Below are 46,422 nucleotides of genomic sequence, written 5' to 3' on the forward strand. Positions count from 1 at the left end.
GGCACTGGAGACTCCGCGCGATGGCTCTCGCTCGATCCGCAATTTGGGCGGTGCCTACGACACCGTGCGGGAATTCCTGTCGACCACGTTCAACGAAGATCAGGCGCAGCTGCTACGCTTCTACGGCTACCTCACCAACAAGGTGAAGGCGATCAGGATCGAAACGCCCACCATTGCCAAAGCCCTTAAGATCTTTGAGACGATCAACGATCGCGGGGTCGGGCTCGACGCGATGGATCTGCTCAAAAACCTACTGTTCATGCATGCCAAGGGGCAGGAATTCACCGAACTCAAGAGCGTATGGAAAGCGCTGACCGACGAGATCTATGCCGTCAATGAGAAACCGCTGCGGTTCCTGCGTTACTATCTCCTGGCCACGTTCGATCTCGACAGCAAACTACGCGAAGACGCAATTTACGACTGGTTCCAGAAGAATCCGAAGCTAACGGGCCATACGACTGAGCCCTTGGCCTTTGCGAAGCGACTGCGCGAAGCCGCACGGGCTTATGCCAATTTCTCGCGCGGAAAAAATGTTCTCGGTCAGCCCGAGCCCGGAATCGAGAACACGCGCTTGCTCGGCGGCCAATCGATCAAACAACATTTCATGTTGTTGTTGGCGGGGCGACATTTGCCTGCATCCCAGTTCTCCCGCTTGGCTGCGGAGGTCGAAAAGACCATGTTCGTATGGCTGGTGACATGGGTGTCCGCCAAAGAATACGAGCGTAAAATCGTAGATGCAGCTCACAAGCTGCGCCACATCAAGCCAGATGAGTTCGACGCTTTCATCGCCGAGACTTTCGTGAAGGAGCGAGCAGACCTCGCGCCGCAATTCGCCCGAACGATGAAGGAAATGAAGTCGACCTGGCTGCGCCAATTCCGTCTTCGTTATTTGCTCGCAAAGATCACCCAGGCGGTGGACCTCCAAGCCTATGGTCCAAGCGAGTCACGCGACCGGTTGGCCGACTATACGGCAGGGGGCAACGACATCGAGCACATCATGGCCGCAGGGGCGGATGCAGCCGCGATTGCTGAATTTGGCGAGCATGCTCAGGATGACGCCGTCATCCAGAGCCTCGGCAACCTGCTACTGATCGAAAAATCGATCAATCGGTCCATTTCGAACACCCAGTATTCCGAGAAAATCAAAAGCTACGCCCAGTCGAAGTTTCTTTTGACCCGCTGCCAGGCTAACACGGCGGCGCAGCTTGTCGGCGTGGCCGACCAGATTACCAAAACCGTGCAAGCGCTCGATTGCTGGCCCAAATGGACCGTGACGGACGTGGAAGCGCGTCAGCTTTTCCTTACCAGGCTTGCATGCCGCGTCTGGGACGTCCCGGTGGTGGAAGGGGTCGTCCCTGCATGACCAGCTTCTCCGAGGATGTGGTCGAACAGGCGAGCATCGAGATCCTGCAGGATCTGGGCTGGAACTATTTGCATGGCACAGTCATTGCGCCAGACGGCGCGGCGGCTGAACGGCAGGCCTTTTCTGATGTCATCCTGCTGCCACGCCTGGAGCGGGCCGTGGCCGATCTTAACCCCACGCTACCCGAAGCGGCGCGGTCGGAAGCGATCCGCCGGCTCCTAACGAGCGAAACCGGCTCGCTGGTCGAGGAAAACCGCCGCATCCACCGCCTGCTAACCGATGGTGTCCCTGTGGAGTACCGCAACAGCGACGGGCGGATCGTAGGCGACAAGGTCTGGCTACTCGATCTCGATAAGGTCGATGCCAACGACTGGCTGGCGGTCAACCAGTTCACCGTTGTGGAGGGCAGCCAGAACAGGCGGCCCGATGTGATCCTGTTCGTCAACGGCTTGCCGCTGGCGGTGCTCGAACTGAAAAACGCGGCGGCAGAGAACGCCACCATTGTTGACGCCTTTCATCAGTTGCAGACCTATCTTGCCCAGATCCCCAGCCTGTTCCGGACCAACGCCGTGTTGGTGACGTCTGACGGCATCGAAGCGCGGATCGGTTCACTGACGGCTGATCAGGAACGCTTCATGCCTTGGCGCACGGTGACCGGCGAAGACTTCGCTCATCGCGGCCAACCCGAACTAGAAACCCTGCTGCGCGGCGTATTTACCCGAGAGAACATTCTCGCCCTGATCCGCGATTTCATTGTGTTTGGCGATGCGGGCGCAGGTCCATTCAAGATCGTTGCTGGCTATCATCAGTTCCACGGCGCACGCAAAGCCATCCGCGAGGCCGTCGATGCGAGTGGCCCGGACGGCGACCGCAAGATCGGTGTCATCTGGCACACGCAAGGCTCGGGAAAGAGCTTCCTGATGGCGTTCTTTGCCGGCCTCGCGGTCAAGTCCCCCGAGCTTGAGAACCCTACGATCGTAGTCTTGACCGATCGAAACGATCTTGATGATCAGCTCGCCTCTACCTTCAGCTTGTGCAAGGATCTGCTGCGTCAGAATCCTGAGCAAGCCGAAAGCCGCGAAGATCTGCAGCGCCTGCTGGCGCGCACATCTGGCGGGGTAATCTTCACTACCGTCCAGAAGTTCTCGCCCGAGCGCGGCGAGGAAAGCTTCCCAATGTTGACGGGCCGCCGCAACGTGATCGTCATGGCGGATGAAGCCCACCGCAGCCAGTATGGCTTCGATGCCAAGCTGGACGCGAAAACTGGTGCCCGCCGGTATGGCTATGCCCACTACATCCGCCAAGCGATGCCCAATGCATCGTTCATTGGCTTTACTGGAACGCCCATCGAAGCGGCCGATGTTAATACGCCGGCGATTTTCGGCCAGTATATCGACATTTACGACATCAGCCGAGCCGTCGAAGATGGCGCGACGGTGCCGATCTACTACGAAAGTCGCCTTGCCCGGATTGAACTGGATGAGGACGAGAAGCCGCTGATCGACGCAGAGATCGAGGCTCTGGTTGAGGACGACACACTGAGTGAGGCCGAGAAGGCCAAGGCCAAATGGTCAACCGTTGAGTCGCTCGTGGGTTCGAAAAAGCGCCTGCAACAGATTGCCGCAGACATGGTGGCGCATCTTGAAGCCCGGACTGACGGCACCGAGTACAAGGCCATGGCTGTCTGCATGAGCCGCCGGATTTGCGTGGACCTCTACAACGATATCGTGGCGCTTCGTCCGGAATGGCACTCTGACGATGATGCCACCGGCGTGATCAAGATTGTTATGACCGGGGCAGCGTCGGATCCCCTCGACTGGCAACAGCACATCGGCAACAAACGACGTCGCGACGGGCTGGCGAAGCGGGCCCGTGATCCGAAAGATCCTTTGCGGCTGGTATTGGTGCGCGACATGTGGCTGACCGGCTTCGACGCCCCCTGCATGAATACCATGTACATTGACAAGCCGATGCGCGGCCATGGCCTGATGCAGGCAATCGCGCGCGTGAACCGAGTGTTTCGCGACAAGCCCGGCGGCCTGATCGTCGACTACATCGGCATCGCCCAGAACCTGAAAAAGGCGCTGAGCGATTACACCGACTCCGATCAGGAAAAGACCGGCATTGATGAGGCGGAGGCGATCGCCGTCCTGCTGGAACGCTACGAGATCGTAAGTGGGATCTTCCACGGCTTCGACTATAAGCCCGGCATCCACGGCGCGCCCATGGAAAGGCTGACCTGCCTCGCCGGCGCCATCGACTGGGTTCTCAAATGGGCCGAGGCTGAAGCCGGCAAGGCCCAATCGGCAGAAGATAAAAAGAAGGCCCATCGGCGCTATCTTGATCTCGTGCTTGAGCTGACCAAGGCCTATGCATTGGCCTCGGCCAGTGACGAGGCTCGCGATATCCGCGACGAGATCGGATTCTTCCAGGCCGTCCGTGCCGCCATCGCCAAGAACACCGCCACAGGTAAGCTCAGCCAGGCCGACAAGACGCTGGCAGTTCAGCAGCTAATCGACCGTGCCGTTGCCTCGGCCGAGATCGTCGATATTCTGAAGGTGGCAGGAATCGATTCCCCGGACATCTCCATACTGTCCGAGGAATTCCTGCTCGAAATTCAGGGCATGGAGAAGAAGAACCTTGCCCTCGAGGCCCTGAAGAAACTGCTGGCTGGCGAAATCTCAAGCCGTACCCGAACCAACGTCGTCGAGAGCCGGGCCTTCTCCAGGCGGCTGGAGGATGCAGTGGCGCGCTATCATGCCGGTGCTCTGTCAGCGGTTGAGATGATCAACGAGCTGATCGCACTAGCCAAAGACCTGAAGGCTGCCCAGCAACGGGGCGAAGACCAAGGCCTCACGCCAGACGAGTTAGCATTTTATGATGCGCTGGCCGAAAACGAGAGCGCGGTCGAAGCCATGGGTAGCGAACAGCTGCGGGTGATCGCGCACGAGCTGCTCAAACAACTGCGTCAAAATGTGACTGTAGACTGGCATCATCGCGAAAGTGCCCGTGCCCGGATGCGGGTCTTGGTAAAGCGTATCCTCAAGCGATTCGGATATCCGCCCGACCTCGCCGAGGAGGCGGTACAGACGGTGCTGGCACAGGCTGAAGTGCTTTTGCGGGAGGTGCCATGAACCAGGCAACGAAAGCATGTTACTTTGTTCGAAAACAAGTTTTCAGATAAAAGGCAATTCGCCGCAAAATTGAAACGATTCGGCGCGAACAAATGTCGAACTAAAAATGAACAGATTTTGATGGTATTTTTAATGGTATCGTCAAAAATAAATGAACATAATTTTTATATATTTCAGATGCTTACTGTCCTAATTCGATGTCGTCCCCGGCACCATATTCTCCCTTATCCGCAAATCTTTTGAAGGTCGTCGAAAGTATCGGCGGGCCTATCTCTATCTGTCCTCTCTTTTGCATGATCGAAGATAAGCTTTGAGCAGCGGCAGCCGCAGGGACGAAGCGCGGCTCCATTAAGCTGAGCAGAAACAAAAACTATAACCATCATTCGTGTATGGCTTGACACCTCAACCTGTCATATTAAAACGATCATTGTAGTTCGCAATTATGGCCGATAAGGCGCGATGGGGAGGAAATATGACGTATCTTGGCCGCATGTCAGCACTCATGGCTGGGGCGGCGCTTTCCGCATTGGCAAACCCTGGCTATGCTCAGCAGGCGGCATCTGCCGTCTCTGGCGAAGATGCGTCCGCCGAGATTATCGTTACCGCGCAAAATCGCCAGCAGTCGGTGCAGGATGTGCCCATCGCGATCGCCGTGATTTCTGCTGAGCAACTGGCAGCGGCAGGCGTGAACAGCGTGGCTTCGGTGGAGAAGGTTTCTCCCTCGCTTCAGATCACCAGCGATACGACGGCAACGCGCGTCACCGTCCGCGGGGTTGGCACGCTCAGCAACGGCGAAGCCCAGGATCAGTCGATCGCGGTGAACATCGACGGCGAGTATATCAACCGCCCTACCGTTCTGAACGCTGCCATTTTCGACATTGAGCGCGTCGAGGTTCTGCGGGGACCGCAGGGAACGCTCTACGGCCGCAACTCGACCGGCGGCGCCGTAAACTTCATTGCCCGCAAACCGGGTGATGAATTGGCCGTAAACGCGTCAGCCACCTATGGTAATTATAATCAGGTAATTTTGGACGGCGGCGTGACCGTACCGCTGGGCGATGTCGGCGGCATCCGCGTTGCCGGCATTTTTTCCGATCACAAGGGCTATAACAAGCATAGCGGCACGCCCTACCTGAACCTGCCCTATTTCACGGCTTCGCGCGGCCAGCGGAGCGGCGATGATCATACTTGGGGCGGACGCGCGTCCATTCGCCTCAAGCCGCTGGACGGTCTGGTTATCGACGCCGCTTACGAGCATATCGAGCAAGAAATCGTTCCGGCGACGCAGGCGTCTGTCAATCTGAACGATCCCGCCAACGCGCCGGGTGCCAATTGCCAGCGGAACGGCTTTGTAGAGGTTGGCCCCAACACGCCGGGCGTGCAGTGCATTCCGCAGAACACCAATTTCCTGTCCCGTATCGATCGCAATAACTATATTGCGGCGCTGACTGGCACGGGCATCTTCAATCTTCAGTCCGATGCCGTACGTGGTCGGATCGCCTATGATTTCGGTCCCGCGACGGTGACCTATACGGGCGGCTACCGCACGACCGACAATGACGGCAGCCTTGGGCTTCCGCCGACTTATTTCTTCCGCAATTACGGGTCTGGCGTGGATACGCAGAGCCACGAAATCCGCCTGAACGGCGACGCCGGCGGCATCGAGTGGCAGACGGGCGCTTTCTATTTCAAGGAAAAGCAATCCACCAACACGGGCCTTTACAATCCGTTCGTGGGACCGCCCGTGGGTCGCGTCGGCAGCTACATCAACTATTTCCGCCGCTTCGTGACCAGTGAAAGCTGGTCGGTCTTTGGCCAGGTCGAAGTGCCTTTGGGTGACGTGCTGACAGCTGTCGGTGGCCTGCGTTATACAAAGGACAAGCGCCGTGCGCTGTACAATAATTACGGTTTCCAGTTCAATTCGGGCCTGGTGGAGATCACCACTCCCGCCGCCAACCCGCTCAACCTGCGCTATAGCGGCGACCGTTTCAATTATCTGGCCGGGCTGAACTACAAGCCCAACCGGGACACGCTGGTGTATGCCAAGGTGTCGTCCGGGTACAAGGCGGGTGGTTTCGACGCGGTGGGCGTGTTCAAGCCCGAAAGCAATACCGCCTATGAAGGCGGCATGAAGCTGAATTTCGGGCCTGGGTCCCGCAATCAGTTCAACGTCACGGCGTTCTACTACGACTATAAGGATCTGCAGAACGATGTCCTGCTGGATTCCGCAGTGGGCGCACAGACCTTCAATTCGGGCAAGGCGACCATCTGGGGCGTTGAGGCGGAGACGGTCATCAACTTGTCCCGCAACGACCGCTTCACTGCGGCGTTCAATTATCTGAGCGCCAAATATGACGAGTTCATCGCGTCCTATGCCGTGCTGAACCCGGCGGATCCGAATCAGACCGGCCTGCTGGCGATCGATAATCCCGACCTGTCTGGCAACCGCCTGGCGCAGACGCCCAAATTTGTCATCAGTCTTGGCTATCAGCATATATTCGGATTGGGTTCCGCAGGTACGCTGACCGCCGACGCTTTTACGCGGTTCAAGAGCGACTATTATCTAACCTTCTTCAATTACCGCGATTCGCTGCAAAAGGCCTACACGCAATCGGATTTCAGTCTGGAGTGGCGGCCTGAGAGTGACAGGTTCGGCATCCAGGCGTTCGTGCGCAATTTGGAGAATGTCCGTCCGCTGACCTTTGCGGGATATACTGCGGCAGGCCCGGACGATGTCTTCAACTTTCAATTCGGGAATCCCCGTACTTACGGCGTGCGGTTGTCGGTCGATTTCTGATGATTGCGTGCTGATCCGGGAGAAATAGACCGAAGGATCAAGGGGCGGGGATGGCCAAATCGGCAGAGCCGCCCCTCACGCGCTGGATTAAAGGAGGGAAAGAGCAATGACGATTGCAATGTCAGGTGTCGACCAAGAGACAGCCTTTCCCTCCGATGCGGAACCAGACCGCGTGCGATCCTGGGAAAAGATAAGCTACGGCCTGGGCGATTTTGCTTGTGGCCTAGGCTGGAATGTCGTCGGCGCCTTCCTCCTCTATTTCTATACCAATGTCGCCTTGCTGCCGGCCGCTGCTGTGGGAACGTTGTTTCTGCTGTCCCGCCTGTTCGACGCAGGCGTTGACTTGGGCGTAGGGCTGCTGGTGGACCGGACGCGGACGCGCTGGGGACGGACCCGCCCCTATTTCCTGTTCACCGCCGTCCCCTTTTCCATTCTGCTGGTGCTGACGTTCACGACCATCGACGGATCGGCCGGCGCCAAACTGGCCTATGCCTATGTGACCTTTTCCCTGCTCGGCATCCTCTATTCCTTCCTGGCGGTGCCCTTTTCGGCGCTGATGCCGATGATGACAAAGGACCATGGCAGCCGGATGCAGCTGGGCAGCGCACGGGCCGTCGGCACATCAGTGTCGGTCATCCTGGCGACGGCCGCCACCATTCCTCTCGTTGGGCTATTGGGTGGCGGCGACGAACGGCTCGGCTTTGCGCTGGTTGCGGGCGTTTTCGCTGTTCTAACCCTTGCAGCGCTCCTCAATCTGTTCGCAAGTTGCCGCGAGCGCCATCATGACGAAATGCCGAAGGGCGAGGCGGTGGGGCCGCAGATCGGCAAGATGCTGCGCAATCGTGCATGGTTCGTGACGTTCCTCTTTTGCACGCTCAATTTTGTGCGTTTCGGCTGCGTGCTATCCGTCACGGCCTTTTTTGCGATCGAGGTCATGAAAGCGCCTTGGATGATCGGCATTCTGCTGCCAGCGGTATCGGGCACATTGCTGCTCAGCGCGTTCATCGCACCGATGATCTTCAAGCGCACGGGCATTCGTAAAGGCTGCATCGTGGCGCTGATCCTCGCGATCGCACTGCATTGCACGTTGCCCATGATCGAGGCGCAACACGGCCTGTTCCTCGCCATATTCCTGATTGCGGCGATCCTGATCAGTTTGACGATGACGGCAATCTTCACCATGGCGGCGGACGCCGTCGATTATCATGAATGGATTTTCGGCATTCGCAACGAAGGGTTGCTGTCGTCGGGCATCAGCCTGTCTACGAAGATCGGCATGGCGATCGGCACGGCGATTATCGCCTATGTGCTCGGGATGGCGGGCTATGATCCCACGACGGTGTCAGACAGCGCGCGAGCGGCGATTCGCTGGTCCTATTATGGCTGGCCGATCGGCATCATGCTGGTGCAGATTGTCGTGATCGCCTTCTGGCCCATGGACGGCCAGCATGAGCGCATACGCCGCGAAATCGCTGCACGAACAATCTGAAGAGGCATTGGAAGAAGGGCCGTGACTGCAGAATGTTGCCGCTCTTTTCCACCTCGTGGCAGCGATGGATCAGAACATGGGATGAGCGTTGCGTGACGTTTCCGGGAGGGGCTGGAACATATCCCAATGCTCGACGATCATGCCCTCATCATTGAAACGGAAAATCTCTACGATCGCTGCGCCCCTGTCGGTGACCGATAGCTTGCCGCGATAATGGACGGCCGCAAAATTGCCGTCGACGAGGGTGCGCTGGACGGAAAATGTCGCGCCCGGAGCCGCGCGTAGCGCGGTGATCGCCGCTATCGCCCCGGCTCTGCCCTGGCCCATGCGGCTGTTATGCTGAATGAGATTAGCGGCCACGAACCGGTTATACGCTGCCTCGACATCCCCTTTTGCAAATAGCGTGTCGATGAACGCACTGAATGCCTGCCGATTACGCGCCGTATCCCCCTTCTCCTTCGGGCCGATCGTCGTGGCGAGTGGATCACTGTCAGGGGCGACAGGTTGCAGCACGTCCCAATGTTCGACGATCCTTCCGTCTTCAAGCCGGTAGATATCCGCCACGGCCGCACCGTTTGTGCCGGGCTTGCCGCGACCGAACAAATGGACGAGCGCCAGATCATTGTCGACAAGCACATGTTTCACGTCGAAGCGTGAACCGGGTTGCGCGAACATCGGGGCGAGCGCCTCGATGGCCGCCTGCCGACCGTCGGGCAAGCCTGGATTATGTTGAATATAGTCGGGCGCTACATGCGCTTTGAATGCTCCAGCGACATCATGTTTGACATAAAGCCGCTCGATGAAGTCGCGCATGACGCGGTGATTGTCGATGGCCTGGGCAAAGACCGGAGCGGAGAGGGCAATCAGCGCGAGACCAGGCAACGCCCAGCGCGCGTTCAAATCACGCCCTCCTTCATCAGCGAGACCGCATGGTCGCAGGCGCGCGCCGTGAGCGCCATATAGGTTAGCGAGGGGTTCTGGCAGGCGGACGAACTCATTTGCGCGCCGTCGGTGACGAACAGGTTGGGAACGTCATGCGCCTGGCTCCACCGGTTCAGGACGGAAGTCTTGGGATCATGGCCCATGCGGGCGCCGCCCATTTCGTGGATTGCCGATCCGCCGATGCCGGGTTCGTCGAACCCCATCACGACATGACCGCCGGCCGCTTCCATCATGGCCGCCGCTTCCTTCTTCGCATCAGCCAGTGCGCGACGCTCATTGTCGCCATGCTCGAAATGGATGTTGAGCATCGGCAGCCCCTGCGGGTCGAGCTTGACGGGGTCGAGCGTGAGCCGGTTTGTCGCGCGCGGCAGGCTTTCGGCGAAACCGACGAAGACCATGCGCCATGGGCCAACCTTGCGGGTCTGTTCCTTGAAATCCTTACCAATTCCGGCGGAGCGCTTGGCCGCTGTCCATCCGCTTTGCAGCGCACCGCCCTGAAAGCTGTAACCGCGCGTAAAGTCGCCGTCCTTACGGTCGAGATTGCGGAAACGGGGAATGACCACGCCCGTCGGTCGATTACCGTAGGTCGTGCGATCTTCAAATCCCGGGATCATCGCCATGGTCGAGAGCGTCGACGCGTGATCCATGACGTGCGTCCCCAGCACGCCGCTGCTGTTGGCAAGGCCGTTTTGGAAGGCTTCGGAGCGCGAGCGCAGCAGAATGTGGACGCTGTTGAAAGCGCTTGCGTTGAGAAAGACGAGGCGCGCGCCATAGCGGGTCCGTGCGCCCGTCTTCACATCGATGACGCGGACGCCCGATGCTTTCTTGCTGACTGGATCATAGTCGACAGCCTCAACGAGCGAGTCGGTGATGACGGTCAGCCGGCCGGTCTTCTTCGCGGCCGGAAGAGTCGAGCTTTGCGTGCTGAAATAGGCGCCATAGGAACAGCCCCGGGCACAGATCGACCGATATTGGCAGGGGGCCCGCCCTTCCTTGGGTTGGGTCAGATTGGCGGTGCGGCCGATCGTCAGGCAGCGATCAGGCCATTTCTGGGCGATGGCCTGACGGACATGCTGTTCGACGACATTAAGGGCCATGGGCGGCAGGAACTTGCCGTCGGGCAGGGATGCGAGTCCTTCCGCAGCACCCGAGACGCCTATGAAATCTTCGACATAGTCATACCAGGGCGCGACATCCGCATAGCGGATCGGCCAGTCTGTGCCGTAGCCGTCCGCCTTGTTCGCGCCGAAATCATAGTCGGACCAGCGATAGCTCTGTCGTCCCCAGGTCAGCGACCGCCCGCCTAGCTGGTAGCTGCGCCACCAGTTGAATTGGGTGCCGTCGGCAACGGCATAGGGATTGTCCTTGTCATTGACGAAGTGGTTCTGCGTAAATTCGGTGAAATGCCGGTTCAGCCGCTGCACCGGATATTCGCGGGCATACAGTTCCGCGTCGCCTTCGCCACGAAATTCCATTTCCCAAGGGGCTTTGGTTTCGGTGACATAATCCGTGCCATGCTCGATCATGCGTCCCCGCTCGATCATCAGCACCTTGAGGCCTTTTTCCGTGAGTTCCTTGGCGGCCCACCCGCCGGTGATGCCTGAACCCACTACGATCGCGTCGAAATCCATGCTCATCCAAAATCCACCGCTGTCCAGTCGCTCGACCAGGAGCGGTTGTTGGGGGGAAGGGGAAGGTCCGGCTCCCAGCGGCCCGGAACCAGTTCATATTGCAACTCGCGGCTCGCGCCGACTTCGGAGGTGTAATAGCCGGTAAGGATCAAGGCCTTGAGCTTCTTCCAGGGATGATCCTGCCGTTCGCCCCCAAAGGCGTCGCCATCATAGGCCGCGAGCAGCGTATGCTGGCGGTCCGGCTTGAGGCTGAGGAAGTCGCCAGAGGCATGCCGGTTGAGGTCCCGCGCGACCTGCTCCAACACCGGAAAGCCGCCACGATAGCCGGCCATGCGCACGGGTCCGGAAATCGGCGGCGTGGTTTCGTCCAAGCCATGGAGCAGGGCCAGTTCGACGAAGGCGGGGACGCCAACCGCCACTGCGCCAGGCGTATCGGTGGCAGGGATGACAAGGTCGGACAAGCGCGCGATCAGCAGCTTTTCCGACTCGCTCGCACCCGTTTCGTCGCCGCCCCGACTTTGCTGCCAGATGTAAAGGGGAAGGCCGGCCAGCACGGCCAACACAGCCGCGCCGCCGATCAGTTGACGTCGATCGACGCCTTTTTCTAAGGCTGTTCCAGCGGGCTTTGCCGCGTCGGCCTGATGGCGTTCTGCCATTTCCTCTCCCTGGTCGACAATGGGCGACCTGAAATGAACTGTAATTCTATTTCTTTATCTAGTGTTGTTAGCTTTCGCAAGAGGCGCGATCAGCGCGGCGGCGCGTGGCCGCGGATTTTGAGATTGCGTGGAATGTAAAGCGCCAGCACCGCGGTGAGCAATAGCATCGCGCAGATCACGCCCGCTGACACACTGAATGCCCTGAGGGCGTCGGCACTGACCACGTCCTGTTCCGGCTGAACCAGGAAAAAAAGTGTTCCGACCGCCGCTGTTCCGACCGCAGCGCCCAGTTGCTGCACGGCCTTGAGCATGCCGGACGCGGCGCCGGCATGGTCGACATCAACCTCCGACAGCGCGCAGGGTGGCAAGGGACCGCCGGTCAGACCCATTCCCAAGCCCATGATGAGAAGCGGCAATGCCAATAGCGGTGGCGCATGCGCAATCAAATCAGGTGTGTGAAACAGCCAGGTTAGCGCGGCGAGGCCGGTAACCATCAGCAGCGCCCCCCAGCTTATGATGACGGGGCCATAGCGCGGCAAGGCCTTGCGCGACAGCATACCGATCGCAAAGGAGGCGCCAAACGCATACGGAACATGCGCCAGCCCGACTTGGGCCGGGGTAAAGCCCAGCCCACGCTGCATCGCAAGCGTGAGCGTGAACATGAGGCCGCCGGTCGCTATCTGGAAGGCAATTGTCGTCAGCAGGCCAAACGAAAATCCGCGCGCGTGGAACAATTCCGGCACGATCAGCGCGGACCCGTCACGGGCCATGCGACCCCGGCTGTAGCGCATCAGAATCGCCGCAATCGGAACGCTCGATCCCATCAGCACGAACCCCCAGAGCGGCCAGCCATAGTCACGTCCCTGGATCAGGGGGAAAATAAGCGCGAAGAGAAGGGCAAGAACCAGACAGGTCCCGGGAACGTCGAACCGTGGACTGCGGGAGGACTTGCCGGCGGGAAGAATGCGCGCCGCAAGCACCAGCGCTGCAATGCCGATTGGCAAATTGACGAGAAATATCGGGCGCCAGCCAAGGCCAAGCAAATTGGCGCTGAGCAGGAAACCGCCGATCACTGGCCCCAGCACTGCGGCGAGACCGCCAAGAACGCCGAACAGCGCCAGGGCAGACACACGTTCATGGGGGGGATACATGATCTGCGTCAGCGACATGACTTGCGGCAACATGATCGCCGCCGCGCCGCCTTGAAGCAGTCGCGCTGCTACAAGCTGGCCAGGCGTCTGCGCGATCCCGCACAGCAGCGAGGTCAGAGTAAAGCCCGCAACGCCCAGCAAGAAGGCCCGGCTATATCCCACCATGTCGCCCAGGCGCCCCCCGGTGATGAGAAGCAGCGAAAAGACGGTGGAATAGCCCGCGACCATCCATTGGACCTCTGCATCGCTGGCGCCCAGTTGCGCTTGCAAGGTTGGAACCGCGACGTTGATGATCGTCATGTCGACCAGATCGAGAACCATCGCCGTCGCGACGATGGCAAGTGCAAGGCTGCGCTGCCCGGTACTGAGCAGGGCGGCTGAAGCGACTGCGCTCTGTGGTGCGACCGCGACAGCAGCGTCCCGTCCCGTTGCCCGGTCACGCATGCACTTCCCTCCTAATATAGAACCATTATTCTATTCCGTTAAATGCTGCGGGTGGGATCGTCAAGTCGATCGCATGGTGCCGGATGGCTTGACACTGCAGACTTCAACCAATAGACGAATATTGGTTCTAATTAGAGGCGGCGTAGGAGTCGTCCGGTGTAGAGGAGCCCGAGGCGCAGTGCATTCCATCGTCGATTTCTTCCGCCGACTAACCCTTGTGCCACAAGGCGCAACAATCGTCTTTGCGGGCTTCCTGCCGATTTTTGCGATCGTGTCGATGTTCCCGGCAATTCCCGCCATCATCGACCATTTTGCCGCCGACCCCGACGCGCGCTGGAAAGTGCCTATGATGGTGTCGGCGCCAGGCCTGACCATCGCGTTGATCGCGCCCTTTGCCGGCTTCTTCGTCGACCGTTTTGGCCGCCGCCCGCTTCTGATCGGGGCGACCTTGCTCTATGGCGTCGTGGGGACCGCGCCCTTTTTTCTTGACAGCCTTGATGCCCTGATCGTGTGTCGGCTGTTGCTGGGCGTGGCGGAGGCCGCGATCCTGACGATCGTGAACGCGCTGATCGCCGACTATTGGGACGACCGCGGCCGCAAGGACTGGCTGTTTCTTCAGGGCGTTTGCGGCCCTTTCCTTGCGTCGGGCGTCATCCTTCTGTCCGGTATGGCATCGGCTGTGCGGTGGAACGGTATCTTCCTTGTCTATGCGGTCGCCTTCCCGATTTTCATCGCGATGATCCTCTGGTTGTTCGAACCGCGTCGCGCGGATGGTGCGACCATCGCAGATATTGCACGGAAAGAGCCCGCGGCGCGCACGCCTTTTCCAGGCGCGTCACTGGTTCTGATCGGCGGCACCACTTTGGTGGCGTCAGCGCTCTATTATGTGTTCATCATCAGCGGTTCGCTTGCCTGGCGAGAGGTCGGCGTCATGGACTCTGCCCGCATTGGCCAGCTCACCGCGATACCCAGCCTCTTTGTCATGCTGGGTGCGCTGATCTTTCGGTTGATGGGCGGCATGTCGCACAAGATCAAGCTGGCGACCTTTTTCGGGCTGCTGGGCCTTGGCCTTGCCGGGATCGGCCTCGCGCCCGATTGGCGTTGGCTGACTGCCGCCCTGATCGTCCAGCAGACAGGCGCGGGCATGGCGGTTGCGACCATCATCTTCTGGGCGCAGAGCATGTTGCCGTTTGAACATCGCGGCCGCGGCATGGGCGTGTGGACCGCCTGCTTCTTCTTTGGCCAATTTTCCAGTCCCTGGCTGGTGCATCAGGCGGAAAACCTTGTCGGGTCCATGCAGGGCGCGTTTCTTGCGGCGGGCCTGGTAGGCATTTTTGCCGGCATTACGATCATTGGCTTCCTGCGTGACGGAAGCACTCAAAATCCATCCATCGCTCCTGCAGAGTAAATCATGACAAGCGACATCAAGCGGGGCGTCAGCCTCTACAGTTTTCAGCACGAAACCTTCCAGGGCAAGATGACCCTGGAGGATTGCTTCAAGGCGTGTGCAGATATGGGTGCGTCGGGTATCGAGGTCATCGGCGAGCAAACCTTCTGGGGCTGGCCCGAGGCTGCCGTCGACGACGCGAAGATCGAGGAGTGGCACCACCTCATCAAGACCTACAACGCGACCGCCGTCTGCCACGATTTCATGCTCGACTACAAACGCTACAAGGGCAGGACCATGTCCCTAGAGGAGCAGGTCGCCAGCGTCAGGAAGGATCTGGATTTCGCGGCCCGGCTCGGCGTCAAATATGTCCGCGCGCTGGTGTCGATCGCGCCCGAAGTTCTGGTCGTCGCCGCGCCCTATGCCGAGGAAAAAGATATCAAGATACTGATCGAGGTGCACGCACCGCTGCATTTCGATCATCCCTGGATCATCCGACACGCCGAAGCCTTCGAAAAGTCCGGTTCCGATGCGCTTGGGTTTCTGCCCGACATGGGGATGTTCCTGTTCAAGTTTCCGCCGGTGTGGAAGGAGCGATTCATCCGCAACGGCGTCCCGCGACACATCGCCGATTATATTGAGAAAGCCTATGAGGACCGCGTTCTTTCGGAATATGTGATCCTGAACGTGCGTGAGATGGGCGGTGAGGGGCCTGCGCTCGGCATGGCGGAAACGCTGCGCCACAATGCAGCGTTCGAGCCGAAACGGATGCTGGATTACATGCACCGCATCCACAATATTCACGGCAAATTCTACCAGATGGATGAAAATCTGGTCGAACCGTCCATTCCCTATGAAGAGATCGTCCGGGTGCTTAAGCAGGGCGGCTACAAGGGCTATATCTGCTCGGAATATGAAGGAAATCGCTGGATCGAGGACGCGCAGGAAGTCGATTCGGTCGAGCAGGTGCGGCGTCAGCAGGAAATGCTCAAGAGCTTGATCGGCGAACCCACCCCCACCGCGCTCGCGACCTGAGGAGACACCAGACATGTTCGACAAGATGATGCTGTGCGACGAGGGCTTCGAGAATGCCGTCGAGAACGGCGAGACGATCGGCTTCTCGCTGCTCGCCCGCCTGCCCTATTACCGTGGCCTTGGCCTTTCGATGATCGAGGACATCGGCCTTACGATCGATGGCGAGCCGGTGAAGCGCGAGGACATCCGCTTTTCCGTCCGGGGCCGCAGCTGGACCCTCGATGAAATGGAGACCGTCTATGACGATCGCTGGAACTTCGGTGAAAAGGCGAAGGTGACGGTGCTGAGGACGGGCGGCCTGACACCAGGCGCGCACAAGGTCGACATCGCGGTGCGAATGCGCGTGTCCTACCTTCCCTTCGTGCCGACCACGAAAACGGGCCGCGAGCTGCAACTCGCTGCCTGATCTGAAGGGGTGCGGCACGCAGGGGGCGGCCGCACCTCCTCGTTTATGACCGGCCGAAACGCGACGCGATCGATACTGCCTCAAGGTGTCCGATATTACCCTTCGCTGGTCCGCTCCGGCGTCCGGGCAGACAAATCTGAGACGCGCGGGTTTATGGCGCCGGCGTGGGGTTCGTCACCCTCCGGCTCATTTTTTTGCGCGCAGAAACGCTGGACACATGATCGCCAGATCTTCCTTCAACTCTTCCCAATTCCCCTGGTTGGCGGCTTCCGGCGACGAGCCCAGGCCAAGGAAACGCGCAAGCGTATAATAGATCATGCGGAACACATTGCTGACGAGCCGTTGATGGTCCGGCCGTCCGAATTCATCTGCGAAGCGCAACAACTGCGCCTCCGCTTCTCGCTCCAGTTTCTCCGCCGAACTCCTGCCAAGTGCCGATATCGCCTGATCATAGATGGCGCGAAACATGATGGGACGAAGCACCGGGCTGAATCGCTTGAGCAGCTCGGCATAGGCCTCCACAAACTGGCGCGAAAATTCGTCGAGCGTCGATGTATTCTGACGAATTTGCGCCATCATCGCATCCTGTTCCTCGCCAATCTCTGTAAGGACACGGCCATGCACAGCCCGGATCAGATCGTCCTTGCTGTCAAATCTCAGATAGATGGAGCCGATCGATACCTTTCCGGCTTTCGCCACTTCGGTAAGGGTGAAGTCGTCATTGCCACGCTTCACCATCAGCTTTTCCGCGGCGGTCAACATCCGTTCGTAGGACGCGCGGCTACGCCCCTGCTGCGGAACGCGTGAAGCCTCCGCCGTCAGGGAAATAGAATCAGTCTTCGCTTTCACGGTTGACATCGCCGGCATCGTCACCTTATCAATAATAATAACGTTGGTTCTAATTTATCTTTATTCTGACGGCTTGGGAAGCCAATGTAAACCGGCCGTCATATGAGCGCGAGCGATTTGCGCCGCTGGAGGGGATGATGCGCTTTTCCGTATTTCTGAATGCCCGGTCGATGGCGCCCGATAAGGATCGCCAGCTGATTCACGATCTGACAGACCACGCCGTCCTGGCGGAGGCGCTGGGCTTCGACGCCATCTTCATGCCAGACCATCATTTCAATGGTTATATGCCGATCGCGTCCGACAGCTTCATGTTTGCGTCCTATCTGGCCGCCAAGCTGCCGCGGATGCATTTCGGCTTCTCGGTCGTATCAGTGCCCCTGCACCATCCCGTGCGCTTCGTGGAGCGCATCAACATCCTCGATCAGTTGACCGACGGAAAGTTGATGGTGGGCGTCGGGAGCGGCACGACCCCGGAGGAAATGATAGGCTTCGGCGTCAACTACAAGGATGCTGGCGCGGTTTCAGAAGCCAATCTGGCGCTCGCGGAACAGCTGTGGGCGAAGGGCATGGAAGATCCCGCGATCGAGATCGATAACGGTCCGCACAAGGGGCGGGTGCTTCAGCGGATCGCCCCGGCGCAGTATACGAAGGGGCATGCGCCGCTGATGCCGGTCGCCATGAAGGAAACGAGCACCCGTCGCGCCGCCGAAAATGGATGGCCAGCCTTTATCCCCGCCTTCACCCCGCCCAAGATTGGCGGGACCGAGCCGATGAAGCATGTCGCCAAATATTACGGCATCTATCGGCAGATGCTGGAAGAGGCGGGGCATGCCCCGGATGTCGTGGCCAAGGCGCTCGACTGGACCACGCATACCTATCAGTGCGTCCATGTCGCCGAAAGCGACGACCAGGCGCGCGAAGAGCTGGAAATCATCCTGCGCTCCTATCAGGACGCGATCGAGCGCGAAGCGGAGTTCAACGCCCGCGCCGAATCAGACAGCGCCAACAAGAAGACCGACCGCACGCCCAACGCGCTGACCGAGGACTGGATCGGCACATGGTGTCTCTATGGCGCGCCCGAGACCGTGATCGAGCATCTGAAGCCTTATGAAGAACTGGGCATAGGCAATATCCTGTGCGGCACCACCACCGGCCCGCTGACCGAAGAAAGGCTGCGGCTGGGCAACCAGACGCTGCAGCTGATTTCCGACAAGGTGATGCCGGCGTTCAAGGTGCGCGAACCGGCCTGATCGTATCGACAGGTGCGCGATCCGTCAGAAGGTCGCGCACCGACAAGGAGTGAGAAATGCCTGATCGTCCCAAGCGGATCGTGGGCCTGGGCGGAACATTCCGGCAGGCATCGTCAAGCGAGCGACTCGTGCGTGCCGTACTGGCGCAATGCGCGGCCATGGGCGCGGAAACGACCATGTTCGACGGGCCCGCGCTCGCACGCCTCCCTCATTTCAATCCCGAACAGCCTGACCGCACAGAGGACGAGCGCGCACTCGTCGAGGCAATCCGCGATTGCGACGGCATCGTGATCGGCAGTCCGGGATATCATGGCGGATATTCCGGTCTCGTCAAAAACGCCGTGGACCTGCTGGAGGACTTGCGTGGCGATGATCGCGTCTATTTCGACGGCCGACCGGTCGGCCTGGTCGTGACCGCCGCGGGATGGCAGGCGTGCGGGACGACCTTGTCAGCCTTGCGCGATGTGGTGCACGCAATGCGCGGATGGCCGACGCCAGTGGGCATTGCCGTTAATTCCGTCGAACAGCGCCCCTTCGGTCCCGACGACGCGCTGGTTGACGACGCCATTGCCGGAGCGGTCCGCGCGCAGGCACGACAGATCATGGCTTTTGCCGTGGAGACGATTGCATGATCGATACGCTGACGCTTGAAGAACAACTCGCAATGACCGCGGGCGCGGCCATGTGGTCGACCGTGGGCTATGAGAAGGCCGGCATCCCCTCGCTCTCTATGGCGGACGGCCCCATGGGCATCGCGAGTGGCCGCGTGGATGAGCGGGACGTGGCGTTGCTGACGCCCTGCCCCACGGCGCTCGGGGCCAGTTGGGACGTGGAGCTCACTGCGAGGGTGGGCACGCTGGTCGGGGGCGAGGCGATCCGCATGGGCGTGGACATGGTTCTGGCGCCCAACGTCAACCTCGCCCGCAGCCCTTTGGCGGGGCGCGCGTTTGAATATTTTTCCGAAGAGCCTGTGCTGGCCGGTGTACTGGGCGCTGCCTGGACGACCGGCCTGCAATCGACCGGCACGGCGTCGGTGGTAAAGCATCTGGTCTGCAATGACAGCGAAACCGACCGCGACCGGATGAACGCCGTGGTCGACGAACGTACCTTGCGCGAAGTCTATCTGCTGCCGTTCGAGCTATGTGCTGAGGCCGGGGCAGGCGGAATGCTGGCGGCCTACAACCGGGTCAATGGCGACTGGTGCGCCGAACAGCATCACGTCCTCACGACGATCGTGAAGGGTGAGTGGAATTATCCCGGCCTCATCATGAGCGACTGGTTCGGCACGCATTCGACCGCCGCTACGCTCCGGGCCGGTCTGGATCTCGAAATGCCCGGCCCAGCGCGTTTCCTCGGCTTCAAGGCGAACGATGCGCTGGAACAGGGCGAGCTCGACGCCGACCGGATCAAAGATGCGGCCCAGCGTGTGATGCGGGCGGCTCTGCGCTTCAAGCAGGAAAAGAAAGCGCTCATCGCGGGCAAGGGCGCAAACGAGCTTCTGGTCGAAGCGGCAGCGGCCGGCTTCGTCATGTTGCGGAACGAAGGGGGGCTGCTGCCGCTCGTGCCGGGGCGCGACAAGCATATCGCCATCATCGGGCCGAACGCGGCCGCCCCCTGCTATCAGGGCGGCACCTTTGCCAAGATTGCCGTGTCCCCTGACGCCGTGCGCCCGCTTGAAGCCATCAAAGCGCGCTTCGCCGACCATGCCCGTGTGGATTATGAGCCCGGGGTCGACCCGCAACCGCGCCTGCCTGCGATGCCCGTGCGCCCGATACGCGATCTGGGTGACGGCTATGCCGAGGGCATGACCATCGACTATTATGATGGGCAGGGGCAGGACGCCCGGCTTGTCGCCAGCGAAACCCGCGATACCAACTCGCTGGTGTGGTTCACCGGCGTTCACGACGATGTTGCGACCCTTGATCGTCCCGCCCGTATCGTGGCGCGCGGTATGTTCCACGCGGAGCATAGCGGCGATCATATATTTTATCTCGGCGCCACGGGGCCGGTGGTCATGCACCTCGACGGTCGCGAAATTCTGGCGCAACAGGAACCGATCCCTTCGTCGGACGTGATGGGCAAGCTCAAGAGTGGAGACGCGCGCAGTGTGTCGCTGCCGCTCGACGCTGGTCAGAATGCTGTGATCGAGATCGAGTTCACATATGATCCGGCGCGGGTTCACGGGCTATGGTACGGCATCCGCCGGCCGGACACGCCCGAAGCGATGCTGGCCCGCGCCGTGGCGTTGGCGAAGCAGGCGGACGCCGTTATCCTGGTGGTGGGCGAAACCTCCGACGCCAGCGTCGAGAGCAAGGATCGCAAGGACACGCATCTTCCCGCAGAGCAAATCGCACTGATCGAAGCCGTGACGGCCGCCAATCCCCGGACGGCGGTTGTCGCCAATGTCGGTCATGCCTTTGATACGCGGTGGGAAGACCAAGCGGCTGCGTTGCTGATCGCATGGTATCCGGGCGAAGGATTTGGCGAGGCGATCGCGCAGGTATTGGCGGGCGATCGCGAGCCGGGCGGAAGGATGCCGGTCGCCATCGCGCGCGAGGAGAGCGATTATCCCGCATTTTCGCTCACGCCCGATGTCAATGGCGACCTCGTTTATGTCGAAGGCACGCGGATTGGCTATCGGGGCATGGCCGATCCCCGGCACACGCTGGGCGAGGGATCGGGCTATGCCGAGGTCGCGCTGCTGGCGGCTCAGGTCGAACGGAACGACGATGGCGGGCTGGCGGTGCGTGCCACCGTCGAGAACCGCTCCGACCGCGCCGGAAGCGACGTGATCCAGATTTACCGCCGCGCGCCCGAATTGGCGCTTTGCGCCTTCGCCAAGGTGCATCTCGCAGCGGGCGAACGGCGAGACATCGTCATTGTCATCGCCCACCGACGCCTGCAAACCTGGCGGGACGGCTGGGTGGATATTGAAAATCCGGGCCTGTTCGCCGGGCGATCCGCCCGCGACATGGCCTTTGACCTTCCCCTTCCTGCCTTGGAGTCCGTTGGATGACGCGCGTAAGTGAGATTCGATATGTTGGCTATGCGCTGCCTGATGTGGCGGCGGAGCGGGCCTTTTATGCGGACCAGTGGAAGCTGGTGGAGGCCGGCGAGCGGGACGGGATGGTGTATTTTGCGGCGGACGGCGGCGCGGAAAACTATGTCGTGCGGCTGCGGCAGGCAGACGAGCAGCGGGTGGACGTGATCGCGCTGGCGGCGGACAGCCGGAGCGATGTCGATGCGCTGCATGAGAAGGTGGCGGCGTCGGGGTGCCGGATCATCTTTGCGCCCAAAGAGCTGGAGACGCTGGGTGGGGGCTATGGGTTCCGCTTCTTCTCCCCCGACGGTCTGCCGTTCGAGGTGTCGAGCGACGTCCACGTCCGCGTACCGCGCACGCTGGAACGCTGGGAAGGGGTGCCGCAGAAAATCAGCCACATCGTGCTGCATTCGCCGGACCACAAGGCGCTGGTGCAATGGTTCTGCGACGTGCTGGGCTTCAAGGTTTCGGACTGGTTGGGCGACTTCATGTGCTTCCTGCGCTGCAACGCAGCGCATCACCGCATCGCCGTGCTGCCGGGGCCGCCCTGTCTTAACCACGTCGCCTATGACATGCTCTCGGTCGACGACATGATGGTCGGGATCAATCGACTGAAGCAGAAGGGTACGGACATTCGCTGGGGGCCGGGGCGGCACACGGCTGGCAACAACACATTCAGCTATTTCACCACGCCCGCCGGCTTTGCAGTCGAATATACGTCGGAACTGGAAGAGGTGGACTTTGAGGGCCATGAGGCGAAAGTCCATGTGCCCGGCCCCAAGGTGATGGACCAGTGGGGTATTGGCGTTGGCGGGCCGCAGACCATGCCACACCCGGAAGCCGACAAGGGACTGTTCGTAGGCGGCGAGGTCTGATCCCGTGGCGCTCTACGAACCCTTCCCCAACTATATCTGGAATCTCTCGGTCGCGATCGCGATGGAGAGCGGCGGGCAGATCGGCGAGATCGTCGATATGTGCCAGCCCATCAAAGATGCCGCCGCAAACGGCGCGGACGCCGGCACGCCCACGTTCATGAAGGCATGGGCGGCCATGGGCGATAAATTGCTGGAACTGGCGGACGAGGATGAGGCGAAAGGCCGCGCCTTTTCGGCCTCCAACAAGCTGGAGCGCGCATCGCTCTACCTGTTCACTGCCGAGCGGATGCAGGGCCATGGTGCGCCGGGCCGTGAGGAAACCTACGCCAGGGCGCGCGCGGCGTTCGACCGGTCGACCGGCCTCGGTCGGATCAACCGAGCGCGAGTTGAGATTTCGCTCGACAACGGCACCATGCCCGCGCTTTTCACCCGCGCGCCGGGCGAGGGGAAGAAGCCTGTGGTCGTCTTCTGCAACGGCCTCGATAGCTGCAAGGAACTGCTGTACTGGACCCGCCTGCCCCATGAACTGGCGCGGCGCGGCATTTCGACCCTGTGCGTTGATCAGCCGGGCTCGGGCGAGGCATTGCGCTTGCAGAAGCTGCCCGTCGATCCGCACAGCGAAAGCTGGGCCAGCAAGGCGGTGGACTGGCTGGAGCAGCAGCCTGAGGTCGACCCCAAGGCCATCGGCATGACCGGCATTTCCCTGGGCGGCCATTTCGCGCCGCGCGCCGTCGCCTACGAACCGCGCTTTGCCTCTGGCGCGGTGTGGGGCGCAAACCATAACTGGCGCGAGGTGCAGGGCAAACGCATGGCGCGCGAGGGCGAGAACCCGGTCCCCCATTACTGGGCGCATGTCCACTGGGCGTTCGGCGCGAAGGATCAGGCGGACTTTCTCGCAAAGTCCGAGGCGATGAACCTCAACGGCCATATGGATCGCGTGCATGTGCCCTTCCTCGTCACGCACGGCGCGAACGACCGGCAGATCAGCGTCGCCTACGCTGACGAACTCTACGACCAGCTTATCAACAGCCCGCGCCGCGAGAAGATGATCTTCACCCCCCGCGAGGGCGGCGTCGAACATGTCGGCGCCGACAACATGGCCTATGGCCGCGACCTTCTCGCCGACTGGTTTGCTGAAACATTGGGCGGGAAAACCGGTTGAACCGCGCATGACCTGTTCCAACGAAACACAGGCGCGGCCGCCTGTCATGCCGCCAGTCCCAAGCGCCGTCCTCCCTTGGCGCGAAGGACCGGCGGTCTTTTTATTTTTGCCGGAGTCCCTGTCATGACCCGCCATTTTGTCGATCTGTCGATCACGCTGTGCAATGACGTCGTAAGCGATCCGCCTTTCCTGAAGCCGGAAATCACGTACCAGACGCACATGGATACAGCGCCTGAGCTGGACATTTTCTTCCCTGGCGTCACGGCAAAGGACACCCCCGACGAAGCGGGATTCGCCGCGTCAGAATGGGTGAAGCTGACCACCCATAGCGGCACACATCTCGACGCGCCCTATCATTTTCATCCGACCATGAACGGCGGCGAGCGCTCGATCACGATCGACGAAGTGCCGCTCGACTGGTGCTTCCGACCGGGCGTCAAGCTCGACTTCCGCCATTTCGCCGACGGTTATGTCGTCACGGCGCAGGATGTGGAGGATGAACTGGCGCGCATCGGTCATGACCTGCAACCTCTCGACATCGTGCTGGTGAACACGGCGGCGGGCAAGGCGCTGGGCCGGCCCGACTATGTCAATGTCGGCTGCGGGATGGGCTATGAAGCGACTATGTATCTGACCACGCGCGGGGTGCGCGTTACCGGTACCGATGCCTGGAGCTGGGACGCGCCCTTCGCCCACACCGCGCAGAAGGTGAACGAAACCGGCGACACCTCGCTCATCTGGGAAGGTCATAAGGCAGGTCGCGACATCGGCTATTGCCACTTGGAAAAGCTGCACAATCTGGAAGCCCTGCCGGGTAACGGCTTTACCGTCAGTTGCTTCCCCCACAAGATCAAGGGCGCATCGGCGGGTTGGACCCGCGCGGTCGCGATTTTCGAGGACTAAAGCCGATGCGTCTTGCCACCCTCGACAACGGCACGCCGGACGGCACGTTGGTTGTCCTATCACGCGACGCGGAGCGCTGCCTGCGTGCTGAACGAACTATGCAGCAGGCCATGGAGGACTGGCAGCAGGCCGAGCGGGTGCTTCGATCGCTCGCGGATCGTCTGGACGATGGCGAAGGCGAGGAATTCGATCAGGGCCGCTTGCTCGCCCCACTGCCGCGCGCCTGGCAGTGGCTCGACGGATCGGCATTCCCGCAGCATGGCGAGCTCATGCAGCAGGCGTTCAATCTGCCGCCGATCGAGACGGACCGGCCTCTCATGTATCAAGGCCTGTCGGACCGTTTCCTGCCGGGTCATGCCGATGTTCCGTTGCCCAACGAAGCGGACGGCATCGATTTCGAGGGTGAATATGGCGTCATCACCGACGCCGTGCCGATGGGCGTCACACCGCAGCAGGCGATGGCGCATATCAGGCTCGTCATCCTCATCAACGACTGGTCGCTACGCGCCATCGCGCCCGTCGAGATGAAAACGGGGTTCGGCTGGGTGCAGGCCAAGCCTGCCTGCGCTGCCGCGCCCTTCGCGCTCACGCCGGACGCGCTGGGCGAAGCGTGGAAGGACGGGCGCGTCCAGCTGCCGCTCCATGTCACGCTGAACGGCCAATGGTTCGGCCATCCCCATGGGGGCGAAATGGCCTTTGGCTTTCACGATCTTGTCGCCCACGCCGCCCGCACCCGCGATCTTGTCGCAGGAACCATCATCGGCTCCGGCACCGTCTCAAATGCCGATTACGCGAAGGTCGGTTCCGCCTGCATCTCCGAACGCCGCGCCATCGAGATGATCGACAGCGGCGCGCCGCAGACACCCTTTATGCGTTTTGGCGATCGCATCCGGCTCGAAGTCGAAGGCGGCATCTTCGGGGCGGTCGATCAGATAGTGGTGGGAGCATAAGCATGGCGAAGCTGAAAATGGCGATGGTGGGCGGCGGCCCCGGCGCGTTCATCGGCCCGGTGCATCGCATCGCCGCGGAACTGGACGGCCAGATCTCCCTTGTCGCTGGCGCATTCAGCAGCAATGCCGCGCGATCCAAAGAGGCTGGCGCGCATTATCGCATCGCCGCCGACCGGGCCTATTCCGATCTCGACGCGCTGATCGCCGCCGAAGCCGCGCGTCCGGATGGCGTCGATTTCCTCTCTATCGTCACACCCAACCACCTGCACCTGCCCGCCGCTCGCGCGGCTTTGAACGCGGGCCTTCCGGTCATGAGCGACAAGCCGGCGACCGCCACCCTGGACGAAGCGCTGGAGCTACGCCGCATCGTGCGCGCCAGCGGTCAGCCCTATGCGCTTACCTACACCTATTCGGGCTATCCGCTGGTGCGGGAGGCGCGCGCGCGGGTCGCTGCCGGCGCGATCGGCGCGGTGCGCAAGGTGGTGGTCGAATATCCTCAAGGCTGGCTCGCCGCTGGTTCGGAGGGCAAGCAGGCGGAATGGCGCGTCGATCCTGCGCGATCCGGCCTTGGCGGCTGCATCGGCGACATCGGTGTCCACGCGTTTCACCTCGCCGAGTTCGTGACCGGCCTCACCGTTATCGAGTTGCTGGCGGACATCGCTGCCGTCGTGCCCGGCCGGCAGCTGGACGACGACTGCACCGTGCTGCTGCGGTTCGACAATGGCGCGCGCGGCGTGCTGATGGCATCGCAGATTTCGGTGGGGGAGCGCAACGGGCTGCGGCTACGTGTCTATGGCGAGACGGGCGGCCTAGATTGGCGTCAGGAATCGCCAAACAGCCTTATCCTGCATCATGGCGACGGACGGACCGAGATCGTCCAGGCTGGCGACGCCACGCTGGGGCCGGACGCCCAAGGGGCCAGCCGCACGCCCGGCGGCCACCCGGAAGGGTATCTGGAAGCCTTCGCCAATCTGTACAAGGATTTTGCCGGCCTATTGCGTGGGCAGGCTGCGACCCTTTTGCCCGGCATAGACGACGGCGTCCGGTCGATGGCGTTCATTGCCACAGCAGTCGAAGCGAGCAAGAGCGGCGCGGGCTGGACGCCGCTCCTCATTCCCGGAGAGTGACATGAAGACGATCAAAGGCCCCGCCATCTTCCTTGCCCAGTTCGCGGGCGACGCAGCGCCGTTCAATAGCCTTGACTCGATTGCTCAGTGGGCAGCCGGCCATGGCTATAAAGGCATCCAGATCCCAAGCTGGGACGCGCGGCTTTTCGACCTTGTAAAGGCTGCGGACAGTCAGGATTATTGCGACGAGGTCAAGGGCATCGCCGCCGCCCACGGCTTGGCGATCACTGAATTATCGACCCATCTTCAGGGCCAACTGGTCGCGGTCCATCCGGCCTATGATGCGCAGTTCGACGCTTTCGCCGCGCCGCATGTGCGCGGCAATCCAGCGGCGCGCCAGCAATGGGCGGTGGAGCAGGTTCAGATGGCGGCGGTCGCTAGCCGCCGCATGGGTCTGAACGCGCATGCGACCTTCTCCGGCGCATTGGCGTGGCCCTATGTCTATCCATGGCCGCAGCGTCCCGCCAGTCTGATCGAAGATGCCTTCGAAGAACTCGCGCGGCGCTGGAAACCTATCCTTGATGTGTTTGAGGATAATGGCGTCGACGCCGCGTTCGAACTGCACCCTGGCGAAGACCTGCACGACGGCGTCACGTTCGAGATGTTTCTCGATCGCGTGGGCGGCCATGCGCGCGCGAACATTCTATACGATCCCAGCCACTTCGTGCTGCAACAGCTCGACTATCTGGATTTCATCGACATCTATCATGACCGCATCAAATGCTTCCATGTGAAAGATGCCGAATTTCGGCCCACCGGGCGCGCGGGCGTCTATGGCGGCTATCAGGGGTGGGTGGACAGGCCCGGCCGCTTCCGTTCGCTAGGCGACGGGCAGGTCGATTTTCCGGCGATCTTCTCGAAGATGGCGCAATATGATTTTGCCGGGTGGGCGGTGCTGGAATGGGAATGCGCTCTTAAGCATCCCGAAGCCGGCGCGGCCGAAGGCGCGCCCTTCATCGCCCGCCACATCATCGACGTCACCGAGCATGCTTTCGATGACTTCGCCAGCGGCGGCGCAGACCGCGACCTCAACCGGCGCCTCATGGGATTTTGACGGCGACAAAAAAAACGGCCCTGCGCTTTGTCCCTAGAAGGGGCAAAGCGCAGGGCCGTTCTGACTCTACGGTGCATCAATGTCAGTCGTAGATCGGTCGCAGCTCGTTATCGAGATAATAGCGGGTCAGCGCCATCGAGGCGAGCAGGTCGGGCGATCCGTCATATTCGATGCCCATCCAGCCCTTGAAGCCATGCTTCTTGAGCAGCGCATAGAGGCCCTTGAGGTCGAGTTCGCCTAGCCCCGGCTCCCAGAACCAGCGCGTACCGTCATCGGTGATTTCCGGGTCTTGCGAGTAGCGCACGCTGTCGGGCTGTCTGGCTGACGCCGTGTCCTTGAGATGGAAGGTGCTGATCCGGTCGTGATAGGTGTCGTAAAAGCTCAGAAGATCCTCGCCCATGATCGAAATCTGCGCCGTATCGATGCAATAATGGACCAGCTTTGGATCGGTTGATTCAATCAGTTCGCGATGATTGGGCAAGTTGATCGCACAGAAAAACTCATTGTGCAGCCCGATCTTCACGCCATGATCGGTGGCATAGAGGCCGATCTCATTCATGACCTTGGCACATTGCTGCACCTCTTCGCGCGTGAGCGGGCCCGATCCGAAATAATTCTGCGTCGGGCAGGTGTTCATATAGGTGCCGCCAAACTTAACGATTGTGTCCACCGCCTCACGGCCGGACTTTACCGCCTCGTCGAAATGATCTGCCGCGTGTGAGGCATGGGCGCCATGGAACATGCCAATCACCTCGACGCCGCGATCCTTGGCGAAGGCCGCGAAGTTTTCGGGCGATCCGAACAATGGCAGGATGTCGGCCAGGTCCCAGGGCGCGATCTCGATCCCGTCGAAGCCGAGCGCCGATTGATATTTCAGGATCTTGTCCCAGTCGGAATAATAGGCCGTATTGGTCTTGTCCTCATAGTAGAACTCGCGAAAATTCGGGATTTCGCGGTAGGGAACGGCCTTCCAGTGGCACATATTGGCATAGCGGATATTGGGCATGGCGGGACTCCGTCCGGCTTAATTCTGAAGTTGGTTGAGGAGAGCGCGGGTGCGCAGCAGTGCGCGGAATGGATCGCGCGTCTGGCGGGCGCTGCACATGATCGGTCCGGCATAGCCCAGCCGATCCAGCAAGGAGACGATCTGGCGCAGATCGACAGTACCGGTACCCGGATCGCGGAACACCTGGGTTGCACGCTGTTCGGGGAATTCCGGGTTGGCGGTTTTCCAAGTCTCGGCGTCGTCAACGAAGCTGGTGTCGGTCAGATGCACGCAACCGATGCGGTCGATCTGCGCCGTGATGAAGTCGGCGGGGTCAATGCCGGCGATGGTCAGGCTGGCAGTGTCCACGTCAAGCTTCACGCTTGACGGCAGGGCATCCAGCAAAGGCAGGATGCGCTCGCCACGGAACAGGCTCCAATATTCGTTGCGCAGGACGAGGGTAACGCCCGTTCCTTCTGCCTTTTCCGCCAAGCCACGCAGCATATCGGTCTCCCGATCGGCGAAGGTCGCGATCTTTGCGTCGATGTCGGGATGATAATGAGCGATGCGCCCATAATAGGCCGAGGGGCTGATCGCGAAATAGTCCGCGCCAAGGTCCGCCGCATGGGCCAGCGCCTCGCCGGCGAAATGTCCCGACGCACCGAAATAGAAGTCGATGCTGCCGTTCCGCATGAACAGGTTCGGATCGAAGGTCACGCCAGCCACATGGTCGATGCCGGCTTCCGCCAGCTTCGCCCGGTAATTGGCGGCATCGCCATATTTTGTGTTGATGCAGTAGCGGTTCATGGGGACGCCGCTGCGCCCGCCGAACTGCCATACCGGCTCATAGGGAATCTCGATCGCGCGAAAGCCGCTGGCGCGGATCAGCGGATATAGCTCCTCCCAAAAATATTTGCTTTCGTACCGATTGCGGTTCGGTTCCTGATAATGGCGATTGATCAGATCGAGGCTGATCCCAATTTGCTCGCTGTTCATGGTCGTTCCCAATGAGATTAAATTGCTGCGCATGACGGTTCTTTCAGGCTGGACCCGACGCTCAGTCGGCCAGCATCCGCCGCGATTGTTTCAGTGACTGCTCCATTGGAAGGGTCGGGAAATATTCGAGGCCAATGGCGCCGGCATAGCCAAGGTCGCGCAGAATTCGCGTCACGTCGGCCCAGTCGAGGCTGCCGGTGCCAGGCTCGTTCCGATCGGGCATGTCGGCAACCTGCACATGGGCGACCAGATGCATTCGTCCCTTCAGCACCTGAGCCATATCCTCGCCCATGACGGCGCTATGCCATACGTCATAGAGCAGGCGAAGATTAGGGCTGTTGACCGCCTCCACCAAGTCCAGTCCGAGCGTCGTGCTGACCAGATACATGGTCGCGAACAACTGCGTATTGAGCGGTTCGAGCAGTAGCATCACGCCCGCTGCCTCCGCCTCGTCAGCGGCGGCGCGCAGGGCGGCGACGGCATTGGCGAAATGTTCCTCTTCGCTCATGCCCTCGACACGGAACCCGGACGCGACGATCAGATTGGGCTTGCCCAGGATCGCCGTGGCCGCGATGGTTTCGCGCACCGCTGTGACCATCTCCTCGCGTTCGGCCGGATCGACGATGGAACGACGGGGATCAACGCACAGGCTGGTCAGCCGCATGCCCGTTTCGGCCAAGGCCCGGGCCATGGCGTCGACGGGCTTGTCCCGCCACAGGTGAAATTCCGCCAGCTCGAGTCCCGCGGCCTTTGCCGCACGCAGACGTGCGTCCAATTCGCCAGCTTCCGCGAACTGCCACTCGATACAGGATGATATTTGATATGCCGCAGACATGAGGATCCTTTCCCATTCTACGGCCCCGTGATGCGAACGCATCCGTATGCCTGGCGGTGCATCGCCCGCTATTTTGTCTGCGGCGCTTTACAGGAACCGGCTCGAAAATCAATCCCTGTCACACGGCATTTGCGGGGGCAGCGACTATGGAGGGGATCGTCTTCCGGCAAAATCACATGGCGGACGATGGCGCGATTGGTAAAGCACGCAGCCAAATTTTTCCCCGGTTTCAATATGATGTCGCCCTTTCCGCAAAAGACGGTGGGGGCCGGATCGACCAGCGGTGACCGCGTGAACCTGTGGCGATAGTTTCGCGATATGAGGGCAGTGCGTTCGCTAGCGGCAATCGCCGGATACTGCGTGCCGATCATCAGGGCAGCATCGTGTCGGTAGCCGAAAGCGCTGGCACGAGCATCGCCATCAACAGCTATGATGAATGGGGTAATCCAGGGCCAGGCAATGTGGGGCGGTTCGCCTATACCGGGCAGATCATTCTTCCCGAACTGGGTCTGTACCACTATAAAGCACGGGCCTATTCACCGCGTCTCGGGAGGTTCCTCCAGACTGATCCGGTCGGCTATGATGATCAGATCAATCTCTATGCGTACGTCGCAAATGATCCGGTTAATCACGCCGATCCCACTGGAACATATTCATGCGGCAGTAATCTGTCCAATTCGCAATGTGGTCAGTTTAAGGCGGCGCAGAACGAAGCGATCGGTGCAATACGTGGGGGCATGGCAACTCTACAATCAGCGCGCGATAAGATGGCTGATGGGGGCAAGCTCAGTGGTTCTGAACGAGGCGCGGTGCGTGAAGTTGGGAAATTTTTCGGCTCATCTAACGCCAGTGTCAAAGGTATAGATAGAGCTTTGTCCAACGCAGGAAAAGGTTTAGGGGAATTGCAGGGATCAAAGCCAGCCTTTGCAGGAAATAATGGTCAAATGGCTCAGGCTAGAGCTGGATTTGGTGTCGAACTAAATCGAAAGAATTTCTTTGGGGCTTCAATAGGACATCAGGCTTTCGTCTTAGCCCATGAGGCCGGCCATACCTCTCGCATAGCTCCTAGAGATTTTGGCAATACGGACGGCGTGGTTACAGTAGGCCCTTATGGTTACACAAATGCCGTAACCCGCGCGTCCCGGTGGCCATCTAGCACATTCTCTCATCCAGACACTGTTCCGTATGCGTTTGGCTTGAGGCGTCCTGGAGAGCCAGACGAATGACTGGACTTAGATTTGAATATATCGCGACTTTTATAGTCGTGATGGCGTCGGTGTCATGTCATCCATCGGATGATACTATATTCAGTCATGACGGGATATATATCCGCAAAACAGTTAAGGATAGAAAATACGTTTCTATTTCGATTAGAAGCGAAAATGTAGAATATGATTGCATTAATATTTCAGGAATAACGGGTGACAATGAGGATTTGGTAGGAAATATCGATAATGACATAATTAATAAGTCTGAGAGGAAATATAGTTCATCTGAGATAACTATGTTCGATAATAAGCCGGAACCTAAAATAATGAATTTAGACAGTTCATTTAAAAAGATAGAATTTAACTTTTCAAAATACAATTATGTTATGTTTCCGATTTTCAACTGTGAAAATTTCCGGAAAAACCTAGATCAGATTGTTTACATCTATACCGATCCGAAGAAGCATCAAATGTAAGTGTTCTCTCGCCGATGGCCCCGACCTGCGCGCCATCGCGCAGGCCGAGGGCCCCGGCGAGGCGGGTGCGGCTGTCGGTATAGAGGGCGGCATGGGACCGCGCGCGGCTGATGGCGACATAGGCGGCGCGGGTATCAACGGTGTTGGTGCGGAAGCTCTCCATGTGCGCCATCACCCGATCGCACGTCGCGCTCAGACGGCATAAATAATTCGCACTTAACCCGGTCGGACATGGCAACGGGCAAGGCTGAAAGGCAAGGACAAGTCCGCTACCGCTGCGTTGGAAGTCCAATTTCATGCGACAGTCGCAGATCGCCACAGGCACGACCCCGTTGTCCCTTCGCATAATCCAAAGGACGGCATGGAAACCAACAATAGGAGGTTACCCATGTCGCTGCTGTCTTCGCTAGATCTCGTCCAGTCCAATGCCGCCGATATGCGCACCAAGGGCATCAGCACGATGCGCCAGAAGCTGATCGACCGGATCAGCGATCAGATCGCCTTGGTCGAGGCGATGGCATCGGGCCAGGCATTCCAGCGCGTCAAGTTTCGCCGCGTCCGTGATGAGGCAAGCGACGAGGTGACGGAAACGCCAGTCCGCACGCGCGTCCGGCCATGGTGGTTGCAGGATAAGGACGGCACAATCCTCGTGTGGATCAAATATGGCAATCAGACGCTCGAACTCGCCAAGGGCAAGACGGCGATCCGGGTCAAGACGATGCAGGAATTGACCAAAACCTTCGAAACGGTGCGCGAGGCCGTCCGCGCCGGAGAATTCGACACACATATCACCAACGCCGTGGGGACGTTCAAAACGCGCTTTGGCAAGTAAGCGGCAAAAGCGTCCCCCTCCGCCGCAGGGGGACGCTTTTTGTCATTCGTCAGGCGGCTTTGTTCAGGTCCTCAAGGGACCAGTCACGTGATTCCTCAACAATTTCGTCCGCAAGCTGCGATGCGGATGGCGCTCCGAACTCTCCTCGCTCGGAAGTCGGGATAGCACCGGCCAAGCTGCCAGATTCTACAATATGTCTGGAGCTCAACTCCGCACTAAACCCAACAATCCGTCCCTCATATTCGGTATCCGTATGCGATCCGTATATGGTAGATTTTGCTATTTTGGGAAACAGGGGTGCTGCTAACCCCTTGAAACTGGAGCGGGCGAAGGGATTCGAACCCTCGACCCCAACCTTGGCAAGGTTGTGCTCTACCCCTGAGCTACGCCCGCTCTGGCGGCCGGAGGATGTGTTCCTCTCGGCGGGTGGCGGCGAACTAGCAGCGGTCTGCCATGGGGGCAAGGGGAGAATTGCAGAAAAATGAAATTATCCTTCAAGGCGGAAAATATGGATGATATGTCATCGCCTTATTGCCCTCGACCGGTCTCGACCGAATAGGGCGAGGATAGTCCTGACGTCCGTTCAAGCCGGCTTTCCACCTGGCCTGAAACCGCTTATCATCATGCCACCAGCGAAACTTTTTCCTGCGGCGGATCATTTCCCGCCGCGCTTCGTAATCATCGACAGATTGAGAGGGGACGGACCAGCCATGACATCCGACCATGTTACCCGCCGCGGGCTATTCCAGGGCGGCGCTGCGCTTGCGGCGACGGTTCCGCTCATGGCCCCGGCGCATGCCGCACCGTCCGCCCCCGCCAGCAAAGGAACCCCGATGACCGCTGTCGAACTCACCGTGAATGGCCGGGAGGTCCATCTGCAACTGGACCCGCGCACCACCCTGCTCGACGCGCTGCGCGAGCATCTCAAGCTCACCGGCACGAAAAAAGGGTGCGATCATGGCCAGTGCGGTGCCTGCACCGTGATCGTCGAAGGGCGGCGGATCAACAGTTGCCTGACGCTCGCGGTGATGCATGACGGCGACGCCGTTACTACGATAGAAGGGCTGGGCAGGCCCGAGGCGCTGCACCCCATGCAAAAGGCCTTTGTCGTCCATGACGGCTATCAGTGCGGCTATTGCACGCCGGGGCAAATTTGTTCGGCCGTGTCGGTGCTGGAGGAAATCAAGGCGGGCATTCCGAGCCACGTCACGGAAGATCTCGACAAGGTCGCGTTCAGCGAAGACGAGGTGCGCGAGCGAATGAGCGGCAATATCTGCCGCTGCGCCGCCTATTCCAACATTGTCGCCGCGATCAGCGACGTCGCCGGGGAGGCCAAGGCATGAAGCCCTTTACCTATGAACGCGCAACGAGCGTGGAAGCGGCGGCCAAGGCGGCGGCCTCGGTTCAAGGCGCGCGCTTCATTGCCGGCGGGACGAACCTGCTCGACCTCATGAAATTGCAGATCGAAACTCCGACCCATCTGATCGATGTCAATCGGCTGGGTCTGGATCGCATCGAAAAAACCGAGGAGGGCGGGCTGCGCATCGGCGCGCTGGTGCGCAACACCGATCTGGCGGCGGACAGGACGGTGCGGCGCGATTATGGCGTGCTCAGCCGCGCCCTGGTCGCGGGCGCGTCGGGCCAGTTGCGCAACAAGGCGACGACCGCGGGCAATCTGCTCCAGCGCACGCGCTGCCCCTATTTTTACGACATTCGCATGCCCTGCAACAAGCGCAAGCCGGGCAGCGGTTGCGGCGCGCTCAAGGGCATGAGCCGCAGCCTGGCGATATTGGGTGTGAGCGACGCCTGCATCGCCCAGCACCCCAGCGACATGGCCGTGGCAATGCGCCTGCTGGATGCGCAGGTCGATACCGTGGCGGCCGATGGCGCGAAGCGTGCCATCCCGATCGCCGATTTCCACCTGCTTCCCGGCGACACGCCGCATCAGGAAACGGTGCTTAAAGGCGGCGAAATCATCACGTCTGTGACCTTGCCCAAGCCGATCGCGGGCACCCACGTCTATCGCAAGGTGCGCGATCGCGCCTCCTACGCGTTCGCGCTGGTGTCGGTGGCGGCAATTTTCGGGAAAGACGGGAGCGCCCGTTTCGCGTTCGGCGGGATTGGCGCCAAGCCATGGCGCAACTCGCAGGCAGACGCCGCCGCGCCGCAGGGTGCAAAAGCGGTGGCCGACGCCGCACTGGCCGGCGCACGGACGACAGAGCATAATGATTTCAAGAAGCCGCTGGTCGAACGGACGCTGGCGTCGCTTTACCGTCAGCAGGAGGCACGGGCATGAAGTTCGACACCCCCGCAGGGCCGAACCCGATCGACAAGGGTCGCGTCATCGGCATTCCGCATGACCGCATCGACGGCGCAGCCAAAGTGACGGGCACGGCGGCCTACGCCTATGAACGCCATGACGCCGCGCCTAACGCCGCCTATGGCTGGATCGTCGGGTCCGCGATTGCGAAGGGCCGTATCGCCGCCATGGACCTGACCGCGGCGGAGGCATCGCCCGGCGTCCTGGGCATCGTCACCCATGCCAATGCCGGCAAGCTGTCGAAAGGCAATATGAACACCGCGCATCTGCTGGGTGGACCGCAGATCGAACATTATGAGCAGGCGCTGGCGCTGGTCGTTGCCGACACATTCGAAAATGCGCGCGCCGCCGCGGCCCTCGTGCGCATCGACTATGCGCCGGAAGACGGCAAATTCGACCTGGCGGCCGAGCGGCTGAACGGCGTCATTCCACCACAGGGCTTCGGTGGCCCGGCCGATACCAAGGCGGGCGACTTCGACGGCGCCTTTGCCAAGGCGGCGGTCAAGGTGGAACAGACCTACACGACGCCGGATCAGAGCCATGCGATGATGGAGCCCCATGCCAGCATCGCTGCCTGGAACGGCGACAAGCTGACGCTGTGGACGTCGAACCAGATGATCGCCTGGAGCGTGGGCGACATGGCCAAGACATTGGGCATTCCCAAGGAGAATATCCGTTTCGTGTCGCCCTATATTGGCGGGGGTTTCGGCTCCAAGCTGTTCCTACGCGCGGACGCTCTGCTCGCGGCGCTCGGCGCGCGGCAAGTCGGGCGCCCGGTCAAGGTCGCCATCGCCCGTCCGCAAATCCCCAACAACACGACCCACCGCCCGGCGACGATCCAGCGTATCCGCATCGGTGCGGACGAGGATGGCGTGATCGACGCGATCGCCCATGAAGTCTGGTCCGGCGACCTGCCGGGGGGTGGCGCGGAAACGGCGGCGCAGCAGACCCGACTGCTCTATCGCGGTGAAAATCGCATGACGGCGCACCGGCTGGTTACGTTGAACCTGCCCGAAGGCAATGCCATGCGCGCGCCCGGCGAAGCGGTCGGGCTGCTCGCGCTTGAAGTCGCCATGGACGAACTGGCGGAGGCCTGCGGCGTCGACCCGGTCGAACTGCGCATCCGCAACGATGTGCAATTTGATCCCGAAGCCGGCCCGCAGCGGCCCTTCTCCAGCCGCAAGCTGGTGGAATGCCTGCGCGCCGGCGCGGATCGCTTTGGCTGGAACAAGCGCAACCCCAAGCCGGGACAGGTGCGTGACGGCCGGTGGCTGGTCGGCATGGGCATGGCATCGGCCTTCCGCAACAACCTGACGGAAAAGTCGGGCGCGCGCATCGGCGTCGACGGGATGGGCAAGGTCATTGTCGAAACCGACATGACCGACATCGGCACCGGCAGCTACACGATCATCGCCCAGACCGCCGCGGAGATGCTGGGCGTCGACCTCGACCAGGTAACGGTGCGCCTGGGCGACAGCCGCTTCCCGGTGTCAGCGGGGTCGGGCGGCCAGTGGGGCGCGAACAGCTCCACCGCCGGCGTCTATGCCGCAGCCATGGCGCTGCGCACCAAACTGGCCGAAAAGGCGGGCTACCCGGCGGACCAGGCGCAATTCGAAGACGGGCTGGTACGAATGGGGAACCAGTCGCAGACCTTGGCGTCTCTGGCTGGCGCACAAGGGCTGTGGGCCGAGGACAGCATGGAATATGGCGACCTCGACAAGAAATATGCGCAAGCGACGTTCGGCGCGCATTTCTGCGAAGTCGGGGTCGACATGGACACCGCCGAAGTCCGCATTCGCCGCATGGGCGGCGCCTTTGCGGCAGGGCGTATCCTCAACCCCAAATCCGCACGCAGCCAGGTGATTGGGGCGATGACCATGGGCGTCGGCGCTGCGCTGATGGAGGCACTGGACGTCGACACCCGTTTCGGCTTCTTCGTCAACCACGACATGGCCGAATATCAGGTGCCGGTCCATGCCGACATCCCGCATCAGGACGTGCTGTTCGTCGATGAATTGGACGATAAGAGCTCGCCGATGAAGGCCAAGGGGGTGGGCGAGCTGGGCATTTGCGGTGCAGGCGCGGCGGTGGCCAACGCGATCTACAACGCCACCGGCATCCGTCTTCGCGACTACCCGCTGACGATCGACAAGCTGCTCAAGGCGCAGGCGGCCTGAGGCGCGGAAAATATCCATTCGTTTCGAGCGTGGTCGAAAGCCATATGGTTCTCGACCACGCCCGGGCGACCTCACACGAAGTTCGCCGCCACCTCTGCCGGAACGCGTAAGATTCTGCCGGACGCCTTGTCGATGATCGCCCAGGTGGATTTGGCCGCGACCTTCACTTTCCCGTCAGGCCCTGTAAATTCGATCATCCGGTCGAACCGCGCCCCGCGCGGTCCTTCGGGGATCCAGGTGCGGGCCGTCACCTGCTCCCCTTGCTTCACATTGCCGCGATAGTCGACTTCGTGCCGGGTCACGACCCAGATATAGGCTTCGACATGGGCGGGGTCCGCATCCTGTCGCCAATGCTCTACCGACACCTGCTCCATCCACTGAACCCATACGGCGTTGTTCACATGGCCGAGCTCGTCGATATGCTCTGGCAGCGCTATGATCTGCTTGGTGAAGGAGGATGCCATCAGCCCTCCACCCCCAACTGCCAAAGGATGAAGGCGAATTCCTCCGCCGTTTCGTGCAGGCTTTCGAACCGACCGGACTTGCCGCCATGGCCCGCGCCCATATTGGTCTTGAGCAGCAGGATATTGTCGTCCGTCTTGGTCGCGCGCAGCCGCGCCACCCATTTCGCCGGCTCCCAATAGGTGACGCGCGGATCGTTCAGCCCGGCCGTCACCATCAGCGGGGGATAATCCTGCGCTTTCACATTGCCATAGGGATCATAGGACTGGATGGTGCGGAACGCCGCCGCGTCCTCGATTGGGTTGCCCCATTCCGGCCATTCGCCCGGCGTCAGCGGCAGGCTGGCGTCCAGCATCGTGTTAAGCACGTCAACGAACGGGACATGAGCAACGACCGCGCCCCACAGGTCGGGATCGGAATTGATGACCGCGCCCATCAGTTCACCGCCGGCCGATCCGCCCGAAATGCTCACGCGGCCCTTGGCGGCATAGCCGCGTTCGATCAGCCCCTTTGCGACGTCGACAAAGTCGGTGAAGGTGTTGGTGCGCTTGTCCAGTTTGCCGTCCAGATACCATTGCTGGCCAAGGTCGTCGCCGCCGCGGATATGCGCGATCGCGAAGGCGAAGCCCCGGTCGAGCAGCGACAGGCGGCTGGTCGAAAAGCCCGGCTCCATCGCCATGCCATAGGCGCCATAGCCATAAAGGTGCAGCGGCGCGCTGCCATCCTTGGGAAAATCGGCGGGATAGACGATCGAGACCGGGATGTCCGTCCCGTCGCGCGCCGGGATCATCAGTCGTTCGGTCGCATAGCGACTGGCGTCATAGCCGGACGGTATGTCCTGGACCTTCAACACCTCCAGGTCGCCGCTGTTAAGATGATAGTCGTAGATCGTGTCGGGCGTGACCATCGATTCATAGCCGATGCGCAGCTTCGTCACGTCATATTCGGGATTGTCGTCCAGGCTCGCCGAATAGCTTGCTTCCGGGAAGGGGATGCGTTTGGCCTCATGCGTCGCATAGTCGCGCAGCTCGATCTGGTCGAGCCCGTCTTGCCGCCCTTCGGTCACGTAGAAATGCTTGAACAGGGTGAAGTCGGTCAGGTAAAAATGCGCGTCCGGGCCGATCACTTCCTGCCATTCGCCCGGTGCCTCCAGCGTCGCCTTCACAAGACGAAAATTGGGGTGGTTGTCGTTGGTGCGAATATAGAGCGTGCCCTCATGTTCATCCACGTCATATTCGCGGCCGGGCTGTCGCGCCGACACCAGTAAAGGCGCGGCGGTGGGATCATTGGCCGGCAGCAGCCATGCTTCGCTGGTCACATGGTCGCCCGTCGCGATGACGATATAATTTTCCGAGGATGTAAGGCCAATGGATACGCGAAAGCCCTCATCATCCTCGTGAAACAGCTCGACATCGCTCGCAACGTCCTGCCCCAGCCAATGCAGCCGGGCATTGTCTGTGCGCCAGTTGTCATTAGCAAGACCATAAAGCAGCCCCTTGCTGTCAGACGTCCAGACCAGGGACGACAAGGTTCCGGGGATGACTTCCGGCAACAATGCGCCGGTTTCCAGATCCTTGATCCGCGCTTCGAACCGTTCCGATCCGTTGGTGTCGATCGCATAGGCGAGGTAGCGGCCATCCGGGCTTACCGACAGCGCGCCGAGACGAAAATAGTCGTGCCCTTCCGCCAGCGCCGGTTCGTCCAATATCAGCTGGTCATGTCCGCCCGCGACGGGGCGGCGATACCATTTGCGATATTGGGCGCCGATTTCGAAGGCCCGCCAATAGACATAATCCCCATCCTTTTGCGGGACGGACTGGTCATCTTCCTTGATGCGGCCCTTCATCTCCTGAAACAAGCGGTCAACCAGCGGCTTGTGCGGCGCCATGGCGGCTTCGAACCAGGCGTTTTCCGCCTCCAGATAGGCAAGCACATCCTTGTCGGCGACGTCAGGATAGCCGGGATCGCGCAGCCAGGCATAGGGATCGTCCACGGTGATGCCATGATGGGTCACGCTATGATCCCGGCGCGGGGCGATCGGCGGGGAAAGTTTTGGGGACGGGACGAGCTGCATAGGGTCGGTCATTAACTATCCATGTTCCAGACGGGGGCCGCGCTGGTATATGGCGGCGTGCCTCTCTATGTTGTCGACATTGTCGCCGGCGCAAGAGGCCGGAATGATCCAAGGAATGACCAATGTCCAGTTATGAAGATCGCCTCAAAGCCCTGCGCGCCCAGCTGGTGCGCCAGAAGCTGGACGGCTTCGTGGTGCCGCTGACCGACGAGCATATGAGCGAATATGTCGGCGCCTATGCCCAGCGGCTCGCCTGGCTGACGGGGTTTCAGGGGTCGGCGGGCAGCGCCGTGGTGCTGCCGCAGGAAGCCGCGATTTTCGTCGACGGCCGCTACACGCTGCAGGTGCGCGAACAGGTGGACGGGGCGCATTGGCAATATGAAAGCGTGCCGCAGACCTCGATCGCCCAGTGGCTGAAGGATCATGCCGGACAGGGCGCGCGGATCGGCTATGACCCTTGGCTGCACACACGCAGCTGGGTTCGCCAGGCGACAGAGGCACTGGCCGAACAGGGCGCGGAACTGGTTGCGGTGGACACGAACCCGATCGACGCCGTCTGGCCCGATCGCCCTCTGCCCAGCGATGCGCGCCTGGTCGTTCATGATGATCGGTTCGCGGGACGGAGCGCGGCGGAAAAGCGCGCCGCGATGGCCGATTGGCTGACGTCGAAAAAGGCGGATGCCGCGATCTTGTCGGCGCTTGATTCGATCGCCTGGACCTTCAATATCCGGGGCAAGGACGTGGATCGCACGCCCGTCGCTCTGGCCTATGCCATCGTCCATGCCGACGCGACGGCCGACCTTTTCGTCGCGCCGGAGAAAATGGATGATGCCGTCGCCCAGCATCTGGGCAATGGCGTGCGCATTCATGATCGCGCCGCCTTTGCCGATGCGTTGGCGGACTTGCGGGGCAAGAGCGTCGTCGCGGACCCGGAACGCGCCGTCGCCGCCATCTTCGAGGCGCTGGAGCAGGGCGGAGCCAAGGTGCTGGCGCTGCGCGATCCGGCGGTCCTGCCCAAGGCGATCAAGAACGACACCGAAATTGCCGGGCACAAGGCCGCTCAAGCCCGCGACGGCGCGGCGCTTAGCCGGTTTCTCCACTGGCTGTCGGTCGAAGCCCCCAAGGGCGGCCTTACCGAATTGTCCGCCGCCGACAGGCTGGAGGCCTTCCGCGAGGATACCGGCCTGCTGGAGGACCTGTCCTTCGACACGATCAGCGGGGCCGGCCCCAATGGCGCGGTGGTCCATTATCGGGTTGAGGAAAAGACCAACCGCCCGATCGAAACCGGCACGCTCTATCTGGTGGATTCAGGCGGCCAATATCGCGACGGCACCACTGACGTTACGCGCACCATCGCGGTGGGCGAGCCGACAGCGGACATGCAGCGCCATTTCACGCTGGTGCTCAAGGGCCATGTCGCGCTCGCGCGCGCCATTTTCCCCAAGGGCACGCGCGGCGGTCAGCTCGACATCTTGGCGCGGCAATATCTATGGGCCGAAGGGCTGGATTACGCCCATGGCACCGGTCATGGGGTGGGCAGTTTCCTGGCGGTGCATGAAGGGCCGCAGCGTATCGCCACATTTGGCGGCGGCGATGAGCCCTTGGTGCCCGGCATGATCCTTTCCAATGAGCCTGGCTATTACAAGACTGGCGAATATGGGATCCGCATCGAAAATCTCGTCCTGGTGGAGGAGCGTGCGATCTCGGGTGCGGAAAAGGAGATGCTGGGCTTTGAAACGCTGACCTTCGCGCCGATCGACCGGGCCTTGATCGCGGTCGACATGCTGAGCGCCGACGAGCGCGCATGGGTCGACGCCTATCACGCCAAGGTGCTGGATGTGGTCGGGCCGCAACTGGATGGCGACGCACTGGCATGGCTGAAGGGCGCCTGCGCGGCGCTTTGAGTTCTAGCGCCGGGACGGGTTGGGCGGGGGCACAGCCGTCGCCTCTTCCCGAACCGCGTCCCGGTTTTGTGCCTTGCGCCGGCGCAGATTATCCCGCAACGCCTGCGCCAGCCGCGCCTTTTTCTCGTCCTGCGTTTCAGCCATGACAGCGGCATAAGCAAAATGCGCCGTCCGCCGCAACCCGCCTTGACATGCGCTGCGTTGGCAGCCATAGGCCCGGCCTCCAACGCGCAGATGATGCCTTGGACTTGAAATAGAGTGCTGCCGTAGCTCAGTGGTAGAGCGCATCCTTGGTAAGGCTGAGGTCGTGAGTTCAATCCTCACCGGCAGCACCATTTTTTCAATGATCAAGAACTCGCCCGGGCAGGACTAACTTGGGTAGCTGAACGCGCCCAGCGCGATGAGCGGGTGTGTGATCCGAAGTCCGTCGGCAGCCTAGCGGCGTAGACGATTCAGGAACCCGAACCGGAGCGGGGGAAAGACCTGTAGCAGTTTTTGGTTGGTCGCCTGTGTGATCACACCACCTTGGCTTCGCATGGAAATTGGAAGGGTGCCTGAATCACCAACAAGCCGGGGCAGCCATCACATGCAGTCTGCTCCCAATATGCTTGGTCATGCTGAAAATAAGCGCACCAGACAGCCGCATGACGCGTCGACATCAGGCCAAAAAGGCGACCGTAAAGCTGGTCTTTCAAACATCGCATAACTGGGCCTAGACCCGACGTGCGGTCGCCCCGGGGTTTGTACCCGCACAAGGAAGGCCCGGCTGTAGCTGAGCTTGAAGTGGGCGACTTGCAGCTTGGTGCGCACGCCGCCGATGATCGCCCAGTCCTCGCTCCAATCGAACTGGAATGCTTCCCCCAGTGCGAAGGACAGCGGCACGAATGTCCCGCGCCCGCTCATCTGTGGCTCAGAACGATGATCATCGCGCCAGTTCCGGGCAAAGGCCACCACCCGATCGTAGGAGCCGTCATAGCCCAGGCTGACCAGATCAGCATGCAACTGCTTCATCGTCCTCTTCTGCTTGCGGGTCCGACCATCTCCCGTCTCAGCCAAGCTGACACCCGCTCCGCGAACGGGTCCAGTTTGCTCGGCCGATCGGGCAGCCTGAACCGCTGCTCGATCGTGTCCGAACGTCGTTATTCACGGATCGTGTTACGTGACAGCCCGGTACGCCGCGCAATCTCGCGGATCGAAAGATGATCGCGGAAATGCCAGCGCGGGATTACGCTTAATAACGCCATGTCCAACACTCCATAACCCCTCGCTCGTCAAAGTCAGGGGTGAGTTCAACATGGGGTCACTTCTCAGTGGAAATATCACCCCTTCCCGGGTCAACTCTCAGCGGCACTCAACAACGACCCCTACGTGGGGCCGGAGCAGCTCGCCACGAGCCAGAAGTGGATGGTGGGGCCGCTGGAGCTGTTCCGAATAGACGGTGCCTGCTACTTCATCGCTCGGAACGCGCCTAGGCAGTATAATTTCGCCGTGATCGCGTTCCTGCGGCGGCTCGAGGCGGAACGCCGCGCCTCCTGAGGTGCCGCTCGTCAGGCGAGGATCGCCGTGCCCCTGATCTCTATCCGCATCGCGGGCAGCCCGAGCGCCTCCACCCCGGTCTGCGTCCAGATCGGCGGTCGAGCGGGCATATAGTGGCGGAACAGGCGTGCGATGGTGCCATTCACCTCGGGCGGGAAGCTGCCCACGTGATACGAGTTGACGTGCACCACGTCCTGCCACGTGGCGCCGGCAGGTGCCAGCGCCAGTTCGACGTTTCGGAACGCCTGCTCGAGCTCCTCCTCGATCCCCTCGGGGATCGCCAGGTCGTCGTCCCAGCCCTGACCCGACGTCTCGACGCGATCGCCGATCCTGAGAGTCTGCGCCATGTGGAGCGCCTCGAAGAGCTTTTGGCCGGCGCCAGGGGTGACGAACGTCTTGGGCGAGGTCATGGGTGATCTCCTAACTTCTAAGCGACGAGTTGAACGCCTCATGTCGTTCAGCTTGGCAGTTGTCTGACTACCGTGATCCGCTGCGTCGACCGCGGTCCATCCGAGCAAAGTTTGTGGGTCAGTTCTCCCGGTCGGCTCTGGAGACCATGCGACCATCGGGCGCGGCCCACCACGCGATGACCGCGACATAGATGGCAAGCGCGCCGAACCTGCTGACGAACGCCAAGGGGATGGCCGCGACGTAGAGGACCAACGTGGCCAGCCCCTTGCGATCGCGCCCTACGCCCTTGGCGACCCTCGAGCCGGGGCCATTGATGGCGATGATCGCGCGCTCCATCAGGTGGTAGAAAAGCGCGGCCATTCCCAGGACGATGCCGTAGGCGGCCGTGGGGACCACCGCGAAGTCGGTATCCTTGTTCCATCGGATCACGAACGGCACCAGGCTGAGCCAGAAAAGGAGCGCGAGATTGAGCCAAAGCACTCTGCCGTCGATGCTTTCGGTGGCATGCATCAGGTGATGGTGGTTGTTCCAGTATAGCCCGACGTTCACGAAGCTGAGCAGGTAGGCGCTTAACATCGGAGCGCTTTCGGGGAGCGCGGGGAGATCGCTGGAGCGAGGGGGCTCCAGATTGAGGACCATGATCGTGATGATGATCGCGATGACTCCATCGGTGAATGCCTCCAAACGCCTGCTGTTCATCGTGACCTCGACCGTGCGTATCGTGGTTTGAGGCTCGCAGCGCGCGGTACCGTCAGCGCCCCGCGGGCCGAAGCGCGCTGGGATGGAGGGCACACAGGGCGGTGCCGACCAGCACCAATGCGCCGGCGAGCACGAGCGCGACCACCAGCGACCCGGCGCGCACCACCAGCAGCGCGCCGAGCACGGCGCCGCCGAGTATGGAAAGGACGCTGCCGATCCGGCGCGCCCAGTTCGGATTGGCGCCGCCCGCCAGCGTGTAGTCCGCCGCGATGCCTGTGACGGTCAGCGTCAGCACCGTCGTGGTGAGGTCCGGAACCTTTAGCTGGCGGATGGTGGCGTTGCGGAACCCCATGGCAATCGAGGTCGCTGCGATGATCGCGTAGACCGCCCAGCGCGGCGACTGCCCGACGACATCGAACCCGAGCGCGATCGCCGCTGCGCCCCAGAGCAGCGCGGTCTCGATCGCTGCCGCCGTTAGAAGCCAGCGGCGAAGCGGCCCTGCGCTGAGTGACTTGCCCAAGCGTTCCGCCAGCAGCGCGCCTACCATGCCCGCAACATGATCGGCAGTGATGCCATGGATGCGCGTGTTGAAGCTGCTGAAATCATCCTTGGGATCGATCAGCGTCTCATATTCGAAGGCGATCGCGCCGCCGCGGAAGCCGACGATTCCGATCTGGCAGATGCTGCTCACACGGCCGCATGCGGTCTCGACATCTACCGCCACGAAATCGACCGCTCCGGGATCTACTGCGGAAACGGCTAGGGAGGTACGCGCAAGATCGGCGGACGAAAGGAACATACCAAGACCATAGCCTCCAACAGTGGCAGGTCCAAGCGGTAATGGTGCGCGCTGCCACGTTGATCTGGCGACGATGGGATGTGACAGAGCGAGCCTCTACCACATCCCGGCGCCATTGCGACAAGCCGTCTATATCAACCGGTCGGGCGTGCCGTCTTGAAGTCGGGGCGCAGCACCTTCCCGCCGTCTCGCAATTGGTCGAGATAATCCGACCAGCGTTGCATCATGCGCACCCGTTCATCCCAATATTCGCCGCGCGCGTAGGCACGCCGAACCTGGTTGGTGTCGACATGCGCCAGCTGTCGTTCGATAGCGTCGGGGTTCCACTCGCCCATCTCGTTGAGCAGCGTTGCCGCCATCGCCCGGAATCCGTGGGCGGTCATCTGGCCGCTCGTGTAGCCAAGCTTGCGCAGGCCCTGCTTGACGGCGTTCTCAGACATCGCCTTGCGCGGTTTGCCGAGGCACGGGAACAGGTACTTCCACCAGTGCGTGTGCTCGTGAAGCTCCTTGAGCATCGCGATTACCTGTCGTGACAGGGGCACGCGGTGCGGACGCCGCATCTTCATGCGTTCGGCCGGAATGAACCAGATGGCCTCGTCGAAATCGATGTCGGTCCACTCGGCCTGTCGGAGTTCGCCGGGACGCAGCAGCACATGCGGGGAGAGGCGCATGGCCATGACTGTCACCTTGTGCCCGCTGTAGCTGTCGATCGCCCGCAGCAGCGCGCCGACCTCGGACGGTCGCGTGATGGCCGCGAAGTGCTTCACCTTAGGCACGGCGATGGCGCCCCGAAGGTCGGCGGCGACATCCTTGTCGCAGCGAACCGTTGCCACGCCATAGCGGAAGACGCGACTGAGGACGCTGCGCATGCGCCGCGCACTTTCATAGGCTCCGGTCGCCTCGACCTTGCGAAGCACGGCGAGTGCCTCGTGCGGCGTGATCTGCGCGATCGGGATAGTACCGATCAATGGATACGCCTTGGCGAGCAGCCAGCGAATTTTGTCGACGGTCACGGGCGCGAGGCCATCCCGCTCGCATTTGATGAGCCATTCCTCGGCAACCG

At 61.1% G+C, this 46,422-nt stretch carries 39 protein-coding genes, 2 tRNA genes and 1 pseudogene; 24 read left to right on the forward strand and 18 right to left on the reverse strand.

Going from position 1 to position 46,422, the window contains the following annotated elements; genetic code table 11:
• From SAB01S_RS16665 to SAB01S_RS16680, 4 genes are all read left to right on the forward strand, one after another.
• The coding region (locus tag SAB01S_RS16665; protein ID WP_062734409.1) for a DUF262 domain-containing protein at positions 1-1,363 on the forward strand (1,363 nt) is incomplete at its 5' end.
• Positions 1,360-4,497, forward strand: a complete 3,138-nt coding sequence (locus SAB01S_RS16670; protein WP_062734411.1) for a type I restriction endonuclease subunit R — start codon at positions 1,360-1,362, stop codon at positions 4,495-4,497. The genes SAB01S_RS16665 and SAB01S_RS16670, both read left to right, overlap by 4 nt.
• 472 nt (positions 4,498-4,969) lie before the next feature.
• The gene (locus SAB01S_RS16675) at positions 4,970-7,294 is read left to right on the forward strand and encodes a TonB-dependent receptor (protein ID WP_062734464.1); all 2,325 of its coding nucleotides are present in this window, start codon (positions 4,970-4,972) and stop codon (positions 7,292-7,294) included.
• 106 nt (positions 7,295-7,400) lie between these two features.
• A complete protein-coding gene (locus SAB01S_RS16680) occupies positions 7,401-8,783 on the forward strand; it encodes an MFS transporter (RefSeq protein ID WP_062734413.1) in 1,383 nt (460 codons plus the stop codon).
• Positions 8,784-8,852: 69 nt separating this feature from the next.
• Here the strand turns inward: SAB01S_RS16680 and SAB01S_RS16685 are convergent, their stop codons facing one another.
• From SAB01S_RS16685 to SAB01S_RS16700, 4 genes are all read right to left on the reverse strand, one after another.
• Positions 8,853-9,683 carry a nuclear transport factor 2 family protein gene (locus SAB01S_RS16685; protein ID WP_062734415.1) on the reverse strand — a complete coding sequence of 277 codons (831 nt, stop codon included), beginning with the start codon at positions 9,681-9,683 and terminating at the stop codon, positions 8,853-8,855.
• Positions 9,680-11,362: a GMC oxidoreductase gene (locus SAB01S_RS16690; protein WP_062734417.1), complete on the reverse strand. Its 1,683-nt coding sequence runs from the start codon at positions 11,360-11,362 to the stop codon at positions 9,680-9,682. The genes SAB01S_RS16685 and SAB01S_RS16690 overlap by 4 nt, the downstream gene beginning before the upstream one ends.
• Positions 11,359-12,012 (reverse strand): gluconate 2-dehydrogenase subunit 3 family protein, encoded by a 654-nt coding sequence (locus SAB01S_RS16695; RefSeq protein ID WP_083951413.1) that lies wholly within the window; start codon positions 12,010-12,012, stop codon positions 11,359-11,361. The genes SAB01S_RS16690 and SAB01S_RS16695 overlap by 4 nt, the downstream gene beginning before the upstream one ends.
• A gap of 89 nt (positions 12,013-12,101) precedes the next feature.
• The gene (locus SAB01S_RS16700; protein WP_062734418.1) at positions 12,102-13,607 is read right to left on the reverse strand and encodes an MFS transporter; all 1,506 of its coding nucleotides are present in this window, start codon (positions 13,605-13,607) and stop codon (positions 12,102-12,104) included.
• Positions 13,608-13,785: 178 nt separating this feature from the next.
• Between SAB01S_RS16700 and SAB01S_RS16705 the strand changes: the two genes are divergently transcribed.
• The 3 genes from SAB01S_RS16705 to SAB01S_RS16715 are packed head-to-tail and all read left to right on the forward strand — an operon-like array spanning position 13,786 to position 16,435.
• On the forward strand, positions 13,786-15,015 hold the full coding sequence (locus tag SAB01S_RS16705) for an MFS transporter (RefSeq protein ID WP_062734420.1): 1,230 nt from the start codon (positions 13,786-13,788) through the stop codon (positions 15,013-15,015).
• A 3-nt stretch (positions 15,016-15,018) separates the two neighbouring features.
• Positions 15,019-16,029, forward strand: a complete 1,011-nt coding sequence (locus SAB01S_RS16710) for a sugar phosphate isomerase/epimerase family protein (protein ID WP_062734423.1) — start codon at positions 15,019-15,021, stop codon at positions 16,027-16,029.
• 13 nt (positions 16,030-16,042) lie between these two features.
• On the forward strand, positions 16,043-16,435 hold the full coding sequence (locus SAB01S_RS16715; protein WP_062734425.1) for a C-glycoside deglycosidase beta subunit domain-containing protein: 393 nt from the start codon (positions 16,043-16,045) through the stop codon (positions 16,433-16,435).
• Positions 16,436-16,621: 186 nt separating this feature from the next.
• Here SAB01S_RS16715 and SAB01S_RS16720 read toward each other — a convergent pair whose 3' ends face one another.
• Positions 16,622-17,302 carry a TetR/AcrR family transcriptional regulator gene (locus SAB01S_RS16720; protein ID WP_245646514.1) on the reverse strand — a complete coding sequence of 227 codons (681 nt, stop codon included), beginning with the start codon at positions 17,300-17,302 and terminating at the stop codon, positions 16,622-16,624.
• Between the two features lie 116 nt (positions 17,303-17,418).
• Here SAB01S_RS16720 and SAB01S_RS16725 point away from each other — a divergent pair, with 116 nt between their 5' ends.
• The 9 genes from SAB01S_RS16725 to SAB01S_RS16765 all read left to right on the forward strand — a co-directional run bounded on the left by SAB01S_RS16725 (position 17,419) and on the right by SAB01S_RS16765 (position 27,645).
• Positions 17,419-18,534 (forward strand): LLM class flavin-dependent oxidoreductase, encoded by a 1,116-nt coding sequence (locus SAB01S_RS16725; protein ID WP_245646513.1) that lies wholly within the window; start codon positions 17,419-17,421, stop codon positions 18,532-18,534.
• Between the two features lie 56 nt (positions 18,535-18,590).
• Positions 18,591-19,166: an NADPH-dependent FMN reductase gene (locus SAB01S_RS16730; RefSeq protein ID WP_062734428.1), complete on the forward strand. Its 576-nt coding sequence runs from the start codon at positions 18,591-18,593 to the stop codon at positions 19,164-19,166.
• On the forward strand, positions 19,163-21,550 hold the full coding sequence (locus SAB01S_RS16735) for a glycoside hydrolase family 3 C-terminal domain-containing protein (RefSeq protein ID WP_062734429.1): 2,388 nt from the start codon (positions 19,163-19,165) through the stop codon (positions 21,548-21,550). The genes SAB01S_RS16730 and SAB01S_RS16735 overlap by 4 nt, the downstream gene beginning before the upstream one ends.
• A complete protein-coding gene (locus SAB01S_RS16740) occupies positions 21,547-22,449 on the forward strand; it encodes a VOC family protein (protein WP_062734431.1) in 903 nt (300 codons plus the stop codon). Before SAB01S_RS16735 ends, SAB01S_RS16740 begins: the two co-directional genes overlap by 4 nt.
• 4 nt (positions 22,450-22,453) lie before the next feature.
• The gene (locus SAB01S_RS16745; protein WP_062734432.1) at positions 22,454-23,611 is read left to right on the forward strand and encodes an alpha/beta hydrolase family protein; all 1,158 of its coding nucleotides are present in this window, start codon (positions 22,454-22,456) and stop codon (positions 23,609-23,611) included.
• A gap of 123 nt (positions 23,612-23,734) precedes the next feature.
• The gene (locus SAB01S_RS16750; protein ID WP_062734434.1) at positions 23,735-24,514 is read left to right on the forward strand and encodes a cyclase family protein; all 780 of its coding nucleotides are present in this window, start codon (positions 23,735-23,737) and stop codon (positions 24,512-24,514) included.
• A gap of 5 nt (positions 24,515-24,519) precedes the next feature.
• On the forward strand, positions 24,520-25,464 hold the full coding sequence (locus SAB01S_RS16755; RefSeq protein WP_062734435.1) for a fumarylacetoacetate hydrolase family protein: 945 nt from the start codon (positions 24,520-24,522) through the stop codon (positions 25,462-25,464).
• Positions 25,465-25,466: 2 nt separating this feature from the next.
• Positions 25,467-26,591: a Gfo/Idh/MocA family protein gene (locus SAB01S_RS16760; RefSeq protein ID WP_062734437.1), complete on the forward strand. Its 1,125-nt coding sequence runs from the start codon at positions 25,467-25,469 to the stop codon at positions 26,589-26,591.
• A 1-nt stretch (position 26,592) separates the two neighbouring features.
• Positions 26,593-27,645, forward strand: coding sequence for a sugar phosphate isomerase/epimerase family protein (locus tag SAB01S_RS16765; RefSeq protein WP_062734439.1), 1,053 nt, complete (start codon positions 26,593-26,595; stop codon positions 27,643-27,645).
• Between the two features lie 82 nt (positions 27,646-27,727).
• On the opposite strand, the gene SAB01S_RS16770 is transcribed toward SAB01S_RS16765, so the two are convergent.
• The 3 genes from SAB01S_RS16770 to SAB01S_RS16780 form a co-directional block, all read right to left on the reverse strand.
• The gene (locus tag SAB01S_RS16770; protein WP_062734441.1) at positions 27,728-28,651 is read right to left on the reverse strand and encodes a sugar phosphate isomerase/epimerase family protein; all 924 of its coding nucleotides are present in this window, start codon (positions 28,649-28,651) and stop codon (positions 27,728-27,730) included.
• 18 nt (positions 28,652-28,669) lie between these two features.
• Positions 28,670-29,626 (reverse strand): sugar phosphate isomerase/epimerase family protein, encoded by a 957-nt coding sequence (locus SAB01S_RS16775; protein WP_062734443.1) that lies wholly within the window; start codon positions 29,624-29,626, stop codon positions 28,670-28,672.
• A gap of 61 nt (positions 29,627-29,687) precedes the next feature.
• Entirely contained in the window at positions 29,688-30,461 is a 774-nt protein-coding gene (locus SAB01S_RS16780; RefSeq protein ID WP_062734445.1) for a sugar phosphate isomerase/epimerase family protein, read from the reverse strand.
• 146 nt (positions 30,462-30,607) lie between these two features.
• On the opposite strand from SAB01S_RS16780, the gene SAB01S_RS18540 reads away from it, so the two are divergent.
• Both SAB01S_RS18540 and SAB01S_RS18235 read left to right on the forward strand, forming a co-directional pair.
• The gene (locus tag SAB01S_RS18540; RefSeq protein WP_157078381.1) at positions 30,608-30,748 is read left to right on the forward strand and encodes a hypothetical protein; all 141 of its coding nucleotides are present in this window, start codon (positions 30,608-30,610) and stop codon (positions 30,746-30,748) included.
• A gap of 12 nt (positions 30,749-30,760) precedes the next feature.
• On the forward strand, positions 30,761-31,687 hold the full coding sequence (locus SAB01S_RS18235; protein WP_500797399.1) for an RHS repeat-associated core domain-containing protein: 927 nt from the start codon (positions 30,761-30,763) through the stop codon (positions 31,685-31,687).
• A 381-nt stretch (positions 31,688-32,068) separates the two neighbouring features.
• Here SAB01S_RS18235 and SAB01S_RS18545 read toward each other — a convergent pair whose 3' ends face one another.
• The gene (locus SAB01S_RS18545; RefSeq protein ID WP_157078382.1) at positions 32,069-32,308 is read right to left on the reverse strand and encodes a hypothetical protein; all 240 of its coding nucleotides are present in this window, start codon (positions 32,306-32,308) and stop codon (positions 32,069-32,071) included.
• A 225-nt stretch (positions 32,309-32,533) separates the two neighbouring features.
• Here SAB01S_RS18545 and SAB01S_RS16785 point away from each other — a divergent pair, with 225 nt between their 5' ends.
• Complete coding sequence (locus SAB01S_RS16785) at positions 32,534-32,977, forward strand: DUF6641 family protein (RefSeq protein WP_062734447.1); 444 nt, start codon at positions 32,534-32,536, stop codon at positions 32,975-32,977.
• A 318-nt stretch (positions 32,978-33,295) separates the two neighbouring features.
• Here SAB01S_RS16785 and SAB01S_RS16790 read toward each other — a convergent pair.
• Positions 33,296-33,370: transfer RNA gene (locus tag SAB01S_RS16790), tRNA-Gly, on the reverse strand.
• A gap of 317 nt (positions 33,371-33,687) precedes the next feature.
• Between SAB01S_RS16790 and paoA the strand changes: the two genes are divergently transcribed.
• Genes paoA through paoC form a run of 3 tightly spaced genes read left to right on the forward strand, consistent with a single transcriptional unit; the run spans position 33,688 to position 37,474 of the window.
• Positions 33,688-34,320: an aldehyde dehydrogenase iron-sulfur subunit PaoA gene (gene paoA / locus SAB01S_RS16795; protein WP_062734449.1), complete on the forward strand. Its 633-nt coding sequence runs from the start codon at positions 33,688-33,690 to the stop codon at positions 34,318-34,320.
• On the forward strand, positions 34,317-35,273 hold the full coding sequence (locus tag SAB01S_RS16800) for an FAD binding domain-containing protein (protein WP_062734450.1): 957 nt from the start codon (positions 34,317-34,319) through the stop codon (positions 35,271-35,273). Before paoA ends, SAB01S_RS16800 begins: the two co-directional genes overlap by 4 nt.
• Positions 35,270-37,474 carry an aldehyde oxidoreductase molybdenum-binding subunit PaoC gene (paoC, locus tag SAB01S_RS16805; RefSeq protein ID WP_062734451.1) on the forward strand — a complete coding sequence of 735 codons (2,205 nt, stop codon included), beginning with the start codon at positions 35,270-35,272 and terminating at the stop codon, positions 37,472-37,474. The genes SAB01S_RS16800 and paoC overlap by 4 nt, the downstream gene beginning before the upstream one ends.
• Positions 37,475-37,545: 71 nt before the next feature.
• Here the strand turns inward: paoC and SAB01S_RS16810 are convergent, their stop codons facing one another.
• Together SAB01S_RS16810 and SAB01S_RS16815 are read right to left on the reverse strand one after the other, a co-directional pair.
• On the reverse strand, positions 37,546-37,938 hold the full coding sequence (locus tag SAB01S_RS16810; RefSeq protein WP_062734453.1) for an acyl-CoA thioesterase: 393 nt from the start codon (positions 37,936-37,938) through the stop codon (positions 37,546-37,548).
• Positions 37,938-40,022, reverse strand: coding sequence for a S9 family peptidase (locus SAB01S_RS16815; RefSeq protein WP_062734454.1), 2,085 nt, complete (start codon positions 40,020-40,022; stop codon positions 37,938-37,940). Before SAB01S_RS16815 ends, SAB01S_RS16810 begins: the two co-directional genes overlap by 1 nt.
• Positions 40,023-40,132: 110 nt before the next feature.
• Between SAB01S_RS16815 and SAB01S_RS16820 the strand changes: the two genes are divergently transcribed.
• Positions 40,133-41,914, forward strand: a complete 1,782-nt coding sequence (locus SAB01S_RS16820) for an aminopeptidase P family protein (protein WP_062734455.1) — start codon at positions 40,133-40,135, stop codon at positions 41,912-41,914.
• 3 nt (positions 41,915-41,917) lie between these two features.
• On the opposite strand, the gene SAB01S_RS18695 is transcribed toward SAB01S_RS16820, so the two are convergent.
• Positions 41,918-42,058, reverse strand: a complete 141-nt coding sequence (locus SAB01S_RS18695; protein WP_169802582.1) for a hypothetical protein — start codon at positions 42,056-42,058, stop codon at positions 41,918-41,920.
• Between the two features lie 116 nt (positions 42,059-42,174).
• Between SAB01S_RS18695 and SAB01S_RS16825 the strand changes: the two genes are divergently transcribed.
• Positions 42,175-42,249: transfer RNA gene (locus SAB01S_RS16825), tRNA-Thr, on the forward strand.
• A 412-nt stretch (positions 42,250-42,661) separates the two neighbouring features.
• Here SAB01S_RS16825 and SAB01S_RS18240 read toward each other — a convergent pair.
• The 5 genes and pseudogenes from SAB01S_RS18240 to SAB01S_RS16850 form a co-directional block, all read right to left on the reverse strand.
• Positions 42,662-43,158 (reverse strand): annotated as a pseudogene (locus tag SAB01S_RS18240) (IS21 family transposase); the annotation flags it as partial.
• Positions 43,159-43,461: 303 nt separating this feature from the next.
• On the reverse strand, positions 43,462-43,860 hold the full coding sequence (locus SAB01S_RS16835; protein WP_062734458.1) for a Rid family hydrolase: 399 nt from the start codon (positions 43,858-43,860) through the stop codon (positions 43,462-43,464).
• Between the two features lie 118 nt (positions 43,861-43,978).
• The gene (locus SAB01S_RS16840) at positions 43,979-44,560 is read right to left on the reverse strand and encodes a TMEM175 family protein (protein ID WP_062734468.1); all 582 of its coding nucleotides are present in this window, start codon (positions 44,558-44,560) and stop codon (positions 43,979-43,981) included.
• A gap of 52 nt (positions 44,561-44,612) precedes the next feature.
• The gene (locus SAB01S_RS16845; protein ID WP_157078383.1) at positions 44,613-45,359 is read right to left on the reverse strand and encodes a DUF1275 family protein; all 747 of its coding nucleotides are present in this window, start codon (positions 45,357-45,359) and stop codon (positions 44,613-44,615) included.
• 134 nt (positions 45,360-45,493) lie between these two features.
• The coding region (locus tag SAB01S_RS16850) for a tyrosine-type recombinase/integrase (RefSeq protein ID WP_062734462.1) at positions 45,494-46,422 on the reverse strand (929 nt) is incomplete at its 5' end.

The organism is Sphingobium abikonense NBRC 16140, from assembly GCF_001598335.1.
GTDB lineage: Bacteria > Pseudomonadota > Alphaproteobacteria > Sphingomonadales > Sphingomonadaceae > Sphingobium > Sphingobium abikonense.

Excerpts from the sequence above, each read along its gene's own strand:
- SAB01S_RS16670 (WP_062734411.1), top strand. The coding sequence starts at position 1,360 with ATGACCAGCTTCTCCGAGGATGTGGTCGAACAGGCGAGCATCGAGATC.
- SAB01S_RS16675 (WP_062734464.1), top strand. The coding sequence starts at position 4,970 with ATGACGTATCTTGGCCGCATGTCAGCACTCATGGCTGGGGCGGCGCTT.
- SAB01S_RS16680 (WP_062734413.1), top strand. The coding sequence starts at position 7,401 with ATGACGATTGCAATGTCAGGTGTCGACCAAGAGACAGCCTTTCCCTCC.
- SAB01S_RS16690 (WP_062734417.1), bottom strand. The coding sequence starts at position 11,362 with ATGAGCATGGATTTCGACGCGATCGTAGTGGGTTCAGGCATCACCGGC.
- SAB01S_RS16695 (WP_083951413.1), bottom strand. The coding sequence starts at position 12,012 with ATGGCAGAACGCCATCAGGCCGACGCGGCAAAGCCCGCTGGAACAGCC.
- SAB01S_RS16700 (WP_062734418.1), bottom strand. The coding sequence starts at position 13,607 with ATGCGTGACCGGGCAACGGGACGGGACGCTGCTGTCGCGGTCGCACCA.
- SAB01S_RS16710 (WP_062734423.1), top strand. The coding sequence starts at position 15,019 with ATGACAAGCGACATCAAGCGGGGCGTCAGCCTCTACAGTTTTCAGCAC.
- SAB01S_RS16715 (WP_062734425.1), top strand. The coding sequence starts at position 16,043 with ATGTTCGACAAGATGATGCTGTGCGACGAGGGCTTCGAGAATGCCGTC.
- SAB01S_RS16720 (WP_245646514.1), bottom strand. The coding sequence starts at position 17,302 with ATGCCGGCGATGTCAACCGTGAAAGCGAAGACTGATTCTATTTCCCTG.
- SAB01S_RS16725 (WP_245646513.1), top strand. The coding sequence starts at position 17,419 with ATGATGCGCTTTTCCGTATTTCTGAATGCCCGGTCGATGGCGCCCGAT.
- SAB01S_RS16730 (WP_062734428.1), top strand. The coding sequence starts at position 18,591 with ATGCCTGATCGTCCCAAGCGGATCGTGGGCCTGGGCGGAACATTCCGG.
- SAB01S_RS16735 (WP_062734429.1), top strand. The coding sequence starts at position 19,163 with ATGATCGATACGCTGACGCTTGAAGAACAACTCGCAATGACCGCGGGC.
- SAB01S_RS16740 (WP_062734431.1), top strand. The coding sequence starts at position 21,547 with ATGACGCGCGTAAGTGAGATTCGATATGTTGGCTATGCGCTGCCTGAT.
- SAB01S_RS16750 (WP_062734434.1), top strand. The coding sequence starts at position 23,735 with ATGACCCGCCATTTTGTCGATCTGTCGATCACGCTGTGCAATGACGTC.
- SAB01S_RS16755 (WP_062734435.1), top strand. The coding sequence starts at position 24,520 with ATGCGTCTTGCCACCCTCGACAACGGCACGCCGGACGGCACGTTGGTT.
- SAB01S_RS16760 (WP_062734437.1), top strand. The coding sequence starts at position 25,467 with ATGGCGAAGCTGAAAATGGCGATGGTGGGCGGCGGCCCCGGCGCGTTC.
- SAB01S_RS16765 (WP_062734439.1), top strand. The coding sequence starts at position 26,593 with ATGAAGACGATCAAAGGCCCCGCCATCTTCCTTGCCCAGTTCGCGGGC.
- SAB01S_RS16770 (WP_062734441.1), bottom strand. The coding sequence starts at position 28,651 with ATGCCCAATATCCGCTATGCCAATATGTGCCACTGGAAGGCCGTTCCC.
- SAB01S_RS16775 (WP_062734443.1), bottom strand. The coding sequence starts at position 29,626 with ATGAACAGCGAGCAAATTGGGATCAGCCTCGATCTGATCAATCGCCAT.
- SAB01S_RS16780 (WP_062734445.1), bottom strand. The coding sequence starts at position 30,461 with ATGTCTGCGGCATATCAAATATCATCCTGTATCGAGTGGCAGTTCGCG.
- SAB01S_RS18540 (WP_157078381.1), top strand. The coding sequence starts at position 30,608 with ATGGAGGGGATCGTCTTCCGGCAAAATCACATGGCGGACGATGGCGCG.
- SAB01S_RS18545 (WP_157078382.1), bottom strand. The coding sequence starts at position 32,308 with ATGGAGAGCTTCCGCACCAACACCGTTGATACCCGCGCCGCCTATGTC.
- SAB01S_RS16785 (WP_062734447.1), top strand. The coding sequence starts at position 32,534 with ATGTCGCTGCTGTCTTCGCTAGATCTCGTCCAGTCCAATGCCGCCGAT.
- paoA (WP_062734449.1), top strand. The coding sequence starts at position 33,688 with ATGACATCCGACCATGTTACCCGCCGCGGGCTATTCCAGGGCGGCGCT.
- SAB01S_RS16800 (WP_062734450.1), top strand. The coding sequence starts at position 34,317 with ATGAAGCCCTTTACCTATGAACGCGCAACGAGCGTGGAAGCGGCGGCC.
- paoC (WP_062734451.1), top strand. The coding sequence starts at position 35,270 with ATGAAGTTCGACACCCCCGCAGGGCCGAACCCGATCGACAAGGGTCGC.
- SAB01S_RS16810 (WP_062734453.1), bottom strand. The coding sequence starts at position 37,938 with ATGGCATCCTCCTTCACCAAGCAGATCATAGCGCTGCCAGAGCATATC.
- SAB01S_RS16815 (WP_062734454.1), bottom strand. The coding sequence starts at position 40,022 with ATGACCGACCCTATGCAGCTCGTCCCGTCCCCAAAACTTTCCCCGCCG.
- SAB01S_RS16820 (WP_062734455.1), top strand. The coding sequence starts at position 40,133 with ATGTCCAGTTATGAAGATCGCCTCAAAGCCCTGCGCGCCCAGCTGGTG.
- SAB01S_RS18695 (WP_169802582.1), bottom strand. The coding sequence starts at position 42,058 with ATGGCTGAAACGCAGGACGAGAAAAAGGCGCGGCTGGCGCAGGCGTTG.
- SAB01S_RS16835 (WP_062734458.1), bottom strand. The coding sequence starts at position 43,860 with ATGACCTCGCCCAAGACGTTCGTCACCCCTGGCGCCGGCCAAAAGCTC.
- SAB01S_RS16840 (WP_062734468.1), bottom strand. The coding sequence starts at position 44,560 with ATGAACAGCAGGCGTTTGGAGGCATTCACCGATGGAGTCATCGCGATC.
- SAB01S_RS16845 (WP_157078383.1), bottom strand. The coding sequence starts at position 45,359 with ATGTTCCTTTCGTCCGCCGATCTTGCGCGTACCTCCCTAGCCGTTTCC.